The sequence below is a fragment of the Pedobacter sp. KBW06 genome (genome assembly GCF_003852525.1).
GTDB lineage: Bacteria > Bacteroidota > Bacteroidia > Sphingobacteriales > Sphingobacteriaceae > Pedobacter.
This window is the reverse complement of sequence record NZ_QAJL01000004.1, coordinates 624,764-682,434: the sequence shown is the minus strand read 5'-3', so window position 1 is coordinate 682,434 and position 57,671 is coordinate 624,764. Positions and strand designations below refer to the sequence as shown.

48 protein-coding genes and 1 tRNA gene (2 of these 49 running past the window's edge) are annotated in these 57,671 nt (G+C 42.1%); 27 read left to right on the top strand and 22 right to left on the bottom strand.

All coding sequences use genetic code 11. The annotated features are described in order from the left end of the window. Positions 1-451, top strand: partial view of a DNA-3-methyladenine glycosylase I gene (locus DBR43_RS25120; RefSeq protein WP_124585979.1) — the 3' portion only. The gene continues 110 nt to the left of window position 1, outside the view; only the last 451 of its 561 coding nucleotides appear in the window; the start codon falls outside the window, past its left edge; it ends in the stop codon at positions 449-451. A gap of 24 nt (positions 452-475) precedes the next feature. Here the strand turns inward: DBR43_RS25120 and DBR43_RS25115 are convergent, their stop codons facing one another. Further along, positions 476-1,168, bottom strand: coding sequence for a hypothetical protein (locus tag DBR43_RS25115; RefSeq protein WP_233603203.1), 693 nt, complete (start codon positions 1,166-1,168; stop codon positions 476-478). A 197-nt stretch (positions 1,169-1,365) separates the two neighbouring features. Between DBR43_RS25115 and polA the strand changes: the two genes are divergently transcribed. Next, positions 1,366-4,182, top strand: coding sequence for a DNA polymerase I (polA, locus tag DBR43_RS25110; protein ID WP_124585977.1), 2,817 nt, complete (start codon positions 1,366-1,368; stop codon positions 4,180-4,182). 266 nt (positions 4,183-4,448) lie between these two features. On the opposite strand, the gene DBR43_RS25105 is transcribed toward polA, so the two are convergent. From DBR43_RS25105 to DBR43_RS25085, 5 genes are all read right to left on the bottom strand, one after another. Next, entirely contained in the window at positions 4,449-5,126 is a 678-nt protein-coding gene (locus DBR43_RS25105; RefSeq protein WP_124585975.1) for a metal-dependent hydrolase, read from the bottom strand. A gap of 39 nt (positions 5,127-5,165) precedes the next feature. Then, the gene (locus DBR43_RS25100; protein WP_124585973.1) at positions 5,166-5,471 is read right to left on the bottom strand and encodes a YbaB/EbfC family nucleoid-associated protein; all 306 of its coding nucleotides are present in this window, start codon (positions 5,469-5,471) and stop codon (positions 5,166-5,168) included. A gap of 139 nt (positions 5,472-5,610) precedes the next feature. Then, the gene (locus tag DBR43_RS25095; protein ID WP_124585971.1) at positions 5,611-7,149 is read right to left on the bottom strand and encodes a DUF4394 domain-containing protein; all 1,539 of its coding nucleotides are present in this window, start codon (positions 7,147-7,149) and stop codon (positions 5,611-5,613) included. Between the two features lie 47 nt (positions 7,150-7,196). Continuing rightward, a complete protein-coding gene (namA, locus tag DBR43_RS25090; protein WP_124585969.1) occupies positions 7,197-8,273 on the bottom strand; it encodes an NADPH dehydrogenase NamA in 1,077 nt (358 codons plus the stop codon). Between the two features lie 61 nt (positions 8,274-8,334). Then, complete coding sequence (locus DBR43_RS25085) at positions 8,335-9,480, bottom strand: M28 family metallopeptidase (protein ID WP_124585967.1); 1,146 nt, start codon at positions 9,478-9,480, stop codon at positions 8,335-8,337. A 132-nt stretch (positions 9,481-9,612) separates the two neighbouring features. Between DBR43_RS25085 and DBR43_RS25080 the strand changes: the two genes are divergently transcribed. From DBR43_RS25080 to DBR43_RS25035, 10 genes are all read left to right on the top strand, one after another. After that, positions 9,613-10,815 carry an NAD(P)/FAD-dependent oxidoreductase gene (locus DBR43_RS25080; RefSeq protein WP_124585965.1) on the top strand — a complete coding sequence of 401 codons (1,203 nt, stop codon included), beginning with the start codon at positions 9,613-9,615 and terminating at the stop codon, positions 10,813-10,815. Positions 10,816-10,955: 140 nt separating this feature from the next. After that, positions 10,956-11,522, top strand: a complete 567-nt coding sequence (locus tag DBR43_RS25075) for a hypothetical protein (protein WP_124585963.1) — start codon at positions 10,956-10,958, stop codon at positions 11,520-11,522. A gap of 375 nt (positions 11,523-11,897) precedes the next feature. Next, the gene (locus DBR43_RS25070) at positions 11,898-12,605 is read left to right on the top strand and encodes a GNAT family N-acetyltransferase (protein WP_124585962.1); all 708 of its coding nucleotides are present in this window, start codon (positions 11,898-11,900) and stop codon (positions 12,603-12,605) included. A gap of 13 nt (positions 12,606-12,618) precedes the next feature. Further along, the gene (gene argG, locus DBR43_RS25065) at positions 12,619-13,812 is read left to right on the top strand and encodes an argininosuccinate synthase (RefSeq protein WP_124585960.1); all 1,194 of its coding nucleotides are present in this window, start codon (positions 12,619-12,621) and stop codon (positions 13,810-13,812) included. Further along, the gene (gene argC / locus DBR43_RS25060; RefSeq protein ID WP_124585958.1) at positions 13,802-14,773 is read left to right on the top strand and encodes an N-acetyl-gamma-glutamyl-phosphate reductase; all 972 of its coding nucleotides are present in this window, start codon (positions 13,802-13,804) and stop codon (positions 14,771-14,773) included. Before argG ends, argC begins: the two co-directional genes overlap by 11 nt. Positions 14,774-14,845: 72 nt before the next feature. Next, positions 14,846-15,982 carry an aspartate aminotransferase family protein gene (locus tag DBR43_RS25055; protein WP_124585956.1) on the top strand — a complete coding sequence of 379 codons (1,137 nt, stop codon included), beginning with the start codon at positions 14,846-14,848 and terminating at the stop codon, positions 15,980-15,982. Then, positions 15,979-16,941, top strand: coding sequence for an acetylornithine carbamoyltransferase (locus tag DBR43_RS25050; RefSeq protein WP_124585954.1), 963 nt, complete (start codon positions 15,979-15,981; stop codon positions 16,939-16,941). Before DBR43_RS25055 ends, DBR43_RS25050 begins: the two co-directional genes overlap by 4 nt. Before the next feature lie 82 nt (positions 16,942-17,023). Beyond that, entirely contained in the window at positions 17,024-17,812 is a 789-nt protein-coding gene (argB, locus tag DBR43_RS25045) for an acetylglutamate kinase (protein WP_124585952.1), read from the top strand. Between the two features lie 47 nt (positions 17,813-17,859). Next, on the top strand, positions 17,860-18,678 hold the full coding sequence (gene proC / locus DBR43_RS25040) for a pyrroline-5-carboxylate reductase (protein ID WP_124585950.1): 819 nt from the start codon (positions 17,860-17,862) through the stop codon (positions 18,676-18,678). A gap of 7 nt (positions 18,679-18,685) precedes the next feature. After that, a complete protein-coding gene (locus tag DBR43_RS25035; RefSeq protein WP_124585949.1) occupies positions 18,686-19,753 on the top strand; it encodes a M20 family metallo-hydrolase in 1,068 nt (355 codons plus the stop codon). A gap of 47 nt (positions 19,754-19,800) precedes the next feature. Here DBR43_RS25035 and DBR43_RS25030 read toward each other — a convergent pair whose 3' ends face one another. Further along, positions 19,801-22,689: a S9 family peptidase gene (locus DBR43_RS25030; protein WP_124585947.1), complete on the bottom strand. Its 2,889-nt coding sequence runs from the start codon at positions 22,687-22,689 to the stop codon at positions 19,801-19,803. A gap of 184 nt (positions 22,690-22,873) precedes the next feature. Between DBR43_RS25030 and argH the strand changes: the two genes are divergently transcribed. Together argH and DBR43_RS25020 are read left to right on the top strand one after the other, a co-directional pair. Next, positions 22,874-24,205, top strand: coding sequence for an argininosuccinate lyase (gene argH, locus DBR43_RS25025; protein ID WP_124585945.1), 1,332 nt, complete (start codon positions 22,874-22,876; stop codon positions 24,203-24,205). Positions 24,206-24,231: 26 nt separating this feature from the next. Beyond that, complete coding sequence (locus DBR43_RS25020; RefSeq protein WP_124585943.1) at positions 24,232-25,485, top strand: pyridoxal phosphate-dependent aminotransferase; 1,254 nt, start codon at positions 24,232-24,234, stop codon at positions 25,483-25,485. A gap of 53 nt (positions 25,486-25,538) precedes the next feature. Here DBR43_RS25020 and DBR43_RS25015 read toward each other — a convergent pair whose 3' ends face one another. Next, positions 25,539-27,119: a peptide chain release factor 3 gene (locus tag DBR43_RS25015; protein ID WP_124585941.1), complete on the bottom strand. Its 1,581-nt coding sequence runs from the start codon at positions 27,117-27,119 to the stop codon at positions 25,539-25,541. A gap of 116 nt (positions 27,120-27,235) precedes the next feature. Beyond that, positions 27,236-28,675, bottom strand: coding sequence for a DUF6600 domain-containing protein (locus tag DBR43_RS25010; protein ID WP_124585939.1), 1,440 nt, complete (start codon positions 28,673-28,675; stop codon positions 27,236-27,238). Between the two features lie 296 nt (positions 28,676-28,971). On the opposite strand from DBR43_RS25010, the gene DBR43_RS25005 reads away from it, so the two are divergent. Continuing rightward, the gene (locus DBR43_RS25005) at positions 28,972-29,685 is read left to right on the top strand and encodes an SAM-dependent methyltransferase (protein WP_124585937.1); all 714 of its coding nucleotides are present in this window, start codon (positions 28,972-28,974) and stop codon (positions 29,683-29,685) included. Here DBR43_RS25005 and nadD read toward each other — a convergent pair. From nadD to DBR43_RS24990, 3 genes are read right to left on the bottom strand one after another with little or no spacing between them, the layout of a single operon-like run. Beyond that, complete coding sequence (gene nadD, locus DBR43_RS25000) at positions 29,682-30,254, bottom strand: nicotinate (nicotinamide) nucleotide adenylyltransferase (protein WP_124585935.1); 573 nt, start codon at positions 30,252-30,254, stop codon at positions 29,682-29,684. The two genes, DBR43_RS25005 and nadD, sit on opposite strands and share 4 nt — an antisense overlap. A 1-nt stretch (position 30,255) precedes the next feature. After that, a complete protein-coding gene (gene gmk, locus DBR43_RS24995) occupies positions 30,256-30,828 on the bottom strand; it encodes a guanylate kinase (protein ID WP_124585933.1) in 573 nt (190 codons plus the stop codon). A 6-nt stretch (positions 30,829-30,834) separates the two neighbouring features. Next, entirely contained in the window at positions 30,835-31,698 is an 864-nt protein-coding gene (locus tag DBR43_RS24990) for a YicC/YloC family endoribonuclease (RefSeq protein ID WP_124586310.1), read from the bottom strand. 243 nt (positions 31,699-31,941) lie between these two features. Here DBR43_RS24990 and DBR43_RS24985 point away from each other — a divergent pair, with 243 nt between their 5' ends. Beyond that, entirely contained in the window at positions 31,942-32,655 is a 714-nt protein-coding gene (locus DBR43_RS24985; protein ID WP_124585931.1) for a hypothetical protein, read from the top strand. Positions 32,656-32,660: 5 nt separating this feature from the next. Here the strand turns inward: DBR43_RS24985 and rnc are convergent, their stop codons facing one another. The 3 genes from rnc to DBR43_RS24970 are packed head-to-tail and all read right to left on the bottom strand — an operon-like array spanning position 32,661 to position 34,968. Beyond that, positions 32,661-33,389, bottom strand: coding sequence for a ribonuclease III (gene rnc / locus DBR43_RS24980; protein WP_199757128.1), 729 nt, complete (start codon positions 33,387-33,389; stop codon positions 32,661-32,663). A gap of 60 nt (positions 33,390-33,449) precedes the next feature. After that, positions 33,450-34,703, bottom strand: coding sequence for a beta-ketoacyl-ACP synthase II (gene fabF / locus DBR43_RS24975; RefSeq protein ID WP_074611305.1), 1,254 nt, complete (start codon positions 34,701-34,703; stop codon positions 33,450-33,452). A gap of 28 nt (positions 34,704-34,731) precedes the next feature. Then, a complete protein-coding gene (locus DBR43_RS24970) occupies positions 34,732-34,968 on the bottom strand; it encodes an acyl carrier protein (protein ID WP_008241990.1) in 237 nt (78 codons plus the stop codon). A 158-nt stretch (positions 34,969-35,126) separates the two neighbouring features. Between DBR43_RS24970 and DBR43_RS24965 the strand changes: the two genes are divergently transcribed. The 3 genes from DBR43_RS24965 (at position 35,127) to DBR43_RS24955 (ending at position 37,251) form a co-directional block, all read left to right on the top strand. Further along, entirely contained in the window at positions 35,127-35,546 is a 420-nt protein-coding gene (locus DBR43_RS24965; protein WP_124585929.1) for an IPExxxVDY family protein, read from the top strand. A gap of 139 nt (positions 35,547-35,685) precedes the next feature. After that, positions 35,686-37,116, top strand: a complete 1,431-nt coding sequence (gene pyk, locus DBR43_RS24960) for a pyruvate kinase (protein ID WP_124585927.1) — start codon at positions 35,686-35,688, stop codon at positions 37,114-37,116. 47 nt (positions 37,117-37,163) lie between these two features. Next, a tRNA-Ser gene (locus tag DBR43_RS24955) sits at positions 37,164-37,251 on the top strand. A gap of 250 nt (positions 37,252-37,501) precedes the next feature. Here the strand turns inward: DBR43_RS24955 and DBR43_RS24950 are convergent. Both DBR43_RS24950 and DBR43_RS24945 read right to left on the bottom strand, forming a co-directional pair. Next, the gene (locus DBR43_RS24950) at positions 37,502-38,197 is read right to left on the bottom strand and encodes a hypothetical protein (protein WP_124585925.1); all 696 of its coding nucleotides are present in this window, start codon (positions 38,195-38,197) and stop codon (positions 37,502-37,504) included. A 6-nt stretch (positions 38,198-38,203) separates the two neighbouring features. Further along, complete coding sequence (locus tag DBR43_RS24945; protein ID WP_124585923.1) at positions 38,204-39,682, bottom strand: XRE family transcriptional regulator; 1,479 nt, start codon at positions 39,680-39,682, stop codon at positions 38,204-38,206. A gap of 101 nt (positions 39,683-39,783) precedes the next feature. On the opposite strand from DBR43_RS24945, the gene aceB reads away from it, so the two are divergent. Next, the gene (gene aceB, locus DBR43_RS24940) at positions 39,784-41,499 is read left to right on the top strand and encodes a malate synthase A (RefSeq protein ID WP_233603202.1); all 1,716 of its coding nucleotides are present in this window, start codon (positions 39,784-39,786) and stop codon (positions 41,497-41,499) included. A gap of 37 nt (positions 41,500-41,536) precedes the next feature. Beyond that, positions 41,537-42,814, top strand: coding sequence for an isocitrate lyase (gene aceA, locus DBR43_RS24935; protein ID WP_124585921.1), 1,278 nt, complete (start codon positions 41,537-41,539; stop codon positions 42,812-42,814). Between the two features lie 93 nt (positions 42,815-42,907). Here aceA and DBR43_RS24930 read toward each other — a convergent pair whose 3' ends face one another. From DBR43_RS24930 to DBR43_RS24920, 3 genes are all read right to left on the bottom strand, one after another. After that, a complete protein-coding gene (locus DBR43_RS24930) occupies positions 42,908-43,339 on the bottom strand; it encodes an SRPBCC family protein (RefSeq protein ID WP_124585919.1) in 432 nt (143 codons plus the stop codon). 133 nt (positions 43,340-43,472) lie between these two features. Beyond that, complete coding sequence (locus tag DBR43_RS24925; protein ID WP_124585917.1) at positions 43,473-44,747, bottom strand: condensation domain-containing protein; 1,275 nt, start codon at positions 44,745-44,747, stop codon at positions 43,473-43,475. 82 nt (positions 44,748-44,829) lie between these two features. Beyond that, a complete protein-coding gene (locus DBR43_RS24920) occupies positions 44,830-45,453 on the bottom strand; it encodes a 2OG-Fe(II) oxygenase (protein ID WP_233603201.1) in 624 nt (207 codons plus the stop codon). Between the two features lie 190 nt (positions 45,454-45,643). Here DBR43_RS24920 and DBR43_RS24915 point away from each other — a divergent pair, with 190 nt between their 5' ends. After that, positions 45,644-46,651: a TlpA disulfide reductase family protein gene (locus DBR43_RS24915; RefSeq protein ID WP_124585915.1), complete on the top strand. Its 1,008-nt coding sequence runs from the start codon at positions 45,644-45,646 to the stop codon at positions 46,649-46,651. 69 nt (positions 46,652-46,720) lie between these two features. On the opposite strand, the gene DBR43_RS24910 is transcribed toward DBR43_RS24915, so the two are convergent. Then, positions 46,721-47,452: an MIP/aquaporin family protein gene (locus tag DBR43_RS24910; RefSeq protein ID WP_124585913.1), complete on the bottom strand. Its 732-nt coding sequence runs from the start codon at positions 47,450-47,452 to the stop codon at positions 46,721-46,723. 330 nt (positions 47,453-47,782) lie between these two features. Here DBR43_RS24910 and DBR43_RS24905 point away from each other — a divergent pair, with 330 nt between their 5' ends. From DBR43_RS24905 to DBR43_RS24895, 3 genes are all read left to right on the top strand, one after another. Next, the gene (locus DBR43_RS24905; RefSeq protein ID WP_124585911.1) at positions 47,783-48,397 is read left to right on the top strand and encodes a porin family protein; all 615 of its coding nucleotides are present in this window, start codon (positions 47,783-47,785) and stop codon (positions 48,395-48,397) included. Between the two features lie 295 nt (positions 48,398-48,692). Continuing rightward, a complete protein-coding gene (locus DBR43_RS24900; RefSeq protein ID WP_124585909.1) occupies positions 48,693-49,340 on the top strand; it encodes a porin family protein in 648 nt (215 codons plus the stop codon). Positions 49,341-49,491: 151 nt separating this feature from the next. Continuing rightward, positions 49,492-51,195, top strand: coding sequence for a glycoside hydrolase family 3 protein (locus DBR43_RS24895; RefSeq protein ID WP_124585907.1), 1,704 nt, complete (start codon positions 49,492-49,494; stop codon positions 51,193-51,195). 57 nt (positions 51,196-51,252) lie between these two features. Here the strand turns inward: DBR43_RS24895 and DBR43_RS24890 are convergent, their stop codons facing one another. After that, positions 51,253-51,750, bottom strand: a complete 498-nt coding sequence (locus DBR43_RS24890) for a thioredoxin family protein (RefSeq protein ID WP_124585905.1) — start codon at positions 51,748-51,750, stop codon at positions 51,253-51,255. Between the two features lie 232 nt (positions 51,751-51,982). Here DBR43_RS24890 and DBR43_RS24885 point away from each other — a divergent pair, with 232 nt between their 5' ends. Together DBR43_RS24885 and DBR43_RS24880 are read left to right on the top strand one after the other, a co-directional pair. Next, complete coding sequence (locus DBR43_RS24885; RefSeq protein ID WP_124585903.1) at positions 51,983-55,222, top strand: UvrD-helicase domain-containing protein; 3,240 nt, start codon at positions 51,983-51,985, stop codon at positions 55,220-55,222. Between the two features lie 2 nt (positions 55,223-55,224). Then, positions 55,225-57,671, top strand: the 5' portion of a protein-coding gene (locus tag DBR43_RS24880) for a PD-(D/E)XK nuclease family protein (protein ID WP_124585901.1). The gene runs 466 nt beyond the window's last position; the window shows 2,447 of its 2,913 coding nt (coding positions 1-2,447); it begins with the start codon at positions 55,225-55,227; its stop codon lies off the right edge, out of view.

Here is a 57,671-nt window from a genome sequence, read left to right as displayed (position 1 = left end):
TTTGATTCTTGAAGGCGCCCAGGCAGGACTCAGCTGGATTACCATTCTCAGAAGAAGGGATGGTTACAGAGCTGCTTTTGCTGATTTCGACGTACAGAAAGTAGCCGCTTTTACGGAGGCCGATGAAGAACGTTTAATGAATGATACAGGCATCATCAGAAATCGCCTGAAAGTGAAGGCCGCCATCAATAATGCCCGGCTTTTCATCGCAATACAAAAGGAGTTTGGCACTTTTTCTGATTATATCTGGGGCTTTGTTCCCGATAGGAAGCCAATCGTAAATGTCAGGGCTTCCCTGGGAGAGGTCCCTGCCCGTACGGAAATTTCAGATGCCATCAGTAAAGACATGAAAAAACGAGGGTTTAAATTCTTCGGAACAACCATCTGCTATGCACATATGCAAGCCACAGGTATGGTGAATGACCATATTGAAGGTTGCATCAGCAAATAAATGATAACGCCATATGCTTAATGGCTATTTATGCACGGCATTATAAGCGGTAACAAAGGCCCTGATCAGCTTTCCATCAAAGCTTTCTGTGGCCTTTATTCTTTCTGCAAGATCCTCGTCATTCGTTAGCTTTTGTAACAGGAGAGTTTTGATCTGCTGGTTCTTTCCTTCGGAATTTCCGCCTTCAACAGGGAGTTCTGACATGGGACCGGTACCGATTTTTTCCAGGAAAAATGCAGTAGGCATCACTTTTCTGACAGGGGCTTCCTGACGGTTTCGGCCTCCGCCGATGCTGATTCCTCCACCCATACCAACGCCTCCAAATCCGCCGCTTCCGGCTCCGATACCAATGCTTGGGGTAAAACGACGTCTTTTAGGTTCCGGAATGTCTACGCCGGTACTTCCGCCAATGGCATAAAGGTTAACCGCACCCTGTTCCAGGATTTTAAAGAAACGGTGTTCCATTTTCTTTTTGATGACGATAGGCTTGCTGACATAAGTCTCCCCGTTCCACACAAATTCCTGAATATCGGTTGCCCTGTATTGTACAACAGATTCATCATCTTTAGTCAGGACCACGGAAGCATAATCTGTTGCCTGAATGGTTCCCCTGAGGAAATTTCCCGGCGAAATCACCACAATGTCCTGTGCTTTTAGCCCAATTGCGGCAATCAGCAGCAACAAGAGCAGTTTGAATGTTTTTACGGCAGTCATCATGCTCAAATAACGGAAATTATTTGTTGTTGTTATGGATAATGACAAACAATTATTTAAGTATTAGTACCTTTATCCGAAGCCATTGGTTGCGGCCTGAAATCTTCATTAAGTCCTCCGGTTAATGGCAGGAATCTGATGAAAAGCGGGTCAACAGCCCGGGTTAGTTTAAAATATAATACAAAAAACAAGACATACTGATGAAAAAACTTTTTCTTCTTGACGGCATGGCGCTCATCTACAGGGCGCATTTTGCATTGAGTAAAAACCCTCGGTTTACCTCCACAGGCATCAATACATCGGCTGTGATGGGTTTTGCAAACACTTTAATGGAAGTGCTTAAAAAAGAAAAACCAAGTCATATTGCGGTGGTTTTTGATACAGAAGCGCCTACAGAAAGACATACTGATTTTGAAGCTTACAAAGCCCACAGACAGGCCATGCCGGAAGACCTTTCCGCAGCCTTACCTTATGTCTTCAGGCTGATTGAAGGCTTTAACATTCCGGTCATCACCAAAGATGGATTCGAAGCCGATGACATCATTGGAACATTGGCCAAAGAGGGCGAAAAACAGGGCTTTCAGGTGTATTGTATGACCCCTGACAAGGATTTTGCACAGCTGGTATCGGAGAACATCTTTATTTATAAGCCCGCCAGGATGGGCAATGAAATGGAAATCCTGGGCGTTGCAGAAGTGCTCGCCAAATGGGAAATTGAAAATGTACTTCAGGTAATTGATATCCTTGGTTTATGGGGAGATGCAGTGGACAATATTCCTGGAATCCCCGGAATCGGAGAGAAAACAGCGAAATCACTGATCAAACAATATGGCTCGATGGAAAACATCATTGCCAATGCTCATGAACTGAAAGGAAAGCAAAGAGAGAATGTAGAAAACTTTGCCGAACAGGGAATGATCTCTAAAAAGTTAGCAACGATCATTTTGGATGTTCCGGTAGAATTTAATCCGGATACCCTGATCCTGGAAGAACCAAGCAGGGAATTATTGGAGCCGCTGTTTGCAGAACTGGAATTCAGAACAATTGGTAAACGCGTTTTTGGAGAAGGATTCAATGTAAATGAGGCCAAAGGAACAGGCTCACAACAAATCGACCTGTTTGGGAATGCAGTGGCAGAGCCTGTCAAGGCAAAAACAGCCACATTTGTAACTGCGCCATCCTTGTTTGATGAATCTGAACCCTTTAAGACGATAGAAAATATTCCACATGATTACCGCCTGGTAGATACGGCTGAGCTTTGTCAATCGCTGATTGCGCATTTAGCGCAGCAGGAAAGCATTTGCGTAGACACAGAAACAACAGGTACGGATGCCAACCTTGCCGAACTGGTGGGATTGTCTTTCAGTACAAAACCGGGAGAAGGATATTATATTCCTTTGTCGGCCAACATAGATGAAGTACAGCCGATCCTGGAAGAGTTCAGGGCCGTGTTGGAGAATGAAAATATTGCCAAGATTGGTCAGAATATCAAATATGACATCCTGATCCTGAAATGGTATGGCATCTCTGTAAAAGGAAAGTTATTTGATACGATGCTTGCCCATTACCTGATCGACCCTGATACCAGACACAATATGGACGTATTATCCGAAAATTATTTGGGCTATACTCCGGTATCCATCACCAAACTGATCGGACCAAAAGGAAAGAACCAGGGAAATATGAGGGACGTTCCGGTAGAACAGGTAGTCGACTATGCTGCGGAAGATGCGGATGTAACCTTACAGCTGGCAAACATTTTCAGGCCAATGCTGAAAGAACTAAATGCCGAAGAACTGGCCAGGGATGTAGAAAACCCATTGGTTTATGTGTTGGCAGATATCGAAAAAGAAGGTGTTAAAATTGATATAGGGACGTTGATCAACTATTCTAAAGAACTGGAAACAGACATCAGAAAGTTTGAACAGAACGTTTATGATAAATGTGGAGTGACTTTCAATCTGGCCTCACCAAAGCAATTGGGAGAAGTGCTGTTTGATAAACTTCAACTGGACCCTAAGGCAAAGAAAACCAAGACGGGACAGTACCAGACCGGAGAAGATGTATTACTGGCATTGGCACATAAAAGTGATATTGTACAGGACATCCTGGATTTCCGCCAGTTACAGAAACTGAAATCGACTTATGTTGATGCGCTTCCTTTACTGGTGAACCCTAAAACAGGAAGGGTGCATACGAGCTATAACCAGGCAGTTGCTGCAACAGGCAGGTTGAGCTCTAATAATCCGAACCTGCAAAACATTCCGATTCGCAGCGATCGCGGCAGAGAGGTGCGTAAAGCTTTTATTCCAAGAGATGAAAACCATGTATTGCTTTCTGCGGATTACTCTCAGATAGAACTTCGTATCATTGCCGACATTAGTAAGGAAGAGAATATGCTGGATGCTTTTAGTAAAGGGATCGATATTCACACGGCAACAGCTGCCAGGGTTTATGGAATTACCATTGAAGAAGTAACGCCTAACCAGAGAAGAAATGCAAAAGCAGTAAATTTTGGGATCATTTATGGTCAGTCTGCCTTCGGTCTTTCTCAGAACCTGGGGATTCCAAGAAAAGAAGCTGCAGAGATTATAGAACAGTATTTTACACAGTATCCGGGGATTAAAAGATACATGTCTGATACAATGAACTTTGCCCGTGAGAATGGCTTTGTGGAGACGATTTTAGGGAGAAGAAGGTATTTGAGGGACATTAATTCTGCGAATCAGACGGTACGTGGTTTTGCAGAGCGAAATGCGATTAATGCGCCAATACAGGGCTCAGCAGCAGATATGATTAAGGTGGCGATGATTAATATTCATAAGGACATTCAGGATCAGGGCTTGCAGTCGAAAATGACCATGCAGGTACATGATGAGTTGGTGTTCGATGTGTTAAAGACAGAGGTTGAAGCGATGAAAAAGATCATTTCACATCGGATGAAGACAGCGATCAAGACGACGGTACCTATTGAAGTGGAGATTGGAGAAGGGGTTAACTGGCTGGAAGCACACTAGGTTTCAGGATTTTTTATTCTGTTTCCTGATTGCTTATTTACCTTTTACCTTTTAATTTCTTACTTCTTTTATTTCTTACTTATACTTAAAAAATCATATATACTATTCGATTCTGGAATCTTTTGCCCTGAAGAAGGGCAAAATTTCCTAGGAATCTCTTAGCATATATGATTTTTTTTTAAATCCTGCTCCTCCTTTGGCGTTTCATAAAGGCAGGGTTTTATTTCAGGCGTTTTATTTTATTTAGGGTTTGTGCCTTAAATTCTTTAGAGGTCGATCGTTTCTCCGATTGCAGGGAGTAACAGGATTTTGTTTTCTCTTTCGAATTTGGCAATCGCTTCTTTGGTGTCAATTTCTATGACTGGGAAGGTGTTGTAATGAACCCCGATTACCTTATCACAATCAAAATATTTAGTCGCGATCAGGGCATCATCTACGTCCATTGTGTAATTTCCACCGATAGGCAGAATGGCGTAGTCCAGGTTATAAAGTTCTGCAAGGAGCTTCATTTCAATCGTTAATGAGGTATCTCCTGCGAAGTAGATGGACTTTCCGGCAGTTTCCAGGACAAAACCTGCAGGGTTTCCTCCGTAGCTTCCGTCAGGCATAGAGCTGGAATGGGCTGCCCATACCATTCTTAGTTTCCCGAAGTCGAATTTCTGTGGGCCATAATTCATGGGGTGCAGATTTGTGACCCCTTGTGTTTCTGCCCAATGTGCTACCTCCGGCATGGCGATGACCAATGCATTGGTTTGTTTTGCGATTGTTACCAGATCGGCAACATGATCGCCATGACCATGGCTTACCAGGATATAATCGGCCTCAATGCTGCTGATGTCGATATGTTTGGCAAGTGTATTTGGAGTAATAAAAGGATCGAAAAGAAACTTTTTGCCATCTGCTTCCAGTAAGAAGCAGGATTGTCCATAATAGGTATACTTCATGATGGGAAAATTAAGATTTAAAACTATTTGCCTGTTGGTCTATTGGCCGAACATTCCGCCAAGGCCACCCAGCATATCTTTTGTTGCAGCCTGCATTTCTGTTGCAGAAACGATGTCTGCCTGAGCAAGGGCTTTGTTGATGGCAGTCAGCAAAAGCTCTTCTACTTCTTCTTTGTCTGCCTGTTTGTAAAATTCTTCTTCAATCTCAATAGCCGTAATCGCTTTGTTTGCAGTAGCAGTAACGCGGATCGCACCGCCTTCTACTTCAGCAAATACGGATACTGTATCTAATCTCTTTTTTATTTCATCGGCCTTTTGTTGTGCGGCCATTAGTTTATCGAACATAATTTGTCTTTGTTACTTGTTATAAGATTAAACGAAATTAAGGCAAATTGGTTTAAAGAAATAAAATTGTTAAAAGATTTATACCCAAAAAGCCATATCCCGGGGGACATGGCTTTGATCATAAGCAGGTGAAAATGAATTATAGTCCTAAGCCGACCGTCATTGCAGTGACTGTTTTGGAGAAATCCCCGATAGCAGTGGCCGCGCCGGTATTTAGGTTAATGGTATATATTTTATTCGTGCCGCCAACGGTAAGGATGGCGTAGGCAGTGCCTGAAACACTTCCGATGTCAAACCCGTTGGTGCTTTCGGCATTTAAACCCAGGCTTCCGACTTCCACTAAAGTGCCGTCATTTGGAGGCGTTTGTTTGTAGAGCTTATCTGTTGCGTGGTCTATGTCGAATAAGGTCGTTTCAGTAGCACCAGCGAAATTATTCGTGTATGCTGCGGCACTTATAGCGGGGCTTCCTGGTTTTAGGATTCCATCTACAGATGCTACCGCACCTGTTTCAGGGTGTATCCTCAGGTTCTGTCCGGTATTGCTGACAATACGAATGCGGTCTACAGTAGGGTTGAAATCAAACCCAAAAGCAGTACCCAGTAAGGCTGTGGTTAACGTTCCCGCGCCAACCGGGGTCAGGGCTCCTGTTGCTGTGTTGATCGTATATAGACGGCTCAGGCTTCCCAGCGCGTAGATTTGTCCGTTTGCAGGTCTGAAATCAATTCCTACGATGCTTTCTGAAGGGGCCAGGCCGGTAATCGGTTTAGAGACTACAATGGCAGGACTCATCGGGTTAAAGATTAAAAAGTTGTTGGCATTGTCTACGGCATAGGCTACCGGATCTGTGGGGATCGCAATTCCTTCGATTGGGCTGGACATTGGGAATTTTCCTGCCAGGGTTGCTTTTCCTGTTTCCAGATTGATGGTGTAAATGTTGGAAAGGCCATTGGTTGTTCCTGCGGCAAGCGCTTTGCTGTTGTCCGGAGAGATGTCGAAGCTGCTGCTGCTGCCGATTTCTACACCAAGACTGCCAACTTCGATCAGTTTTCCGTCGTTTGGAGGATCCTGTTTGTATAGTTTTTTTGTAGTAATGTCAATATCAAAGAGGATTGTTGATGATGCACCAGCTTTGCTATTGGTATAAGCGGCACCAGATACAACTGCATTGCTTACCCCATTGATGTTTCCATCGGTAGCCGCAACAGCACCTGTTTCGGGATGGATTCTTAAATTTTGTCCGGTATTGGTAATTAACCTGATCCGGTCTACGGTTGGGTTAAAGTCTATGCTTGCTATTGTGCCACTGAGTGTTGGACTGAATCCTGTTCCAATTGCTCTTGCAGCACCATTTAATCGGATAACATATAGCTTGCTGGCATTGCTGACCCCATATAGTTCTCCTGTGGCAGGACGAAAATCAATACTCAGTATTTTTTCAGTTCCGGGTAATCCGGAGATGGCGACGGAAGAAATGGATTTACTAACATCCTTCGCGTTGAATTTCAGAAGGGTGTTATTGGATAAGGCATAGAACTCCTGATCGGGACCAGATAAAGGTACATCCGGATCCGGGGTATGATTTCTATCTTTTTTGCAGGCGCTAATGGTGGTGCAGAGCAGGAGGATGACCAAAAGAAGTTTTGGCAAGCGGGATCCCCGTAAGTCAAGGTTTTTCATAGGTAGGCGTTTTAGTTAGGAATTACCTTGACTTACGAAATCTTTTTCTATCTGGTTTTTCTGGGCTTCGCTCTTTCGTATTGCTCGGGCCAATGGATGTCCTCCTGTAGCTCCAGGGCAGCATGTAAGGGAAAATAAGGATCTCTAAGGAGTTCTCTGGCCAGAAAGATGAGGTCTGCCTGCTGGCTTTGCAGGATTTCTTCTGCCTGTTGTGCTTCGGTAATCAGCCCGACTGCTCCCGTAAGAATTCCGCTCTCCCGTTTTATGGACGCAGCAAAAGGAACCTGATAGCCTGCGGATACGGGAATTTGCTGCTGAACAGCAAGTCCGCCGGAGGAGCAGTCAATGAGGTCAACACCTTTTTCTTTCAGGATTTTGGAGAGGAGAATAGAGTCCATGGGTGTCCATCCGCCTTCTGCCCAGTCGGTCGCGGAAATGCGGACAAACAGGGCTTGGTCGGCAGGCCAGATTTGCTGAACATTTTCAATGACTTCCAGGAGCAGGCGGATCCTGTTTTCAAAAGATCCTCCATATTGGTCATTTCTTTGATTGCTTAAAGGAGAGAGGAATTGATGGAGCAGGTACCCATGGGCTGCATGTATTTCTATCACCTGATATCCGGCTTTCCAGGCTCTTTTCGCTGCGGCTTTGAAATCTGATTTTATTTTTTCTATGCCGGAGAGGTCGAGTTCAAAGGGGGCTTCATCTCCTTCATGGAAAGGGATTGGACTGGGTGCAAAGGCTTTATAGCCGCCTTCTTTTTCCGGTTTCTGTTTGCCGCCTTGCCAGGGGGCAAGAAAGCTGGCTTTTCTTCCGGCATGAGCGAGCTGTATGCCTGCAACCGCTCCGTTTGCCTGTATGAAAGTGGTGATTCTTTTGAGCATAGGGATATGGTCGTCTGTCCAGATTCCGAGATCTTCTGCCGTGATCCTGCCTTCGGGAGAGATGGCGCTTGCTTCCTGGATCACCAGGCCGGCACCACCTATGGCCCGGCTTCCGAGGTGAACCAGGTGCCAGTCGGTCGCAAATCCTTCTTCGGCAGAGTACTGGCACATCGGAGAGACCACAATTCTATTTTTTAAGCGCAGGTTTTTGATCTGTATTGGGGAGAATAATAGGGACATGGTTGTTTTTTTATAGAAAAACAACGGTCTGCCGGATTTGTTTCTTTGACCTGATCCGGCCTTATTTCATGAGTCCTTTATAGAAATCGAGAAACAAGCTGAAAAGGTCTTTGTATTCGGTAAAGGGCAGGGTTTTAGCAAGGTCGTTCACATCGTGATAGGCACTGATTCCGCCCTGGGTATAGATAAAGAATGCCGGAACTCCTTTTTCCGTGAAAAAATAATGATCGCTGTTGGCTGCTTTACCTCTTGGATTTATTTTCACCAGGTATTTATTTTTATCATTGAGTTGTTGGAGTAGTGCGAATTCTTTGGGATGAATACTGGCATTAACAACGGTTATGCCCGTTTCTCCGGTGCCCACCATATCCACATTCGTCAGAAATTTGATTTCCCCCAGGTCAAGGAGTGGATGCTCCGTGAAATATTTTGATCCTGCCAGGCCATTTTCCTCTCCTGCGAAACAAATAAAGGCAATGCTGTAAGGTTGTGGATGACTGGCATAATGCCGGGCCAGGGTCATTAAAAAGGAGATGCCGCTGGCATTGTCGTTGGCTCCGGGGAAGTAAACCTCCGAGCCCATTCCACCGAGGTGGTCGTAATGGGCACTGAGCAGGAGGATCGAGTCTGGCTTTGAGGTTCCTTTCACGATGCCACAGATATTGGCAGCCTGAAATTCCGGGTTAAATTGATTTTCGATGCTGAGTCTGATGCTTTCTGGTTTGCCTGATATGGCGGTTTTGAGAACTTCTATGCCGGTATAATCTGCCTGTTCGGGCACAACAGACCAGGTTAGTTTATCTTTCAGAACGAGAATGATCCGTTGTTCCGGGTTGATAAAAGTGACGCTGTCTTTTTGAAACAATTGCCCTTGTGCTTCGATGCCTTTGCTCTCTGGCATGACGATGAACTCTTTTCCGGGAACCAAAGCCTTTCCATTGAGGCTAATTGACATCTTGCCGGGAAAGGTATTGGCCGGATAAGAGAAGACCTGTTTAAACGTTTTCCCATCCATCGGGCTTAATCCGTAGGCTTTAAAAGAGGCACTGATGAAATCTGCCGCCTTGCTCATTCCATTTCTGGTGTAACCCCGGCCCCACATTGTTTTTGAGGTCAGCGTATCCAGCAATGCCCTTGCCGTTTGGATGTCCTGCGATAAAACGGATGTGCTCAGCGCCATGAAACAGATAAAGAAGTACTTTCTCATAAGAATGGAAATGTTTTCCTCAGCGGAGGATTCCGTTAAATCGTAAATATATAGAATTGAAATCTGTTGATGATTAAAACAGATGGGTAAAAATCTTGTTATTGGATGTACTTGTACACTTAAACCTTTTCTATGGATATTCGCTCAAATGAGCCTTTCTGGCTCGTTAAAAATGGATTGCTGCATACTTACCCCTCTCTAAGGGACCACCTCAGCTGTGATATTCTGATTGTGGGAAGTGGAATAACAGGGGCTTTGATGGCCCATTCATTTATAGAGAAAGGCTTCGATACGGTATTGATTGATAAACGGGAAATCGCAAATGGAAGCAGTTCCGCTACAACTTCGATGCTGCAGTATGAGATTGATGTGCCCCTGTATGAATTGATAGAGATGATCGGAGCGCAAGGCGCTGTGGGCAGTTATAAGGCCTGCCGGGATTCGATTGACAGGTTGCAGCAGTTGGTGAAGGAGATTGGTTCGCCATGTGGATTTGAGCAGAAGGATTCCCTTTATTTTGCGAGCAGGTCAAAGGATGTTAAATGGCTGAAAAAGGAGTTCGAAGCGCGTAAGCTCGCCGGATTTGAGGTACAATGGCTGGAGAAAAAAGAAATTAAAGCAAAATATGGCTTATTGGCAGAAGGAGGGATCTTGTCCACAGATGGGGGCAGTGTAGATGCTTTTTGTCTGGCCCATGATCTGCTTCATTATAATGCTAAAAAAGGACTTCGTGTTTTTGACAAGACGGAATTAAAGAAAGTAAGGTACGACAAAGATAAGGTCCTGGCGGAGACTTCCACAGGTGCGGTCATCACTGCCGGAAAAATTGTCTATTGTACCGGATATGAGGCGCAGTCGATGCTTCCGGAGAAGATTGTCGCCTTGAAAAGTACCTATGCGATGGTGAGTGAGAAAAATAACGCTTTATCGCCCTCAATTTCAAACACGTTGTTCTGGAATACCGATGCCCCATACCTCTACATGAGGACGACCTCCGATGGGCGCCTGCTGGTAGGGGGAGAAGATGAAAACTTTAGGAATGCCTTACGCAGAGATGCGTTGCTGGGGCGCAAAAAGGATAAGCTCGTCAAAACCGTTAAAAAGTTTTTGCCTGAGCTGAGCTTTATCGAGGATTTCTGCTGGTGTGGTACTTTTGGAGAGACCAAAGATGGATTGCCTTATATCGGGGCACATCCAAAATTTCCGAATTCTTACTTCGTACTGGGTTTTGGAGGTAACGGCATTACTTTTTCAGTTATCGGAATGGACATCATCCCGGAAATGATCAAAGGAAGCCCGGGATTATTGTCACATTATTTCAGGTTTGGTCGTTAATGTATTGTAAATTAGTGTCTAAGGTATTGTGTTTTGATTTTTTTTACGTGTTTTCTCAGGTGAAAAATTAATGAAGACTTAATATCTTGTGCCGTTATTTTTTAACCTGAAAACTATTTTTGAATTAAAATACCCAAACCATGAACAAGCAATTTTTAAGACTATCAATCGTAGCGTTAGGCATGCTTAGTTTTGCCTCCTGCAAGAACAAAGACAAAAAAACAGGAGAAACTGCAGATAGTGCTGCTGTGACTCAGACCACAGAACCTGCTGCAGCGACGACACCTGCACCGGTAGGAAATGAGCCTCTAAGTTATGTCATCACTGCAGTTCCGGATTCTGCACTTTTAGGTAAAAAGAGCGAAGCACTGGTGAAAATTCTGGAGAGTAAAGCAGTAGCACTTCAGGATGCAGATGGAAAAGCGGATGGGATGGAAGTGACGATAAAGCTGACGGTAACGAATAAGAGTACAGTAGGAAAAGAGACATTTTTCTCTATTAATTACACTGATGCAAGGTTGCAGCTGGACAACAACACTTCTGTAGCCGCCACAAACGGAAACGGATCTACCAATCCTTCACCGGAAACGACCTCTGAAGCGGAGTGGACCTTTAAGGTTCCTGCGAATGCTAAACCGAAGAAACTGAGTCTCTTTCTGGACCAGACCAGGGTTGCCGTCGACCTGAAGGTCGAGGAAAAGAAATAACCGGAAAACCTGCTGTGTAAACAGCAGGTTTTTTTTTGAACAATTTTTCACCAAATAATGTAAAAAAATAAAAAACATATTGCACAACTCAATATTTATTTAAACCTTTGCGGCTCAACTATTTTAAAGAATTATTAGATACAGAAAATGATCAAGCAAATCACACATAAACTTTCTATTTTAGAAGCAAAGAATATTGCTTCCGAAAGTCTGTTTATTGAACGCTTGCGACCCGTATTTTTTGTAACCACTAATCGGCAAAATTACACGCCACGGATTTGAGTAATCACTGAGCAGCAACTCAGCACATTTCCTTAGAGGATTGCCTCTTAAAAAACAATTAATCAGAACATTTATTTTTTCGTTAACCTATTAATGAATATAAACGATTTTATAGTGCAGGTTGCACTTCCTGAACATCGTGTCTTTGCAGAAGAAATCTGTGAAGAAATGGCCGAATCGGCGAAAGCACGTGGTACAGGTATCGCTAAACGCTCTCCGGAGTACGTTGCAGGTAAAATTTCTGATGGAAAGTCTGTTATAGCTTTCCATAAGGATGGAACCTGGGCAGGTTTTTGTTATATCGAAACCTGGAGTCATGGACAGTTTGTGGCCAACTCTGGCCTCATCGTTAGTCCGAAGTTCCGAAAGGCGGGGCTGGCACATGCCATCAAAGAAAAAATCTTCGAACTTTCCAGACAGAAATATCCAAAGGCTAAAATCTTTGGTTTGACTACAGGTCTGGCCGTGATGAAGATCAATTCTGATCTTGGCTATGAGCCGGTTACTTATTCAGAACTTACCCAGGATGAAGATTTTTGGAAAGGCTGTCAGAGTTGTGTGAACTTTGAAATCCTGACGATGAAAGAGCGGAAAAATTGCATGTGTACGGCAATGCTGTACGATCCTGCAACACAGAAGCATGATGTCGCCAAGAAATTTGCAGAAGAACTGGAGAAGAAGCCAAAATTGTATGAGCGTTTTATGCGCATCAAACAAAGGTTGGTGTTAAAGCCTAAGCCTTCGGGTAAAGGGGGATTAAAAGCCCTGTTATTATTATTGTTTACATTTTTATTTAAATAGCTGTTATTTTAAGATGAAGAAAAAAGTTGTTTTAGCTTTTAGCGGAGGTTTAGATACTTCGTTTTGTTGTATTTATTTGGCCCAGGACCGTGGACTGGAAGTACATTCTGTGATCGTTAATACCGGTGGTTTTTCTGAGGAAGAACTTCAGGAGATCGAGAAACGTGCTTATGCCTTAGGAGTAGCTTCTCATGCGGTAGTGGATGAAACTGCCAATTATTATGATGGCTGTATTAAATATCTGGTGTTTGGTAATGTATTGAAAAATGCAACTTACCCACTTTCTGTGAGTGCAGAACGTGTAAGCCAGGCTACGGCGATTGCCAATTATGTAAAAAAGATTGGTGCGGATTATGTGGCACATGGAAGTACCGGTGCCGGAAACGACCAGGTACGTTTTGATATGATTTTTAACATCATCATTCCTAATGTAGAGATCATCACGCCAATCAGAGATTTGAAATTATCCCGCGAAGCGGAAATAGAATATTTAGCCGCACATGGTGTGGAATACAGTGCTGAAAAAGCAAGATATTCCATCAATAAAGGCTTATGGGGCACTTCAGTAGGAGGAAAGGAAACGTTAACTTCTAATGAAACCCTTCCGGAAGAAGCATGGCCAACACAGGTATCTGTAACGGAGCCACGCAAACTGGAACTGACTTTTGAAAAAGGTGAACTGGTGGGCATCGACGGAGAGACTTTAGCTCCGGTAGCGGCCATTCAGAAACTGCAGGCAATTGCGCAGCCTTACGGCATCGGAAGAGACATCCATGTTGGAGATACCATTATCGGAATTAAAGGCCGCGTAGGTTTCGAAGCTGCAGCGCCAATGGTGATCATCAAGGCTCACCATACTTTAGAAAAACATACTTTAACCAAATGGCAGCTTTCCTGGAAAGAGCAACTGGCTTCTTTCTATGGCAACTGGCTGCATGAAGGTCAGTTCCATGATCCGATCATGCGCAACATTGAATCATTTTTGGCAGATACCCAAAAAACCGTTAGCGGAAAGGTGTTTGTTGAATTGTTGCCTTACCGTTTCCAGATCATTGGTATCGAGTCTGCACACGACCTGATGAGCAATAAGTTTGGCAGCTACGGCGAGATGAACAATGCATGGAGTGGTGAAGATGTGAAAGGTTTCTCTAAGATTTTTGGCAACCAGGTTATGATCTGGCACAAAGTGAACAGCAATGAAGATTAAAGCAGGAATCATTGGCGGTGCCGGGTATACCGGTGGAGAAATGCTTCGCTTACTGATCAACCATCCTTCGGTAGAGATTGCTTTTGTGCACAGCAACAGCAATACAGGCAATCTGATCTCTGATGTCCATACGGACCTTTTGGGAGATACAGACCTGCGTTTTACCGGAGAACTGTCTGATGATATTGATGTCTTGTTCTTATGCGTAGGACATGGTGATGCGAAGAAGTTCTTAGCAGCCAATCCGATTGCAGCAGGCATAAAAATCATTGACCTCAGTCAGGATTTCAGGTTAAAGGCAGCAGCAGGGGAAGACTGGGTATATGGTCTTCCTGAGTTGAACCGCGAACGCATTAAAACGGCAAACTTTATTGCCAATCCGGGTTGTTTTGCTACCTGCATCCAGCTGGGCTTATTGCCACTGGCCGCAAAAGGTTTGTTGAATAACGAAGTGCACATCAATGCAACTACGGGCTCTACAGGAGCAGGTCAGAGTCTGGCCGCAACTTCTCATTTTAGCTGGCGCAACAACAACCTTTCTGTTTATAAGGCTTTTGAACACCAGCACCTGAATGAGATTGGAGAGACTTTAGTGCAACTGGATGCGAACTTTGATGAGGTCCTGAACTTTATCCCGCAAAGGGGTGATTTTACCAGGGGGATCCTTGCTGCAATGTATCTGGAAAGCGATCTGACTGCTGAAGAGGCACAGACCTTATACGAGGAGTATTATGCAGCACATCCTTTTACTCATGTGAGTAAAAAGAATATAGATTTGAAACAGGTGGTCAACACGAATAAAGGATTGGTGCATGTTGAAAAGCATGGCAATAAACTTTTTATAGTGAGCATCATTGATAATTTGTTAAAAGGGGCAAGCGGACAAGCGGTACAAAACATGAACCTGATTTTTGGACTGGAAGAGCGGCAAGGCCTGGCGCTTAAAGCAGCAGGATTTTAATCTAATGCTGTCCCGAAATTGTTCGGAACCCGTTTTTTAACCTTTTAATCAACAATTCAATCTCTAAAAAAAATGAACTTATTCGACGTATATCCGTTAAACAATATAGAAATCGTTAAAGCTGCCGGCAGCACCGTTTGGGATGCTGAAGGACAGGAATATTTAGACCTGTATGGTGGCCATGCCGTAATCTCTATCGGCCATACACATCCTCACTATGTGAAACGTGTAACCGATCAACTGAATAAAGTGGGCTTTTATTCTAATTCTGTGAAGATTCCTTTGCAGGTAGAACTAGCCGAAAAATTGGGTAAAGTATCCGGCAAACCGGATTATCAGTTGTTCCTGTGTAATTCAGGCGCTGAGGCCAATGAAAATGCACTAAAACTGGCTTCTTTCTATAATGGAAGGAAAAAAGTAATTGCTTTCAAAGGTGCTTTTCATGGCAGGACTTCCCTGGCTGTTTCTGCAACAGATAACCCTAAGATTATTGCTCCCGTTAATGAGACGGATAACATCGTATTTCTTCCACATAATGACGAGGCTGCTCTGGAGCAGGCTTTTGCTTCCTTCGGAAATGAAGTTACAGCTGTAATTATCGAAGGAATTCAGGGTGTGGGCGGAATCAAAGAAGCTTCTGTTTCTTTCCTTCAGAAAATCCGTTCCCTTTGCGATCAGTACAATGCACTTTACATTGCCGACAGTGTGCAGTGTGGTTATGGAAGAACAGGTAAATTCTATTCTCATGATGAAGCAGGTGTTGACGCTGATGTTTACACCATGGCCAAAGGAATGGGAAATGGTTTTCCGGTAGCAGGAATTTCGATCGCTCCCAAGTTTAAACCATGGCATGGCATGTTGGGTACTACCTTTGGTGGAAATCACCTGGCTTGTGCAGCAGCATTGTCCGTATTGGAAATTATGGACCAGGATCAGCTGATGAAAAATGCAGAAGAAATTGGTACTTACCTGATCACTGAACTGAGGAAAATCGAGGGGGTAAAGGAAGTGAGAGGACGTGGATTAATGATTGGAATTGAACTTCCTGAAAGCTTGTCGAACGTAAAGAAAGACCTGCTGTTTAAGCATCACATCTTTACCGGAGAGGCTAAGCCGAATGTAATCAGACTTTTGCCTGCTTTGAATTTAAGCAAAGATCAGGCAGATCAATTTTTAAATGAGTTTAAAATTGCGCTAAATCAAAGATGAAACAGTTCACTTCAGTAAATGATGTTGAAGACATCAGCCAATTGGTAGCCGCCGCATTGGCCTTAAAAGAAAGCCCTTACGCACATCAGGACCTTGGAAAAAATAAAACCCTGGGACTGGTTTTTCTTAACCCGAGTTTACGGACCCGCCTGAGCACCCAAAAAGCAGCATTGAATTTGGGAATGAATGTGATGGTGATGAACATGGACAAAGAAGGCTGGGCACTGGAAACTCAGGACGGTGTGGTCATGAACGGCACTACAGTAGAGCATATCCGTGAAGCTGCGGCAGTGATGGGGCAATATTGTGATGTCCTGGGCTTACGCTCTTTTCCCAAGCTGGTTAGCAGGGACGAGGATTATAATGAAGATTTCTTTAATAAGTTTATCCAGTATTGTGGCGTTCCTGTCGTAAGTCTGGAAAGTGCCACCCGCCACCCTTTGCAAAGTCTGGCAGATTTGGTGACGATTAAAGAAACCTGGAAAGGCAGTACAAAACCTAAGGTCGTATTGGCCTGGGCACCACATATTAAAGCGTTACCACAAGCAGTACCCAATTCCTTTTCTGAATGGATGTGCAGGGCTCAGGCAGAAGGGATGCTTGATTTTACCATTGTACAACCTAAGGGCTATGAGCTGAATGAGGATTTTACACCTGGAGCAAACATCAGCCACAATATTGATGAAGCGTTGAAAGATGCGGATTATATCTATGTGAAAAACTGGTCCAGCTATAAGGAGTATGGAAAAGTACTCACTTATCCTGAAGGCTGGATGCTGACCAACGAACGGCTAAAGGCAACGAATGATGCGAAAGTAATGCATTGTCTGCCAGTTAGACGCGACCTGGAGCTGTCATCAGAAGTCCTCGACGGACCAAACTCACTCGTGATACAGGAAGCCGGAAACCGGTTATGGGCTGCGCAGGCAGTGCTGAAAGAAGTACTGGAGAATTTATAAATTACAGGATGCCGGATTAAAACCAGCATCCTTTTTTGTTATACCTGAAGTTCCTGAGGAACTTTTTGAAGAAATTTAGAAAATGAAGAGATTAAGTGTAATTAAAATCGGCGGCAATGTAATTGACAATTCGGAGAAGCTGCACCAGTTTTTGCTGGACTTTAAAGCCCTTCCGGGAGATAAGATTTTAATTCACGGTGGCGGAAAGATTGCAACAGAGCTGGGCGTTTCCCTTGGTGTGGAAGCTAAAATGTTGGATGGACGCCGGATTACCGATATTGAAACCCTCAGGATCGTCACGATGGTTTACGCAGGTTTAATCAATAAGAACATGGTTGCTCAGTTGCAGGCGAAAGGCTGTAATGCGATTGGCTTAACCGGTGCCGACGGGAACATCATCAAAGCAGTTAAACGCCCTGTGAAGGAGATTGACTATGGTTTTGTAGGCGATCTGGATGAGACCTCGGTTTCTTCAGCTACGCTGGACAGTTTGCTCCTTGCGGGATTGACACCGGTTTTGTGTGCGATTACCCACGACGGCGACAGCCAGCTTTTAAATACCAATGCAGATACCATTGCTTCTGCAGTGGCGGTCGCCATGTCTTCCTTATATGAAACCGTGCTGGTTTACTGCTTTGAGAAAAGAGGCGTAATGCGGGACGTGGAAGATGACGATTCCCTTGTTCCTGAAATCCGGATGGCAGAATTTGAAGGATTAAAACAGGAAGGGGTAGTTTCAGGAGGGATGATCCCTAAATTACATAATGCCTTTGAGGCGATAAAAAGCGGCGTTTCTGCCGTATATATTGGTAAAGCAGATGAACTGCCGCAAATTAATGAGCAGGGTTTTGGAACAAGACTCATCATTTAATTACCTTTGAATACCACCCGATCAATCACAACCAAACCATATAGAAGATGAAACAGTTTAAAGGCAACATCGCCATTTTAGGAAGCGGAAATATTGGCATTTCTTTAGCCAGGGGATTAGTTAAAGCGAATTATGCTTTGCCCGGTCAGATTAGTCTGACCAGAAGAAATATTGCCAATTTAGGCCCCTTTGCTGAACAGGGCTTTGGTGTGAGTAATGATAACGCTGCGGTTGTTGCCGCTGCCGATGTTATTGTTCTCGCTGTGTTGCCGCAACAGCTGAATCAGCTGATGGAGCAGATTCGTCCGGTTGTAGACATCAATAAACACCTTTTCATTTCTGTTGCTTCCGGTGTCAGCTGTGCAGACATCAGAAATAAACTGGGTGAAAGGGCACAGGTGATCAGGGCGATGCCAAATACGGCGATTGCCATTGGACAGTCGATGACCTGTATTGCCACAGATAGCGCTTCTTCTGAATATATGGAAGAGGTGACAAGAATGTTTGAAACTGTAGGTTCAGTGGTGAAGATCAATGAAGACCTGATGACTTCAGCAACGGCTTTATGTGCCTGTGGAATTGCCTTTTTCTTACGCGCCATCAGGGCGGCTTCACAAGGTGGGGTAGAGATTGGTTTTCATGCAGATGAAGCTTTAAAAATGGCGGTTCAGACCGCTAAAGGGGCTGCGGACCTGCTCTTACAGATGCAGTCCCATCCTGAACAGGAAATAGACAAAGTAACTTCGCCGAAAGGCTGTACCATTGCCGGATTAAACGAGATGGAGCATAATGGATTCAGTTCCTCCCTCATCAAAGGCATCAAGCTATCGGCAACAAAGGCCGGTGCTTTATATACCAAAGAATAAAAAAATTATGATAGAACAACTGCAAAAAGAGAGTTTAGAACTGTTGAAAGAATTGATTGGCATCTCTTCCTTTAGTAAAGAAGAAGACAAAACCGCTGATGTGATTGAACAGTTTTTGCAGCAACGTAATATAAAGACCCATCGTAAGCTCAACAACATCTGGGCTTACAACGCGCATTTTGACCCGAAAAAGCCAACGATGCTTTTAAATTCGCATCACGATACCGTGAAGCCAAATTCGGGCTATACACGCGATCCTTACGCGCCAACTATTGAAGAGGGCAAATTATATGGATTAGGGAGTAATGATGCGGGAGGATGTCTGGTTTCGCTTATAGCGACCTTTCTTTACTTCAATGAGCAGAAAGGTTTAAGTTATAACATTTGTCTGGCCACGACCGCAGAAGAAGAAATCTCCGGAAATAACGGATTGGAATGTGTGCTTCCTGATCTTGGAGAACTGGAGTTTGCGATTGTTGGAGAGCCGACTCTAATGAATCTGGCCATTGCAGAACGTGGTTTACTGGTTTTAGACTGTGTTTCTACCGGAAAAGCAGGCCATGCGGCACGCGAAGAAGGAGACAATGCCATTTATAAGGCTTTGAAAGATATAGAATGGTTCCGCAATTATCGTTTTTCCAAAGTTTCGGAAATGTTCGGTCCTTTGAAAATGTCGGTAACGATTATCAATGCAGGTTCTCAGCATAACGTTGTTCCGGCAACCTGTAATTTTACCGTAGATGTTCGGGTAACGGATGCGTATACCAATGAGGAAGTTTTAAAAATTATCCGGACCAATGTAGATTGCGAGGTAACGCCACGCTCTATCCGCCTGAAGCCTTCTTCTATTGATAAGGCACATGCGCTGGTACAGTCGGGCATCGCCTTAGGCAGGACTACTTATGGTTCTCCTACAACTTCAGATCAGGCTTTATTGAGTATTCCATCTTTAAAGGTAGGGCCTGGAGATTCTGCACGTTCTCATATGGCAGATGAATATGTTTTTGTCAATGAAATTGAAGAAGGAATTCAACTCTATATTGAAATGTTAAAACCTGTAATTAACGGGAAGTAAGATCTTAATGTAAAAAAGCGGCTGATCCTCAGGATCAGCCGCTTTTTTTATTGCTCTTCTGCTTTTTCAAAAGCTCTTGCTTCCAGGTGTTTTTCCATATCTAAACGGTTGACTCCTTTTGACCACCATTCCGGTGCGGGCTTATCTTTTAACATGTAATCGAAATATTCCATCATGCGGACAGCGTAGTCCTTCCGGTTAGGTAATTTGGCAATGCCATGGTTTTCGCCACGGTAAGTGATCATCACCACCGGTTTATTCAGTCTTCTCAGGCCGTTGTAGTATTCGATACCTTGCGTATAATCCACTGCACCGTCTTTATCATTGTGTAACAACAACAATGGTGTCTGTACCTTTTTGATGTGGTAGACCGGAGAGTTACGGGCAAAGGCATCCCAGTTGTCCCAATACCCTGGTGTTAACCTACCCTGGCTGGATTCGAAGATCGCCTGGTTGGTGCCTCCGCTGTTCCAGTAGATCAGACTGTACATACTGATCATATTGGTCAATGGTGCACCCGCTGCTGCGGCTTTAAAAATATTGGTTTGTGTGATCAGGAAAGAGGTTTGGTATCCTCCCCATGAGTGTCCGTGAATGGCCACGCGTTTTTCGTCTACAATTCCTGTTGCAATGGCTGCTTTCACTGCAGGAACAACGCAGGCTACTGCAGACATTCCCGGATCATTCAGTTTGTATTTGATATCCGGCATCAGTACCGCGTAACCATTGCTGGTGTATACCGATTTATTAAATCCACCACCAGGGAATCCAGGCATAGTATAGAAATTCATCTCATCAGTGAGGCGTTCATAGATATAGGTGATCGTAGGATAACTTTTTCCTTCCTGATAATTTGCAGGGAGGTATAGTGCTGCCTGCAGGGAATCTCCGTTTGCACTGACATAGTTGATCAGCTTGACACCTGTAGACCAGGCATATTTTTCCTGATCAGGGGTGTTTTTCGTGATTTGTTTTGGGTTGGCTAAATTTGCCGCTGTACTGGTATAAATCTCTGGTGATTTTTCATTGTTCTGTTTGGCATAAATGAACACGTTGCCATCACTTGCTTTCTGGAAGGCGCCATAAACATTGTCGTCCATAAATAAAGGTTTGATGCTGTTCTTTCCTGCCTCCAGCACCCCAATGCCGGCTTTTTTAGTGCTGGAATTAAAGATGGTGAAATATTGATCTTTGCTCAGGTCCGTTCCTTTGTCCTTAGGATAAATGAAGAATCTGGACTGTACTTCCTGCTTCCTGCTTTTCCAGTTGTCGGAAAGGGCAATTACATTTTTGCCATCCGCGCTGATGCGCCAAAGGTCATAATTGTCTTTAATGAGGACATATCTGGAGTCTGATGACCAGCCGAAATTTGGTGTGGATGGCTTGACTGTGTTATGGTCGTCCTGCTCATCTACAAAAGAGGCTTTGATTTTTTCGGTGAGGTTATATTGTTGTAAGGTTTCCAGGTTGATGCTGTAAAATGCACCGTCTTTGTTGAAACTTGCCCATTTGCCGTTTGGAGCAAAGCTGAGTGAACCTCTTCCCGAAGTATAAAATTTCTCAAAAATACGTTTCTTAGTCCCTGTCTTTAAATTAATGAGGTAAATGTCCGTATAGTTTTGCCCGTCGAGGTTCCCCATCAATTCATAGCTGGAATTGTCGTAACCAATGGCATACAGCTGCTGTGGGGCAACAACAACATTTTTTAAACTGCTGTCGGCCAGCTGACTGAACTTCTGATCTGCGATGCGGTAAGAACTTAGGAAACTGTAATTTTTGTCTCTCATTTCCTGGGTTTGCTGGGCAGATTGAAGGCGTTTGTCCTGCCAGTTCCAGATGATCATATCCGGTTTCTCTATATCTGCTTTAGCGGCAGGTTTCGCGTCTGCTTTCGCTTCCGGTTTTCCTTTAGCCAGGCTATCGGTTTTTACCGGAGGTTTTCCTTTTTCTGCTGTTTTATCTTTTGAGGTGCTGTCGGCTTTCTTTTCCTGGGTATTGATCCCAAAGAATAAAGTGCTTTGATCTTCTGACCAGTAAGGAGTTCCATTTCCGTTGATTCCCATATTTTTCGGGAAATTTTTTAGGCCGATACCAGCGTAAGAAACTTTATTGCTTTGTTCTCCGGCAATCTTATTGATTCCGATTACGGTAAAGACATCTTCTTTATACTGCTCGTTTTTATTGGATTTTAACAAGGCAAAAGCATCTCCGTTTTCATTCCAATTGATGTTTTTATAATTTGCTTTGTCATTTTCCAGGGCAGTGATGATGCCGGTTTTCATATCTCTGATAAAAATGCCGTTCCCGTTCTGTCCGTTTGCATCAATGGTATAGGCAAGAATGTTTCCCGCTTTATTGAAGGCATATTCTGCAACATTGCCCAGGTTATAGCTTTTTTTAGTGCTCAACTGGTATAACAAAAGATCAGTTCCTTTTGCCGCATCTTTCTCTTTTGATGCACTTTCCGGTGCTGTAAACTGTATAGCCAGCCATTCTGAAGACTCTCCGGAGAAACTGAATGTTTTTACTTTTTCAAAAGTGACTTTCTGATTTCCAGGTAAAGAGACCAGAACCAATTGATCATAAAGAGGTTTCATGGTTTTTTTTGCCGCTTTTACTTCTGATTCTTTAGCCGAGACCTTAAAGGCGAGATATTTGGAATCCTTAGCATAGACAACTGTACTGGGATTTGCCCCGATAGGATAGCTGAAATTTGTGGTGTCGGATGTTTTGCGAATGATGGTTTGGAGATCACCTTCGTTAGGGCCTTTTGCCCAGGATAACCATTGTCCGTTGGGTGACAGCGCATAAGTATTGCTTCTGATGAAATTCCATTTGGAAACATCTTTCCAGCTCAATGCTGGTTTTTGCTGCGCATGAACGCTTGCTGCAAGCGGTAAAAGCAAGAGCAAGAGCGAATATCTGATTCTGTTCATATATAAGTTTGTGGATTTTCTGCTAAAATATTGATTTAGTTGAATATATTTTGATTATAACAAGAATATTATGCAATGTAGTTGCATTTGATGCTCTTGCTGGTTTATCCTTCATTCTATCGTAATTATTGTATTTTTGCAAAATACCTCCAGCCCTCAAAGGGTCTAAACAATAGATTGATAAATGAAGATTTGGCAAAAAAACGTAGACGTAAATAAAGATATAGAAACTTTTACCGTAGGCAAAGACAGGGAGCTGGATTTGCAAATGGCAGCTTTTGATGTTTTAGGCTCTTTGGCCCATGTAGAAATGCTGGAAAGTATTGGACTGTTAACCGCCGAAGAGCTGGTGTCGATTCAAAAGGAACTCAAAAATATTTATGCGGACATTGAAGCAGGAAGATTTACGATTGAGGATACGGTAGAAGATGTACACTCGCAGGTAGAGTGGCTGCTGACACAGCGCATTGGTGATGCCGGTAAAAAAATCCATAGCGGACGTTCCCGTAATGACCAGGTTTTAGTGGATCTGAAACTCTACTTCAGAAGCTGTATTGAAGAAATGGTTGAAAATACAAGGGTTCTTTTTACGCAACTGATTGCGCTGAGCAATACCCATAAAGACAAATTACTTCCGGGATATACGCACCTTCAGATTGCGATGCCTTCTTCTTTTGGACTTTGGTTCGGTGCTTATGCAGAGAGCCTTGTTGATGATATGGAACTGATGCTTGCCGCTTATAAGATTTGCAATAAGAATCCTTTGGGTTCTGCTGCGGGCTATGGCTCTTCTTTCCCTCTAAACAGGACAATGACCACTCAGTTACTGGGTTTTGAAAATTTAAATTATAATGTGGTTTATGCACAAATGGGCAGAGGAAAAACAGAACGTGTTCTTGGACAGGCGATGTCTTCAGTTGCTGCTTCCCTAGCCAAAATGGCGATGGATGTTTGTCTGTTTATCAATCAGAACTTTGGATTTATCAGCTTTCCGGACGAACTGACGACCGGATCGAGTATCATGCCGCATAAAAAGAATCCTGATGTTTTTGAACTGATCCGTTCCAGATGCAACAAGATTCAGGCTTTGCCGAATGAAATTGCCATGATGACCACCAATTTGCCTTCCGGTTATCACCGGGACCTGCAACTGCTGAAAGAAAACCTTTTCCCTGCAATCACATCGTTGAATGAATGCCTGGAAATGACTACCTATATGTTGCAGCACATCAGGATTAAAGACGATATTCTGGCGGATAAAAAATATGCTTACCTGTTTAGCGTTGAAGTAGTGAATGAACTTGCCTTAAAGGGGGTTCCTTTTAGAGAGGCTTATAAAATTGTTGGTGAAACGATAGAGAACGGTACTTTTTCTCCTTCAACTCAGGTGAATCATACCCATGAAGGAAGTATTGGAAATCTGTGTAACCCGGAGATTGAAGGGATGATGGAAGAAATTCTTTCGCAGTTTAAATTTGAGAAAACTACCGCTGCAATTGAAAGATTGCTGGCTTAATCAATTAATAAATAAAAATCAAAAAAATGAATGTATCAGTATTAGCAAACACGCTTATCGGCTCGGAAATCATTAAAATTGGAAACGAAGTAAATGAACTGAAGCGAAAGGGTGCGGAGATTGCCAATCTGACCATCGGTGATTTTGATCCTTCAATTTTTCCTATTCCGGCAGAACTGAGAGATGAGATTATTGATGCTTATCATCATAACCATACCAATTATCCTCCTGCAGACGGTATTTTAGCTTTAAGAGAGACGGTGGTAGAAGTTTTGAAAAACAGATACGCGCTTTCTTATACCACACAGGATATTTTGGTAGCCGGCGGCTCACGTCCGCTAATCTATGCAACTTATCTGGCGCTGGTAGATCCCGGAGATAAGGTGATTTATCCTGCCCCATCATGGAATAACAACCATTACTGCCACCTTTCTTCTGCAAAAGGAATAGCGGTAGAAACGACTGTGGAGAATAACTTTATGCCAACAGGGGCACAGCTGAAGCCTTATTTAAAAGGCGCAACGTTATTGGCCCTGTGTTCTCCTTTAAATCCTACAGGAACTATGTTCAGTCAGGAGCAACTGGAAGAAATCTGTGACCTTGTAATCGAAGAGAATGAATGCAGGGGAGTGGATGAGAAACCATTGTACATCATGTATGATCAGATCTACTCTTTACTGACTTTTGGAAAAGAGCACATCAATCCGGTAAGCTTACGTCCGGAGCTGAAAGATTATGTGATCTACATTGATGGGATTTCGAAATGTTTATCTGCTACAGGAGTCCGTGTAGGCTGGGCATTCGGCCCCGAAAAGGTGATCGGCAAGATGAAATCTTTACTGGGACATATCGGAGCCTGGGCGCCTAAAGCAGAACAGGTGGCTGTTGCAAAATACTTTAAAAATAATGAACTGGTAGATCAGTTTTTGAATGCCTTTAAAAAGCAGGTTCAGGAAAGTCTGGATACGCTGTATAATGGTTTTCAGCAATTAAAGGCAGATGGCTTTGCGGTTGATGCCGTGGTTCCTATGGGTGCAATTTACCTGACGCTTAAGATCGATTATATCGGTAAGACTACCCCTTCGGGAGATCTGTTGAAAAACAGTGCGGATGTTAATTTTTATCTGATCAAGGAGGCTCAGACGGCTTTGGTTCCGTTCTCGGCTTTTGGTACTGATGAATCTGTGGCCTGGTTCCGCGCATCGGTTGGCGGATGTTCACTGAGCGATATTCAGAAAATGATTCCAAGAATAAAAGAAGCATTGGGCAAATTGAAATAAAGAAGCCCGTGATATGAAAAAGGCTGCCAGATCTTATATCTGGCAGCCTTTTTTTATTTAAATTCCGAAGTTTTGTGGAACTGAATGTCCGGATAATCACGCATGGTCATATTGATCATGAAATCATTATCCGCAAGGAACACCGGATTGCCATCTTTATCTTCCCCGATATGTTGTTGTTTCCGTTTCAGGAACTCTTCTAATTTCTTTTTGTCTGTTGACGTTACCCAATTAGATCTGCCATAACTTAAAGTACGGAAATGCGCTTTCGCACCGTATTCATGCTCCAGACGAAATGCGATTACTTCAAATTGAAGTTCACCTACCGCACCAATAATTTTACGGTTACCTGGTTGTGCAGTGAACAATTGAGCCACACCTTCTTCTGTGAGTTGTTGTATGCCCTTCTCCAGCTGTTTTGTGCGAAGTGGGTCTCTGTTCTCTACTTCTTTAAATATTTCAGGAGAGAAGCTTGGAATGCCTTTAAATTGCAACTGTTCTCCTTCTGTAAGGGTATCGCCGATTTTGAAGTTTCCACTGTCATATAATCCGACCACATCTCCCGGCCAGGCTTCTTCAACGATACTTTTCTCATTGGCCATGAAATCCATTGGATTGGAGAATTTCAGTTTTTTATTCTGGCGGGTATGGAAGTAGAATTTATTGCGTTCAAATTTACCAGAGCAGATTCTCAAAAAGGCGATACGGTCGCGGTGTTTAGGATCTAAGTTGGCATGGATTTTAAATACAAATCCTGTAAAGTTTTTCTCATTTACCAATACTTCACGCTGTTCTGCTTCCCTGCTTTTTGGGCTTGGTGCGATTTGAACGAAAGTATCCAGCAGTTCTTTAATCCCGAAATTATTGATGGCACTGCCAAAGAACACCGGTGCAAGTAATCCTTCGATGTACATGTTTTTATCGATCTGTCCATAAACACCATCTACCAGTTCCAGATCAGACTTTAGTCCATCCAGCTCTTTTGGTTTCAGGAAATTATTCAGATTCGGGTCATTCAGGTCACTGACCTCGATGACAGGGGCACTGATTTTTGTTTTATCAGCCTCAAAAAGGTTCAGGTGTTTGTTGTAAATGCTGTATACTCCTTTAAAAGTATGTCCCTGACCTATTGGCCAGGAAAGCGGACAAAGGCTGATGTTCAGTTTGCTTTCGATCTCGTCAAGCAGGTCAAAAGCATCCTTTCCTTCCCTGTCCATCTTATTGACAAAGATAATTACCGGGGTATTTCGCATTCTGCAGACTGCCATTAATTTTTCGGTCTGCTCTTCGACCCCCTTCACACAGTCGACCACGAGGATTACGCTGTCTACCGCCGATAAAGTACGGTAAGTATCTTCAGCAAAGTCTTTGTGACCAGGAGTATCTAATATGTTGATGCGTTTTCCGCTGTATTCAAAGCCCATTACAGAAGTCGCTACGGAGATTCCACGTTGCTTCTCAATTTCCATAAAATCGGAGGTATTGCTTTGGTTGGCCTTATTCCGTTTAACCGCTCCGGCCGTATTTATTGCTCCTCCGAAGAGTAAAAACTTTTCTGTAAGAGTAGTTTTACCTGCATCGGGGTGACTGATAATAGCGAATGTTTTTCGTTTTTCTATTTCTGGGTGAATCATAAAGAATTAAGCCTGTTGTGCTTGATGAGGCTGCAAAGATAATTATAATATATAAAAGAGGGCTAAAAAGAAAAACCGGCCATCAGATGGCCGGTTTTTTATAACTGAGCTGGGAATTAACCTCTTCCTGCTCTTGAAGATCTTCCACTTTCGGATCCGCTGCTCCTGCTTTCTCCGCTGCCCCTGCCTTCGGAACGGGTTGGGGGTGCGCTTTGGCGTTCCTGTCTTTCCATTCTCTGTGGCTGGGCCTGAGGTTGAGGCTGTGAGCGCTCTTGTCTTTCCATCCTTTGAGGTTGTGGCTGAGGTTGAGGACGTTCCTGTCTAACCTGAGGCTCTGCTCTTCGCTCTTCACGTTGAGGCCTTGCCTGTGGCTGCACCGGCATCGGTTGAGGAGCAGGCTGTGTCTGAGGTGTTGGTTGTGTTCTTTCCTGACGGCTTTCTCTGGAGCTGCTTCTATCCGGTCTTACCGGCATTGCTTCATTATTCCTGTCGGACGGAGTTCCAAACCTGTTGTTTTCTCTGGTTGCCCTTCCTTCAGCTCTGTTTCCTGTATTGTTGTCTCTTGAAGGATTGTTGTCCCTTGAAGGGTTGATTATTCCTTCAGAACGATTGTTTGTTCTATCCGAACGGCTATTATTATTCGATGGGTTTCTTCCTTCAATTGTTCCACGATCTGGTCTTCCACTACGATCTCCGATAGTATTTCTATCAATACCTGTAGTTCCACGATCTGATCTTGAACCACGGTCAACTGCCATAGAGCCATTCGGTCTGGTCAGATTTGCGTCGCCACGAACTGCATCTCTTGGTCCCTGTACGCTTCCCCTGTCTGTTCTGGAGCTTCTCGGATTATAAATGTTGAGTTCATTACCTCTGAGCTCAGTTCTACCGGCTCTGCTGGTCCTGTTTACGTTATAAATCTGTACATCACCTCTGGTTGCACGTCTAACCTCGTCAACTCTTGGTCCGGTATAGTAAGTACGTCTGTTTCTTTCGTAGGTATTATTGATGATCGTTGTATTGTTAATAATGGTTACGTTTCTACGGGAATAATATCTTGGGAAACTATCGTAATAGATATTACGCTGAGGAATAAACACCCACCAGTTATCTGGAATTCCAAAATTGATATTTATGTTGACACTTGGTCCCATCGGAGCCCATCCATAGTAACCACCACCACTTCTCCAGCTTACCCATGCAGGTCCCCAAACGGTATCAGGAATCCAGATCCATTGTCTGTAGCGGTTATATACCCATCTTCCATAGTGGAAAGGGGCCCATCCCCAGTCGTAATTGGATACCCAGGTATTGCCATATTCTGTCATTGCCCATCTACCGTTGCTATAATAGGGTCTGAAATCGTCCTGTTCTACATCAGGCCTCCATACGTATCCGTATTGAGGATCCTGAATCCAGGTACCATAAGGAGAAAGCTCATCATAGAAGGATTGGAGCGAAACGTCGTCGTCTTGTGCCATAACGCGCTGCGCGGTTCCGGTCATCAGGAGCATAAGCCCCAGCACAATTGCCGGTAATTTGATTAAATTTTTCATTTGTGTGTGTTTAATTTACCTAACGCTTTTTATATAACAATTTGAGTTCCAAAGAATGGCAAAAGTTTAAACTGCCTTAGGAATATTACATTACGATTATGCGATCTGGCATAATTATATTGGTTTAAGAGCGGGATATGCCGATATTTAATCGGTTGGCGAATAAGTAATTTACGAAAAAATTTTTTAAAAATTTCTAATTTCGGTGTTATATTCTGGTTCTGAAGGAATATTAAATGTGTTGAGTTGCTCTTTCCAGGAAATTATTTTCTTCTTTTGTAAACAAAACAAAATTTATGCAAAAAGGCACTTTATTCCTTATCCCCGTTCCTCTGGCAGAAAATGCTGCCCAGAAATCTTTTACTCCTTTTTTAGGCGACACCATCAATGCAATAGACACTTATATCGTTGAGAATGAAAAAACAGCCAGAAAGTTTTTAAAAGAAGCCGGGTTGAAGTTGCCGCAGAGCGAGCTGCTGATCCACGATTATGGTAAGCACCAGCGGAACGCTTCATTAGCTCCGTATTTTAAAGAGCTGAATGCGGGTAAAGATGTTGGATTAATGAGCGAAGCCGGATGTCCGGGAGTAGCAGATCCTGGTGCGGAAGTGGTTGCCGAAGCACATAGAAGAGGGATCAAGGTTGTTCCATTAGTTGGACCAAGCTCAATCTTGCTGGCATTAATGGCTTCCGGATTCAATGGTCAGAGTTTTACTTTTCACGGCTATTTACCAATTGATAAAGTGGAGCGTGGAAAACGCATCAAAGAACTGGAGCAACAGTCTTTGGCTAAGAAACAAACGCAGTTATTTATAGAGACACCTTTCAGAAACAATCATTTGCTGGAAGATGTATTGAAGAACTGTTCTCCGCAGGCCATGCTTTGTGTAGCTTGTAACATCAATGCAGAAGAAGAATACATCAAGACACAATCTGTAGCACTTTGGAGAAAAGAGCGGATTGACCTGCATAAAAAACCAGCTATATTCTTGCTTTACAGGCCTTCTTAGCGGTACATATTTTTATTGTCCATAAAAGCGAGGACTTTATCCGGCACAAAATATTGAACATTTCTTCCTTCCTTTAACGCTTTGCGGATAAAGGTGGAAGAAATGTCCATTTGTGGTGTTTCTGTAATGGTGATTGCCGGATGATTTTCCCATTCGCTCAGGTCAATGCCTGGTCTTGGGTAAACATAGATCTGGTAATTCTTCAGCAGGACCTCATAATTCTTCCATTTTTTCAGCGAAGAGAGGTTATCGGCACCCATGATCAGAACGAATTCCTTTCCGGGGTACTTTTCCTGCAGAAAAGCTAAGGTATCTACGGTATAGGAGGGCTGAGACAGCCCAAACTCTATATCACTTACTTTAATATGATCTGAGGTTTCTGTGGCGAGTTTAGCCATTTCCAACCTGTCGTACATATTGGTCAGTCCGTTTTTATTCTTCAGCGGGTTATGTGGTGAAACCAGCAGCCATACTTCTTTAAGTCCGGTAAAGCCAGCCATATAGTTGGCAATAACCAGGTGACCGATATGGATGGGGTTGAATGAACCAAAGAATAACCCTGTTTTCATTTTACTTGTTATTGATAAAATCTCCAACCAGTTGTTCTGCTTCTTTGCAGGCAGTTTCCAGTTCGAAGTTTTTAAGGATTACATCAAACTTCTCCGCATAGTTCAACTCTTTTTCAGCCTTTATAAAGCGTTCCTGAAGTTTTTCGTTGCTGTCAGTTCCTCTTCCGGTTAAACGTTCCTTCAGGACCTCTAAAGAGGGCGGCTGAACAAATATAGCCAGGGCATCGTCCTCATATTTACGTTTCAGACGTAAACCGCCTTCCACGTCGATATCAAAAATGACATGTTTGCCTGTGTTCCAGATCCTTTCAATTTCAGACCTTAAGGTTCCGTAAAAAGTACCGTTATATACTTCTTCAAATTCCACAAATTCCTGATGGGCTACTTTATGGAGAAAGTCTTCTTTTGAAATGAAATAATAATCTTTCTCATGCTCTTCATCACCTCTGGATTCGCGGGTAGTAGCTGAAATCGAGAAACTTAATTCCGGAAATTTCTTAAGCAGGTGTTTTACGATAGTGGTTTTACCTGCTCCTGAAGGGGCAGAAAATATAATGAGTTTACCTTGTGTCATGCGTACTTATAAAACGTTTAATAGTTGTTCCTTAATTTTTTCCAGCTCTTCTTTCATCCCTACTACCAATTGTTGTATCTGTGCATCATTTGCTTTAGCACCCATAGTATTGATTTCTCTGCCAATCTCCTGAGAGATGAAACCGAGTTTTTTACCGTTGGCATCTTTGCTCTTTAAAGTCTCTGTGAAATAATCACAATGACTTTTCAGGCGTGTTTTTTCTTCGGTAATGTCTAATTTATCAATGTAATAGATCAATTCCTGCTCTAACCGGTTTTGATCTACATTTATTTTCCCTACGTTTTCTTCCAGAAACTGATTTAATCTTGTTCTGATCTGAGGGATTCTCAGAGGCTCCAGAACTTCTATCTGGGCAAAAAACTGAAGTATGTTTTTAATTCTCAACTCCAGATCTGTTTTTAAAACATTTCCTTCCGTATGTCTGAACTGATTGAAGTTCTCCAGTGCTTTATTGAAAGTGCTGTATAAAATATCCCAGTCATTTTCATTGATTTCTTCTTCCTGGTAGCTGATGACCTCAGGAAAACTCAAGACGGCCTGTAAAAGGTTGGTCGAGTTGGCGCCCAAATCAACATTAATCGCTTCAAGTTGTTTATAGTATTTGCTCAATAAGGCGGCATTGATGGTTGCTCCTTTGAGGTTTTCCTCACCGCGATCAATATTTATAGAAATACTGACTTTACCACGTTCGATTTCTTTGCTGCATACGTTGCGTAATAACAACTCCTTTTCGGAGAAAGCCCTTGGAAGTTTTAGATTGAGTTCTAAAAACTTGCTGTTTAAAGACTTAATCTCTACTGCAAACTTAATGTTTTCATGATCAGTAGAGGCCAGACCAAAGCCTGTCATTGATTTTATCATGTGCAAAGATATAATTTATTGTTAAAATGATTAAACCTATGTTGCTTAATGATGTACAGAACCTGGCCGACTTTGTTTTTTTAATGCCACATTTAGCCGGGAATTGGAAAAAAGAGGTAACTTTTTCAGTTTTACTTTGTTATAAAAACCACAGTTTCTGCGATCATTTTAACTTTTTTTAACTTAATTGATTGGGAAACATTGGTTAAGTTTACAAAAAATCTAGATATAATGAAGCCTTATCATCTCATCACATTGGCATTCGGTGTGTTTTTCTTCTCTTTTATGCCCGATGCTTTTTCCCAGAAGGAATTTTTACTCAGAGGAGTGGTAAAAGAACGTGGAACAAATAACCGGATACAATTTGCCCAGGTCACCAATAAGCGCAATGGATTTACGGTCTCTACCAGCGATTTGGGACTGTTTCAGATCAGAGCAGTGGTTGGGGACAGCCTTGTTGTGGTAAAAAGTGAGTTTTCCGATGAAGAAGTGGGCGTTTTCACTACGGCCGATGTATCGGTTTATTTATCCAGGGGAACAACATTGAGAGAGGTGAATATTAAAGGGCAAACAAAAAGACAGGAGTTGAATGATGTCAAAAGAGATTTTAAAAGAAGCGGGTCCTTTTATCAGGGAAAACCTCCGGTACTGGCGTATTTCTTCCAGCCATTAACTGCTTTTTATGAGTTATTTGGTCGTACCCCCGGAAATGCAAGAAGATTTGGCCGATACTATGACAATGAGATCAAGCAATCTCAGGTAGATGGCTTTTTTAATGAATATCTGATTCAGAATACCGTAGACCTGAAAGGTAAAGATCTCGAAAAGTTTATGCTGGATTACCGGCCCGATTATGAGAAGTCCAGAAACTGGGCGGAATATGATGCAATAAAATACATTAAAGACTCCTACAAGAAATACACAGATACGCTGGGAAAAAAATAAGAAGTTTAAATCGACAGGGCTTCGCAGGCTTTTTCAGCTGCAAGTTTTTCTGCATTCTTTTTATTGTAATCGCGGCCCAAACCGTAGCTTTCTCCTTCAACAACGGCGCTGATGGTGAATAGCTTAGCGCTTTCACCTTCACTGTTTTGTACCATGTCAAAAGAAATGTCTTTTCCCTGGCGCTGGCACCATTCGATCAGTTTACTTTTGAAATTGGTTTCCGTGAGTTCCAGGGTATGGATGTCGATATAAGGCTTAATGATTCTTTTAAGCAGGAAGTCTTTGGTGAAATTATATCCTTTGTCCAGATATACAGCTCCTATTAACGCTTCAAAAGCATCACCAAGCATCGAATGATGTTTGGTTTGGATGTTTACCGCTTTCTGGTCAAAGACCATCAGTTGGTCGAAGCCCATTTTTCGGGCCAGCTGGTTTAAATTTGCCCTGTTTACAATTTTAGAACGCATTTCCGTTAGAAAACCTTCTTCTTTATAGGGATAGCTTTTAAACAATAATTCGGCAATTACAGAGCCCAGAATCGCATCTCCAAGAAATTCAAGACGTTCATTGCTGCTTCTGCTTCCGTTCTTCAGAACTTTTGCCACAGATCTGTGCCTGAATGCCATTTTGTATAAAACAGTATTTCCAGGAACAAAGCCTAAAATGTTTTTTAGCTTTTTTATAAAGACCTTATCTGTTGAAAAATAAAGCTTATACAGGTCGAATAATGGCATTAATTGTTACAAAAATTATAGGAGACTAAACAAATAGTCTCCTTATACAGAAACTAATTCTTATTCTTCGTACTTTTTGAATATCACAGATGCATTATGACCGCCGAAACCAAAAGTGTTGCTTTGAGCAGCGCGAATGGTTCTTTTTTGTGCCTTGTTGAACGTGAAGTTCAATTTCGGATCAAATTCAGGATCATCAGTAAAGTGATTTATTGTTGGTGGTACTATGTCGTTTTTTACAGCAAGAATTGCAGCAATCGCTTCAATAGCACCTGCAGCACCAAGTAAATGGCCTGTCATTGATTTTGTAGAACTGATGTTTAATTTGTAGGCATCTTCGCCGAACAAATCGACAATTGCCCTGCTCTCAGAGATGTCTCCAAGTGGGGTAGAAGTCCCGTGAACGTTGATGTAATCAATGTCTCCGGTAGTTAAACCTGCATCATTCAAGGCATTTGTCATCACCATTTTTGCACCTAGTCCTTGCGGATGTGGTGCGGTAATATGGTTTGCATCTGCACTCATTCCGCCGCCTACTAACTCGGCATAAATCTTAGCACCACGTTTTTTCGCATGTTCCAGTTCTTCCAGGATAATCGTTCCTGCACCTTCACCGGCAACAAATCCATCTCTGTCTTTGTCAAACGGCCTGGAGGCAGTTTTTGGATCATCATTTCTGGTCGAAAGGGCATGCATTGCATTAAATCCTCCGATTCCCGCTTCGTTGATGATGGCTTCAGAACCTCCGCTAATGATGACATCACACATATTCAAGCGAATATAGTTGTAAGCGTCAATCATGGCATTGGTGGAAGAAGCACAAGCAGAAACGGTAGCGAAATTGGGTCCGCGTAAACCATATTTTATTGAAATATGGCCAGGGACGATGTCAATGATTACTTTAGGAATAAAGAACGGATTTATACGAGGAGTACCATCGCCTAAAAAGAAGTTCTTCATTTCATCCTGAAATGTTTTAAAACCGCCAATACCAGAACCCCAGATAACGCCTATACGGTTGGTGTCAAGTTGAGAAAAATCAAAATTACCATCCTTTACGGCTTCATCTGTTGCTACTAAAGCGTATTGAACAAATGGATCTAACTTGCGGGCTTCTTTTTTGTCCAAAAAATCTTCAGGATTGAAGTTTTTAAGCTCACATGCAAACTTCGTCTTGAACTTTGATGTGTCAAAACCTGTAATAGGGCCAGCGCCGCTCACGCCATTCAGCAAACCATCCCAGAACTCCGGGATCGTATTGCCAATTGGAGTGAGCGCACCCAACCCTGTAACTACTACTCTTTTTAATTCCATTTATACGGATTATACGGAGACCGTATTTTTACTTAACGTTTTTCTCTAAGTAAGCAATTGCTTGACCAACAGTACCAATAGTTTCAGCCTGATCATCAGGAATCGCTACATTGAATTCTTTTTCGAACTCCATAATAAGTTCAACTGTATCTAAAGAATCCGCACCCAAGTCGTTAGTGAAAGAAGCCTCTGGTGTAACTTCGTTTTCATCCACACCTAATTTTTCAACGATAATAGCCTTAACTCTTGAAGCAATATCAGACATAATGTTTATAATTTAATGGTTAAATAATTCAGTGCAAAGAAAAATAAATATTTACACATTTCAAATGTTTTTATTTCTCTTCCAATTTTAATGTTTTTATTTTGAACATCAATGTAAAATTAGTTTTATAATTTTGTATTTCCCTAAAAAAGCGTGTTTTGAACAAAACTTATTTAAAACTATCCTTAGATCTTGACTTCGTTTTAATCGCTATTACGGCCTCTTTGAAGGATTATGTGCTCTGTCATAAGGTCAATACCAGCCTGAATTTTGATTTCGAAAAGATTGATGATCACGAGGTTTACTTCAATATTGATGAGAATCCTCTGGCTTTTTCCAAGTATTATTTTTTTGTTGAACAGGGGGAAATTGAATATTATATCATCAGCAACCGAAACGCCGAAGGATTTTTAATTCCCGAAATGAATAAGGTCGATTTTTTTATGATTATTCATCAGTATATTGACAAAGAAGACCTTAATTTTATTCTTGCAGGATTAAATAAACTCGCTGATATTCAGGTGGCTGCGCAGATAGATCCACGTAAATTGAGGTCCCGTGAGAATTTGGTAATGTAAATTTTATATTGAAGGTGTATTAAATACACTATATTTGATTTTACAACATCAGAAAAAAAATATTAATAACCAGGCCAACATTGGTTTTTGACATCAAAACCTTCATTTTGTTGGTACATATAAATTTTAAATAACCAAAATGAAACCATTTCATTCTAGAACAAAAATCGTAGCGACGCTCGGTCCTGCTTCAGCTAAACCAGAAGTTTTATTTAGTATGTTTAACGCCGGACTGGACGTGTGCAGATTAAATTTTTCACACGGTTCTCAGGCAGATCACCAGGAGGTCCTGGATACCATCCGCAGTCTTAATAAAAAACACAATTATAACGTAGGTATCCTTGCTGATTTACAAGGTCCTAAGATTAGGATTGGAATGGTTAAAGATGGTGGTATTCATTTAGTTAACGGAAACAGAACGGTCATTACCACAAAGGAATGTATCGGGAATGAAGAGCGTATTTACATCACTTATGAGACCTTTCCAAAGGATGTAAAAGCAGGAGAAATTATCCTTTTGGACGATGGTAAACTGCAGATGCGTGTGATCGAAACCAACCTTGTTGATGAGGTCGTTTGTGAGATTGTTCATGGTGGAATTCTGACTTCAAGAAAAGGGGTAAACCTTCCAAATACTAAAGTTTCTATCCCTTCACTTACAGTTGAAGACCGTAAAAATTTAGAGTTTGTTCTCGAAAACGATGTAGAATGGATCGGACTTTCTTTTGTTCGTAACGCAGAAGACATCGTAGAGTTGAAAGATATCATCAAACAAAGAGGTAAAACTGCCCGTGTAATCGCTAAAATCGAAAAACCTGAGGCAATTGCCAATATTGATGAAATCATCGCAGTTTCGGACGGAATTATGGTTGCCCGTGGTGACCTTGGAGTTGAAATGCCGATGGAAGAAGTTCCATTGTTGCAAAAAATGATCGTTCAGAAATGCAGAGCGGCTTCTAAACCTGTAATTATTGCAACTCAAATGCTGGAAAGTATGATCACTACACCAAGGCCAACACGTGCTGAGGTGAATGATGTGGCCAATTCAGTGCTTGATGGTGCAGATGCAGTGATGCTAAGTGGTGAAACGTCAGTAGGTGAATTTCCGCTGATTGTGATCGAGACCATGCAGAAAATCATTCAGAACATTGAGGTGAACAATTATCCGTTTCACCCGGAAAAGTTCCTTAAACCTAAGTCTGAGAGCTTCCTGAGCGATGCAATTTGTGATACTGCCTGCTTCTTGTCAAAACAAACCAATGCAGTGGGTATTGTGTCGATGACTTTAAGCGGATATACCGCTTTTGAAATCTCGAGCCACAGGCCTAAAGCTTTAACTTATATTTTCACAAGTAACCTTGCGCTGTTAAATACGGTGAGCTTACTATGGGGTGTTCAGGGCTTCTATTACGATAAATTTGAAAGTACTGATGAAACCATTCAGGATGTGAATAACCTGCTTAAAAAGCATAAAATGATCAAAAAAGGTGATGTAATTATCAACACTGCGGCCATTCCAATGGAAAGAAAAGGAAAGACCAATATGTTAAAAATTACAGTTATTGATTAAAATGCTGTAGCATTCAATTTTTTTTCTACTTTTGCAATCCGCAAAAAGGAGAGGTGTCCGAGTGGTTGAAGGAGCACGCCTGGAAAGTGTGTATACCTCAAAAGGGTATCGAGGGTTCGAATCCCTCTCTCTCCGCAGATTTAAGCAAAAAACAAAAAGGGCTTTAAACATTATGTTTAAAGCCCTTTTTGTTTTTTGTACTGTAAATGAACCTGGCAGCCGCTTATTTTTTGATTATGGGTGAGGAAGGGCGATGTTTTATGAATTTGTAGGATATTGGCCCAATTTGCTTTTATTTTGTCACAGCGGGCCTAAAACAGCCCTTATCCGGGCTTTCTCTCTACTGCTCCTGTCTGATTTATTTACCTGTGTTGGTTTTCTAATGTTATTCAAAGACAAAAAATGGTTTGATCCTGGATTTCCCTTTAAAATCTTTAGGAGGGAGGCTATTGTCTCCTTTTGTTTTCATGAGTTTCACTTCTCTGATGGCTCCCTTTCCGTTTATCGCAAAGCCAAATTGTCCTTTTGGTTTCACAAAACCTGTTGAATCTTTAAATGACGTAATTGCTTCCTGATTGATCCAAATAAAGAATTCATTTCCGGATCTTTGTATTTTCCAGTCCTGCCAGGTATGTTCTTTAGGTCTTTCTACTTTAGGCATGGTCCCGATATGGCCGACACTATGTATGAAACTTCCGGTCATATCCACGTTGGCGAAAAGTCCACGATCTTCAATGGCTACTCTATTCTCAAACTGGTTTAACAAAATACCCAGAAATTTATTGCGATTCAGGTTGAGCATCACCTCGAATAAATAGGTCTCTGGTTCTGCCAGGGAAGAGAAGGTGAGGATATAATTTTCGGGAAGGGGTTTGTTGCAGAGTAAAATAGCCCAGTTTGCATCCTTATTTCCCTGAATGCTTGAATCTTTAACCTCCCATTTACCGTTTAGGGTAAGCCAGTTTTTCTGAAGGTCCTCTTTTCTAAACGTTTCGTTAAATATCAGCTTGCTTTGGGCGTTTACTGCAGGGGGTATGGCGAGGGTCAGAAATAAAAAAACGATGGTTTTGTAAAGACTCATTCTTTATTATTGGAGTTGTTTTAATGCGTTACTGATCTTTTCCTGTTTTTGTTCTTTGAGGATTTCAGTGGGTGGAGTTGCCCTTTCCATGCAGTCCATGATTCCGCAGCGCTCGCAGGTGGTGTGGACTGTTTTTACAGGAATGGCGGTATCATTTACAAAAGACATCGCCTGCAGCAGCTTCTGGTCTATTAATAATCCAAGCGTTACACTGATCATTTCATTCCCTTTTCCTGTTGGCTTTGAAATAGAAATACATAGATAGCGGTTGTGTGTCTGCCAATATTGGGATATTTGGGCTTCAACGATGGGATGTTTGTATTTTTTTGCAGAAACCAGGTTCGCGGTGTGCTTCAGGGAATTGATAGAAACCCATCGGCGACAATAATGTTCATGAGTGGCATTGGCATGAGGATTATGGAGCTGAGAAAGGTGCAGTTCTTTAGTGATTTCAAATTCATCTTTTTTTATCTCTCCTGAGATCCGCAAAAAGAAAAGCTGATCGATGCTGAAATGTTTCGGTAGTATATTGGTGAGTCTTTGTACCAGCATTTCAGGGGTTACATCATACTGAGTCCAGAGGTTAATCCATGCTTTATCATCCCATTTCGTTTGCATCATAATGTATTTTACATCCTCCACGAATTTTTCTTCCTGCATCAGCAGCGCAACTCCAAAGTAGGAAGCGTTGAAGTTGTTTAGCATCATGTCAAAGGAATCGCTGTGCTGAATAATGGTTTCATAAGGCCTTTCAGTAATCTTTAGGTGCTGAAATGCGATTTCCCGGGCCAGTAGAAATTTCTCCTGAGCAGGGCTCATGCCTTTATTGATGTAAAATGTTTTGCTTGCTGCAGCGTAAAATGAGCGTAATCCCTGCAATGCATCCATGGTATTCATCCGCTTGCGGTTTACCTGAATGCCCATTTTATTTAAAATGGCTTCCAGAAGCGGGGCTTCAATTTTGAGATCTTCTCCCCATTGATATTCCGCTCTGAAGTTCCTTACGGCATCTTCAAGATCTTCAAAATAATTGTCATGAAGGTCCTGATAGGAACGAAGGGCAGCATTATAGAAGTTTTCTTTTGATAACTGATAGCTTCTGGAGATTTTAAGCAGCGTGCTGATGAAAGCGGTTACTTTATCTGGTGTGTTGGAAAAGAGATCCAGAAGAGAAGCAGGGGTTAGTCCGAAATGTTCCCAGGGCACTGCATTGATAAAGTCAGAATTGATCAGGTCGATAATCGGCTGGAGCTTTTTACTGGCTCTTAAAGATACCAGATAATCATAATCTACCCCCAGAATTTTAGCGAGCGAGAGTATTTTATCTGCCTTTGGGAACTTTTTTCCGGTCTCAATATCATGTACATAAGAGAGAGACATGCCTGTTTTCTCCGCAAGTTGCTGGTAAGAGAGCCCTTTTTCCTGGCGTAAAGCTTTCACTTTCAGGCCTAAAATCAAGCGTACACTATCATTGTCGGTTATCATATGGCTAAAATAGGAAAAAGAACGTGTTTAACGAAAAAAAAAATATTAGCGAATATTTCGCTAATTGAGAATAATCCGTATCTTGTCTAAAACTTACAACCATGACATCAATTATGAACCAACCCAACAAATGGAATCCTGCCCCGGAGGGCATGACCATTAAAGCTCCGTTCCAGGAAGCTTACCAGGAAATACTTGGGGATGATGCACTGCAGTTTATTAAGGCATTGCACCTCCATTTTAATGTGCAGCGCAAGGCCCTATTAAGAGAAAGGGATGTCGTGCAGCAAAAAATTGATGCCGGATGGAAACCTCGTTTTCTTCCGGAAACCGCAGAAATAAGAAGCAGTGAATGGCAAATTGCTCCTGTACCTGAAGATATTCAAGACCGTAGGGTGGAGATTACCGGACCTGTTGACCGGAAGATGATCATCAATGCAATGAACTCCGGTGCTAATGTTTTTATGGCTGATTTTGAAGATAGCAACTCCCCAAGCTGGGAGAACGTCATTGGTGGTCAGATTAATTTGCGGGATGCAATTAACCGTTCAATCAGTTTCGTAAATCCGGATAACGGCAAAGAATATAGGTTAAATGAACGTACTGCTACTTTATTTGTTCGTCCCAGAGGCTGGCATTTGGAAGAAAAACATGTTGAAATTAACGGAGAACCTATCAGTGGAAGCTTATTTGATTTTGGACTTTACTTTTTTCATAATGCCAAAACACTCTTGAAAAAAGGAGCGGGGCCATACTTTTATTTGCCAAAATTAGAAAGTCATAGAGAAGCCAGGCTTTGGAATGATGTATTTGTATTTGCACAGGAATATTGTGATGTGGCTTATGGAAGCATCAAGGCAACTGTGCTGGTAGAAACCATTCTTGCCCCATTTCAATTGAATGAAATATTGTTCGAGTTGAAAGATCATTCTGCAGGGATGAATTGTGGGCGCTGGGACTATATATTCTCCTTTATTAAAAAGTTCAGGAACATTCCGGGATATGTTTTTCCAGACCGTTCACAGGTAAATATGACCGTCCCTTTTATGCGGGCATATACCCAGCTGGTGATAAAAACCTGTCATAACCGTGGTGCTCATGCCATCGGGGGAATGGCGGCACAAATTCCAATCAAAAATAATGAAGTTGCTAACGAGGCTGCTATAAAAAAGGTAAAAGCAGACAAGTTGCGTGAAGTAACAGATGGGCATGACGGAACCTGGGTTGCACATCCTGGGTTGGTTGCCATTGCGAAGGAAATATTTGACGCAGGCATGAAAACACCAAATCAGCTTCATGTAAAACGGGAAGATTTTATCTGTACAGCAGACGAATTGTTGCAATTGCCCGAGGGAACGATTACCGAAGAGGGATTAAGGCAGAACATCAATGTGGGAATTTTGTATCTCGAAAACTGGCTTCGTGGAAATGGCGCGGCAGCCATTTATAACCTGATGGAAGATGCTGCTACTGCAGAAATTTGTCGCACACAGGTTTGGCAATGGTTGCACAATAGGGCCAGTTTAGCAGATGGCAGAATCATTGATCACAGCCTATATGAAGACATGAGAGATGATGAGATTGAACAAATCAGAAGCACCGTTGGGAGTAAAGCTTATCAGGAAGGACAATACGTTCAGGCGATCTGCATTTTCAATAAACTGATTGTTCAGAATAAATGGGTTGACTTTCTCACCCTGCCAGGCTATGAACTCATCCTTTCTAATGATGAGAAGAAAGTCTGTGAAGAAGAAGTCCGGGAGCCTGAAAGTGAGGCCTCTCTTTTTGTAGCTGAAGAAAAAACAATAACCATATAAAAAATCAATGTAAATGTTAACCTAAAAACGAACCACAATGGGAACAGATCATAGAGCAACCCGATTATTTACTGAATGGCAAACCAACCCAAGATGGGAGGGGATCAATCGGCCTTATACCGCAGAAGAAGTTTTGAAATTGCGCAGTAAAGTAGAAATTGAATATACTTTGGCCAGGAAGGGTGCAGAGAAATTATGGGATAAATTGAAAGCCCAGTCATATGTTGCGGCTTTGGGCGCGCTGACAGGAAATCAGGCCGTGCAGGAAGTGGCGGCAGGATTGGATGCGATTTACCTGAGCGGATGGCAGGTTGCAGCTGATGCCAATTCCTCCGGAACGATGTATCCGGATCAATCTCTGTATCCCGTGAATTCAGTACCTGATGTCGTGAAAAGGATTAATAATGCTTTATTGCGTTGTGAACAGATTGATTCAGTGAACGGAGATAACTCGAAAGACTGGATGGCACCTATTGTTGCGGATGCCGAGGCTGGTTTTGGTGGTAATTTGAATGCATTCGAATTAATGAAAGCAATGATCGAAAGCGGGGCATCCGGGGTTCATTTTGAGGATCAGCTGTCTTCGGCAAAGAAATGCGGGCATTTGGGTGGAAAGGTTTTGGTTCCCACGCAGGAGGCGGTTAACAAATTAATTGCAGCAAGACTGGCAGCAGATGTCATGAATGTTTCCACCATCATTATTGCACGTACAGATGCAGAGGCGGCAAATCTGATCACCTCTGATATCGATGTAAGAGATCAGGGATTTATTACCGGAGAACGCACCAATGAAGGATTTTATTCGGTAAGGAATGGATTGGAACAATGTATTTCACGTGGTTTGTCGTATGCTCCCTATGCGGATATGATCTGGATGGAGACTTCGCAACCCGATCTTGCGATAGCAAAAGCTTTTGCTGAAGCCATTCACGCTGCTTATCCGGGGAAACTTCTCGCTTATAACTGCTCCCCATCTTTCAATTGGAGCAAACACCTGACAGAAGAAGAGATGGAAACATTCCGGGAAGATCTTGCGGCTTTAGGATATCGGTTTCAGTTCATTACACTAGCCGGTTTCCATGCTTTAAATACCTCCATGTTTGAATTGTCTCAATCGTATAAACAAAGTGGGATGGCTGGTTTTTCTAAATTGCAGCAAAGGGAATTTGCATTGCAGGAACATGGTTTTAAAGCAGTGAAACACCAGACCTTTGTGGGGACCGGTTATTTCGATTGCGTACAGAGTACCGTACAGCAGGGAACCGCCTCTACTATGGCGATGAAAGACAGTACGGAAACAGCACAGTTTCACTAATTAACGGTGTCTGTATGGAAAATAAAGCGGGTGGCCCCATATATTTGGGACCACCCGCTTTATTCCTTAATCAAGAAGTGAAAAGATGTCAGATTAACCTGCCAGTGATTCTGCATGTTTTTTGAAATTATCCAGTATTGCCTGCCAGCCGCCTTTCTGCATTTCAATTGGATTTGTGTTTTCAGCTTCAAAGGTTTCTGTGATTTTTGTAGTGTTGCCATCTCCGCTGAAAGAAATATGTACTTTCCGATCATCTCCAAGGGTATAAGCAATGATCTCGTTGGTTTTTACCTCATCGTAAATTCCGGCGAAGTCAAAACCAAAGCTGCCGTCTTTGGCTTCCATCCTTGACAGGAATTTTCCGCCTGTGCGCAAATCGTTTTCCACTATTGGTGTATGCCAGTCTTCAGAAGCATTGTTCCATTTTACAATATGTTCCGGAGCGGTCCATGCGTTCCAAACGGTTTCTACCGGTGCATTTACAATAGCTTCTATTGTGATGTTGACCTGATTTGCTGTATTCATTTTGAGTAATTTTAATTGAATGATTCTGGTTAATGATTGAATGATGTAAAATTAGCCGGACTTTTCTGAAAACGCGATAGGGGGAAACGACAAAATGAAGGGGAATTTACGACAAGCAGAACAAGTTTTTCTATTAGCAGGGTGTTATTTTAGTCGAATTTATTAATAACTGCATGGCATTTTGTTTGAGCATCACCGCTTCTTCTTTTTTTATGAAGGCTTCGTCTGAGGTAAATATAAAGTCTATTTCTCCCCTGAATGTCGTGGTAGAGAGTGTGCTCGGATTGCCGAAAGGAAACATGGTGGAAGGGGAATGTAAGGCTTCTACTTCAAACATCCCATAATTTTCCCTGATGCTGACCTTCCCCATATTGGAGAATGTAAAATCATGAATTCCTCTTTCTGCTCTGGCATATTTACTCATTTTGGGAAGCGCACGGAGGAGTCCGCTACTGTACATGAAAAATTTATTAATGTCCATTTTGTTGATCTCCTGCTGAAGTTTCTCCTTGAACCTCCTTGCCTGAGCCCAAAGATCGTTGGTTTTATCTGCTTTTATGCTGAGGCCTATCATTGCAGGAAAGGCAAAAAACATATCCTCTTTGACTTCAGGAAGAAATTTCCGCATATCCACCGCACAGTAAAGTCTGGAATATGATTTAAGTTGTTTGATTTGCTGATGGGCCTTTAAAAAAGCAACAGACAGCGCGGAATGAATGGAAATCTCGGCTGTTTTACAACTTTTAAGGATGATGGCTGATTCCTCTCTGTTTATTTTCCAGTGCAGGAAGTAGGGACGTTCTCTTTTGATTTCTTTTTTTAGGCACAAGACATTTAAACTGAACTGTACCAACTTAGCAAATATCCTCACCTTTATAATATTGGCTTTATTCTGCCTGACTGCATCGGGAATAAAATCCTCAACAGAGGAAAAGGAATGATAAGCGCCAATATCCAATTGTGGTTGTGCTAATAAGCGAAGGGTTTCGTCCATCATGTTCAAAACAGATCTGCCGTCACAAATGCAGTGATGACCAACAAAAATCAAGTCTGATATCTCGTCTGATTTTATCCAAACCAGCCTTGCGAGTGGCTGATCCTTTGAAGCAAAAGGAGTAAGGCATTCTGAAATCGCCTCTTTTTCCCAATCTTCATTGCCATGTCGCGTGACCAGGCGTACCGGTATTTCAGAGATGTCTTTTCTTTCTATAAAGAATGGAGTCCCATTGTCTTCTTTTACAATGCCCACCCTGAGCAAAGGATGTCTTTTCTGAATTTTTGAGAGTGCATCGAATAGGGCTTTTTCGGAAATGTTTCCTTTGATTCTGATGCCAGATACCACGTTAACGGCTCCTGAGCCGTTGGCATACATCGTACCTTCAATTAAAGAGAGCTTTCTTTTTAACATAGACCGAGAGAGTTTCTATTAAAGTTAGGCTAATTTATTCTTCAATAAAAGCGGGATTGATAAAACTCCCGGATTCCTCTAACTACATCACCTTTAGCCAACCTGTGATGCTCATTCGGGGTTTATTCGTAAGCAACACCTCATGGGCCAGCTCGCTGCTTTTGAAGAACACACTTTTTCCATTCAATGGAGTGATGTTTTGAAGATTGTTCAAATGATGGATGCAGAGTTCTCCACCGTCATTTATTTTCCAATCTGTGTTTAGATACATGATCATCGAATATTGCCTGCTCCCATTGCTGCGAAATTGGTCCAGGTGCTTTTTATAAAAACTCCCTTTTTCATATAGGGTATAATGAAACTCGTAGCCGGTGATACCCGTGTAGCAGGTGTTGTTCAGATGGCTTACAAAGCGATCCATTAAATCAAAAAAGTCATTTTCATGCTGATTATTGTGCTTTCGGTCAAGCCAGTAGATCCGGTCACTTCTAAATAATTTATCATGGACTACCAGTGCATCATTTCCAGTTCCGGCAGACAAAAGAAGGTTTTCTTTGTAGAGTTGCGTTAAGTTGTTTTTCAAATGAGCGGCAAGGTCTTCGCTTAAAAAATGTTCTGCTATGCCAACCTTGTTTTCTATAAAGCTGTCAATGAGTTTATTAAAGATTTGTTCCAATGGAATGGTTGTCAGGATTTCGGGCATCATCGCCCTTGCCTCGTGTAAGGTAGTTCTAATTAATGGTAAGTATTTGAAAATCAATATGAAATTAAGAGAATAGGAAAGAAGAATGGGGTTTGCTATTAAAGTCTATGGAATTAGTAGTTTATTTATTTATCTTTGCTTTACCTTAAGGCTTATAAATATAAAAAGCCTGAATTAAATCAACCGATATACGATGAAAACACTAATTATAGCTGCATTATCGTTGCTTTTGAGCAGCGCAGCGGTTTACGCACAAGAGAAAGGTAATGTAGAAATTACGGGAACTGTTAAGGGACAAAGCTCAGGTAAGGTTTATCTGCAGAAATTCGATAACAAGATGTTTTTTACTTTGGATTCCGCAGAGCTGAAAGATGGAATTTTCAAATTTAAAAAGACACTTAAATTGCCGGAGTTATATGGCTTAACTATAGATAAGGAAGAGAGTCCATTGTATGTTTTTTTAGAAAAAGGAAAAGTAGATGTTTCACTGGACCCGGAAGGCTATTATAGAAATTCGGTGGTTACAGGGTCTGTTTCCAATGACTTATTTACCAGCTACAAAAAGCAGAAGGAGGTTAAAATAGACGCATTTATTAAGGCGAATCCAGGTTCTTTAGTCGCGGCTTATGTTCTTTACAGAGATTTCTCCTACAGATTAAGTCCGGAGGAGATTAAACAGAATTTACAACTGCTTGATCCTAAACTGTCCAATACGCCTTATGTTGCGGTATTGAAAGATCTGGTGAATGTATTAACCAGTGTTGGTATCGGAAATAAAGCTCCTGATTTTGAAGGATTAACACCTGAAGGGAAATCAGTTAAGCTGTCTGCTCATTTTGGAAAATATTTATTGCTTGATTTCTGGGCATCCTGGTGTGGACCTTGCAGAAGAGAAAATCCAAACCTGGTAAAAGCATATGAAAAATATCATGATAAAGGATTTGACATCTTTGCTGTATCTCTCGATAAGAACAAAGAAGCCTGGTTAAAAGGAATTAAAGATGACAACCTGAGCTGGACACATGTTTCTGACCTTGCATTCTGGAATAGCGCTGCAGCAAAGTTATACGGAGTAAGGGCGATTCCTGCAAATGTATTGATCGACCCTAACGGAGTGATTATCGGCAGAAACCTGAGAGGAGAAGATCTGGATAAAAAGCTGGAAGAGTTGCTTTCCACTCCTTTGGCAAAGACTCCTTAGCAACATCAATATTGTGTTATACTTTGAAAGGCGGTCCTGGAATATATTACAGGACCGCCTTTTTAATGGTTATATTTTTATAAATAAGTTCAACGCAAATGCGAGTAAGGCGCCAGTCAACGGACCGACAACGGGAATCCAGGCGTAGCCCCAGTCGTTGTCTCCTTTCCCATGTACAGGTAAAATGGCATGCATGATTCTGGGGCCCAGATCTCTTGCCGGGTTAATTGCATATCCAGTAGTACCTCCGAGCGATAAACCAATAACCCAAACAAGAAAGGCTACCGGTAAAGCTCCAAGAGAACCTAAACCTACCGGCGTTTTATCAATGCCCATAGCAGCATCGGTAAAATGAAAAATCACAAAAATTAATATAAATGTGCCTATGATTTCACTAATGAGATTTGACCAGGTATTTCTGATCGCTGGGGCCGTACAGAAGGTAGCACGTTTGGCACCCTGATCTTCGGTCAGCTTATAGTGGTCTTTGTAGGTCAGCCAAACGAGGAAAGAACCTAAAAAAGCACCGATAAATTGTGCCAGAATGTAAACCGGGACTTTCGCCCAGCTTAGTTTTCCGATAAGGGCCATACTGATGGAGACAGCTGGATTTAGGTGAGCACCACTATATGGGCCGGCAATCACTACACCTACAAAAACGGCTAATGCCCAGGCGGTCGTGATGACAATCCACCCCCCGTTATTCCCTTTTGTTCCTGTTAAAACAACATTGGCAACTACACCGTTTCCCAAAAGAATCATGACCATGGTACCGATTACTTCGGCTGAAAATTCCGACATCTCAAAAGATTTAATGATTTATAACACTAATCGTAATTATACGTAAGTATAAACAATCGTTATTGAAACTAAAAGAAGCAGAATCGAAAATGTCAATTATTAATTTTTTAGTGTTTTTCGATGTTATGCTCAAGTCATGAATACGGTTTGTATCAAATTCGATACAATTACTGCGGAAGATAAGCTGGAGGCAGTGATAAAAAAGACAAAAGATATCAGGATGCTAATTCGCTTTAAATGAATCTATAGCTGAGTTCTAAGGGCATCTGATACTGAAAATATAAATTCTGGCACATTTCTTTCTAAGACCCTGACATAAAACAACACAACATGAAAAAGATCATTATTTTGGCTATAGGCCTATTCGTTGCTGGTGCAGCTAATGCACAAAGTCCCATCAGGTTAGGGGTTAAAGCAGGTTTGAACATCCCTAACATCATTAAGGGAGATGGAAACAACAATTATAGCACTAAAGTAAATCCTGGTTTTAATGCCGGTGTTACCTTAGACATCAACCTGATCAAAGGACTTGCATTTACTCCGGAGCTATTGTATTCGACCAAAGGGTATAAAGCGCAGACTTCTTTCGGAGAATACACTCAAACTACCCACTTCATTGATATTCCAATTCTGGCAACTATTAATCTTGGGGGTAGTGGACTAAACCTGGTTGCAGGTCCTCAGGTTTCATTCTTAACTTCTACCAAGAATAAATTTGATAACCGTTTTGGTACTGTTATAGAAAACCAGTTCAATGAAGATTCGGATAAATTTAAAAAGAGCCTTGTTGGTGGAGTGATTGGATTTAGATATGATATCAATGATAAATTTGACATTCATGGCCGTTATGCTCTTGATTTCCAGAAAAACAATGAAGATGGAACGAAACAAACTCCTGAATACAAAAACCAGGTATTCTCTGTAGGTGTGGGTGTGAAATTCTAACCTTAGGAAAAATAAATTGAGGAGGGTACTTTAACAGGTACCCTCCTTTTTTATGGGCATAATTTCGTTTCTGCAAATTTCCGGTTTCCTGATCCAAAACACATTATGTGTTGGATTTGGGACAATTTAAATCCTATTTTTTTACTTGAGTCAGAATTTGCTTTTTGACTTTAATTGTCTGTATGTCAGTGTTTTTATTTTTAAGTTGCTTTGCAGAATACGTGGGTGATCGCCTTTTTTGGCATGGTTATTACAATACCCTGCCCGAATTTTAAACTTATTAAAATCGACAACTATGAAAAAATTATTCATTATAGGATTGGGTCTGACCATCAGTAGTCTGGCCTTCCAGTCAAAAGCACAAACATCACAATCTGCTGCAAATGATCAAATGAGATTCGGTATTAAGGCGGGTGCAAATTTAATGAACATGGGAAAAATCTCTATCGGGGATCAAAGTTATTCCACAGATTCTAAAGTTGGATTTCAGGCTGGTGTTTATGCGGATCTACCTTTGGGGGGCGGTTTTGCTTTCCTTCCGGAGGTGATCTATTCTCAAAAAGGAGGTAAAGTGAAAGAAACTTTTGGAAACACGACCTCTGAATTTAATTCTAAGGTTGGATATCTGGATGTACCAATTTTGGTCGGATACAGACCTACTCCTGAACTAACTGTTTTTGTTGGTCCCCAGGCATCGTTTTTACTTTCTCAGGAATCGTCATTTAAAGTGAATGGCGAACAGGTGGGAGATCGCTTTACCAATAAAAAAGACTATAAAAAATCCATCGCTGGTGGTGTAGTAGGATTGGGGTATGCCATTACTCCGAACATCAACGTGAACGGAAGGTATACAATGGACTTCCAGAAAACATTTAATGACGACATCAATCAGGACAAACTGAAAAATAAAGGCTTTGCCTTGTCATTAGGCTATACTTTTTAATTCCATTTACCTATGGAAAGCAGATCCCGGTACCTTTAATTAGGGCCGGGATTCTTTTTTTAACTTTATTTCTCCCCGCTTTTGTTACATCAGGCCGCCTTTTATCTAAATGCTTTTTGTTTAACTTTGAGATTTAACCGATTACACCTCAATGAGATTTAAGCATCCGATAGCCCTTCTTCTTTTGTTCAGTGGACTCTCTTCAGTTCAGGCACAAAAAAAAACATACTTAGAAACCCTGGCGAGCCCCAACCAATGGGTAGACTCAGTATTTAAAAAACTAAATAAGCGTCAGAAGATTGCGCAAATGTTTTTCGTAAGGGCGCATACCGATATGGGTAAAGTCTATGAAGATTCCATTGGAAGAGTGATTAAAAAGGAAAAAATTGGCGGACTGGTCTTCTTTCAGGGTGGTCCTGGCAGGCAGGCGGTTTTAACCAATCAATATCAATCGCTCGCAAGGGTTCCTTTACTCATCACCTCAGATGGAGAGTGGGGGCTGGGCATGCGTTTAGACAGTACGGTTTCCTATCCTTACCAGATGGCACTGGGCGCTGTTCAGGATAAAGAACTGATCTATAAGATGGGATTGGAGGTCGCAAAAGATTACAAACGCATAGGAATGCACATGAATCTTGCCCCGGATGTAGACGTCAATAACAATCCAAAAAATCCTGTGATCAATTTCAGATCATTCGGAGAAAATAAATATAATGTAACGGCCAAAGCTTCGGCTTATATGAAAGGAATGCAGGACGGTGGTCTTTTGGTGAGTTTAAAGCATTTTCCCGGGCATGGAGATACCGATATAGACTCACATTATGACCTTCCAAAATTGCCTTTTACCAAAGCACGTTTGGACAGTCTTGAAATCTATCCTTTCAGGGAACTCATTAAAGAAGGTGCTGCAGGAGTCATGATTGCACACATGAACATTCCGGCGTTGGACAATACACCCAATATGCCTTCTACCTTATCTAAACCAATTGTGACCGGCATTTTAAAGGAGGAACTTGGCTTTAAAGGTATCGTCATCTCCGATGCGATGGGAATGAAAGGCGTGGTGAAATACTTTAAAGATGGAGAAGCCGATGTGATGGGCATCATTGCGGGGAATGACATTCTGGAGCTTTCAGAAAATAGTGCCCGGGCCATTAAGCTGGTCCGTAAAGCCATAAGGTCAGGAAGGATCAGTATGGACCGAATAGACGAAAGTGTAAAGAAGATCCTCACGGCAAAATATTGGGCTGGACTAAATGTAAAGGACACCATCAATGAACACAATATTCTTGCTGAAGTCAACAGGGCAGAGAGTTTAACCTTATTGCAACAATTGGCAGATGCTTCTATGACCGTTTTGAGAGGGAAACAATACCTGAAAACGCTGTCTGCGGAAAAGAGAACGATCATCATTAGTATTGGTACACCTAACGTAACTACTTTCCAGAAAGATTTGGGTACTTATTATAAGAATTCGGTTTTTTATACGCTGGATAAAGATGCCAATGCAAATTCGATTGCGAAAGTGTTAAGAGAGATTTCCGGTTTCGACCAGGTGATTGTGGGAATTCATGACATGAGGAATCGTCCCGGAAACGGAATGGTACTGAGTGCAGATTTAAAGATGTTCATTAAAGATATGTCTGATAAAAATGCCGTGTTCGCCTTGTTTGCCAACCCTTACAACATTAGTGCCTTACCTGGGCTTGAAAATAGCAAAGGGCTGATTGTAGCCTATCAGAAAGAAGATTTTATGCAACGTGCAGCATCTTCGGTGATTAAAAACCAATTCGTTCCTACCGGAAAATTGCCGGTGTCCATAAATGCAGCGTTTAAATACGGCGACGGGGAATAAAAAAATCCTGCTGATGTGATCAATAAGGTCGCATCAGCAGGATCATTTTTAAAAGTTCTATTTATTGTTTTCAGGCTTTAGTGCTGCAACATTCCAGTTTTTAAGGAATTCCGTTACTTTTTTAACACTATGCCCTTTACCTTCTTCAAGATAAGCTGAGTTTTGCGTGTGTAATAATTTTCCCTCTCCATCAAGAATCAGGAATACAGGAAAACCAAAGCGTCCCGGATAGTTTAATTTCGCCAATACGGCTTCATTTTTATTCTCTTTACTGTAATTAACCAGTACCGTTTCGTAATTGTCATTCAGCACAGTTTTAAGCTCCGGAGTGCTGTCTACGAGATTATGGAAAGCAATACACCAGGAACACCAGTTGCCGCCTACCTGTATAAATACATGTTTACCTTCTTTCTTTGCCTTGGATACAGCGGCATCGATATCTGCCTGTGCGTTTGCAGAGGGATTGTAAATCTTTACGGCTTCTTTTGCCGCCTGGGCAAAGCCACTCGTCGAAATGGCTACAAAAGCAAAAAGTATTAAAGCTATTCTTTTCATTGTCGTTTGTTTTATCATTTACTAGCTGTTCTTTCTGCCTTCCGGTGTTTTATGATTGATTTTTCATCGTCTGAAAAGCTAAATCATAACCCCGGCAGTTCCAGATCACACCGCTAAAACCAAAAGTAAGAAACTATTCAGTTCTTTATGTAATCAGATTATAAAATTAGTCTACTAATTAAGTCGTCTACTATTTTGTAAAAACCTCAGCAGAATATTTTAGCTTTACCTAATGCCGCAACAGCCTCTAAAAATATTACAAGCCTCCGCAGGATCCGGTAAAACATTCAGTCTTACAGCACATTATTTGACCTTACTCTTGTCGGGAGAAACGAAGTACAGGGAAATTCTGGCTGTAACCTTTACCAATAAGGCTACTGAAGAGATGAAAACCAGGATCATGGAGGTGCTTAAAGGCTTTGCATTAGGGCAGGAAGAGGTAGAAGATTACAGAACTCTAGTCCTAAAGGCACATCCTGATTTAAACAAAAACCTTTTACAGGAAAAATCAGAAAGAATTTATAAGAAGATATTACACGATTACAGCCGTTTTTCTGTCAGCACTATCGACGGCTTTGTCCAAAAAGTCATCAGAGGTTTTGCCTTTGAACTTGGTTTAGATTCCGGTTATGCACTGGAGATGAACTTTGAAAAGGTAAAAAATGAACTTGCCGATAAACTCGATGAGCAGATGGACAGCAACCCCAACCTGCTCCAGTGGATCATTGACCTGGCGATGGATAGAATCAGCAACAACATCAGCTGGAATTACAGAAATGAGTTGATCGACCTTGCAGGAGAAATATTTAAAGAGCGTTACCAGCCGTTCGATAATGCCATTCAGGAGCTCATCGAGCATAATGATTTAAATGTCATGTTTGGGGAGTATAGCAAATCTACCCGGCAGCAGATTACTTTATTTGAAAGCGAGCTCAAAGAGAAAGCTTTACAAGCTGTAAAACTATTTGAATCGGCCAATATCAGTACCGATCAGCTGAAAGGAAAATCCCGATCTCCATTGCTTTCCATTTCAAAGATTGCAGATGGTGATTTTTCAAAAATTGAGAACATTTCAAAGCTGATCAATGAACCGGAAGAGTGGTTTAAAGCTGGATCAGACGATTCTTTATATTCCAGCCTTAACCCATTACTTGATCAGCTATATCAACGCTATATTTCCGGATTGCCGGAGTATATCCTTGCCCAGGCTTTCAATAAAAACTTATACTATCTGCGTTTGATGCAGGAAATGGCCGTTTTACTGAAAACCTACAGGCAGGAAAGTGGCAACCTGCTGATCAGTGATGCCCAGAATCTTTTGAAAGGTATTACCGGTGAGGATGATGATAACCCAGCTTTTATCTGGGAAAAAACGGGAAGCCGGTATCGCCATTTTCTGTTTGATGAATTTCAGGATACCTCTTCCAATCAATGGGGGAACTTTAAGCCCCTGTTAAAGAATGCCATGGCGGAAGCCAATGGTAAGCTGATCGATCATTTGATTGTAGGCGATGTAAAACAATCCATCTATCGCTGGCGCAATGGCGATTGGAATATCCTTCACCAGCAGGCGAAAAGAGACATTGGCGAAAGCTACGTCACTTCCGCAAATCTCGAAGAAAACTATAGAAGTACCGAAAATATCATTCTGTTTAACAACATGCTCTTTAAGGCATTGCCGATCTTGATGCAAGGAAAGTTGAACGATACCATAGAAGAGCAATCTGCCAATCAAAAACTTGCCGACTGGTGGGCGGAAAGAGGACTTGGTCACATCATCACGGATGTATATGCTGAAGTCGCCCAAAAGCTCACCCCAAAAACGGCTTCCGGAGGAAGTATCGACTTTTCGGTTTTAAAAACGGATGCCGATGGTGCCAGTCTTGGAAGAACGGGATTTAAGCCGGAAGCTTTAAGAAGAATGGTGGCTACGCTAACCCGACTTATCGTAGAAGAACAGCGATATAAAGCGGGGGATGCCTGTGTATTGGTGCGTTCAAACTCAGAAGCAATCGCCGTAGTGGACGCATTGATGGAGAACAACATCAACGTGATTTCAGGAGAGGCTTTACTGATCGAAAACAATACAGCCGTAAAAATTCTAATCAATACCCTGATGGTGATGGCAGGGCTTCCAAATAATACAGCCTTGTATAAAGCCAATTGTATCAGCTTGTATGCGCAGCTGAAGGCAGAAAAGGTACAACCAGAGCAATTGTTTAACCTGAAAATTAAAGGACTGGAAGACCTGTCTGATATTTTACCCCCGGAGCTTTGTGAGAACTGGAAAAGCTGGATGCAGCAGCCATTGCCTGAATTATTAGAAAAGCTGATCCGTGCTTATGGATTAAGCCGGGCCAATCATGCCGCACATATGCCTTATCTATTCGCTTTGAGGGACCTCGCCGGGAATTTCGCCCGACAGGGAGAAAAAGGAATTACCTCCTTTCTTACTTACTGGGAAGAAGAGGGGCGCAGGAAAACCTTGCCTTCTTCGGAAAATACAGATGCTGTGCAGGTGATTACCATCCATAAATCTAAAGGACTTGCCTTTAAAGTGGTCATGGTACCATTTTGCAACTGGGAAATTAACGGCAAGCCCAACAGCATCTTTTGGGTGCCTACAGAAAACACACCGTACCACCAGTTGCAGAGTATTCCTTTGAAATACAATAAAGAACTGGGCCAATCGGCTGTCGCAATTCCTTATTATGAGGAATTGTTGTACAACAACATGGATGCGTTGAATATGTTATATGTGGCTACCACGAGGACAAAAGAATACCTGTACATTACCTGCCTTGGCAAGAAAACAGAGACCATCAGCACCATTGGCGACCTGATGGCCATGACCTTACAGGAACAGCTAAATGAAGAAGGAACCTTTGTCGTAGATGAGCCCGTCGTTAAAAAAACAATTTCATCAGCTTCCAAAGAAGAACGTCCGGAGTTGATCAACCTGCTGGAGTATCCCACATCAGGGCGCCTCAGTGAGGTATTTAATAATAAACTGAAGCGGAGGGAGCTGGAAATGCTGACGGGGACCAATGCAGGAAGAGAAGGGAGCATTTTACACGAGGTATTGGCCCTTTCGGCGAATGCTGCAGAAGTAGAGGAAGTCTTGAATACCATGCTGAATGAAGGTGTTTTTAAAGCCGAAGAACTTCCGGCATTAAGAAAGCAAGCTGTCAATGTTTTGGAACATAAAGGTTTGCAGGCCTTACTCGGAACGGGCAAAGAAACCATTAATGAAAAAAGTATTATAGACATCCGCGGAAAAATGTACCGCCCGGATAAAGTCCTGATCTCAGGAAAGGAGGTCGTGGTGATCGACTATAAGTTTACCCTTAAAGAAAGCGATGCCCACATCAAACAGGTGTATGGTTACCGGGATTTATTGCTCGCGATGGGCTATCAGAAAGTACAAACCTATCTGTTTTATGCGCATAGTGCAGAATTAAAATTAGTGTAAAGATGAGTGCATTTTTAAAAGAAGTAGCGGAAGATTTGGTGGCACGCCTAGGCGGGGATTTGCATCATGCTGCGGTGGTTTTTAACAATAAGCGCCCGGTCCCCTACCTGCAGAATCACCTTGCGGATACAATTGGGAAGCCTTTTTGGAGCCCCTCGTTTTTCACCATTCAGGAGTTTTTTGCCCTTTCTACCCATTTGCAGGTTGCCGATGGATTCACCCAGTTTTTCACTTTATTGCAGCAATACAATAAATTACTGGCAGAGGAGGGGGGAAAAGCACTGAATCCGGATGTATTTTATCCCATTGCAAGGATCATTCTGAGTGATTTTTCACAAATTGACAATGACCTTGTTAATGCAGATCAGCTGTTTCAGGAACTGGAAGATATTGCAGTGATTGAAAAGGAATTTCAGCACCTGACCTCCGAACAGCAACAGTTTTTAGAACAGTTCTGGTCTTCTTTCTCCTCGGGTAAACAGCAGAACCATCAGGAACAATTTATTCGAATGTGGCGGCGCATGCCAAAGTTGTACCGGAGTTTTCATCATGCTTTAAGAGAAAAGGGTTATACGACGATGGCTTATATTTATCGCCAGCTGGCGGAAGGAAATGCCGATCGCCCAGCCTTTATCAACGATTTCAGTGAAGGAAAACTGGTCTTTGCTGGTTTCAATGCACTGAGTAATGCCGAAGCCGTCATCTTTAAGCGATGGAATAAAGATGAAAAAGCTTTATTTTACTTTGATACCGACAATTATTACCTCCAGGATGAAACCCAGGAAGCCGGATTATTCCTGAGAAAAAATATTCAAAAGTTAGGTCTTCCAAACGCATTGGGAGCCAGTAAAGACCTGATCAGAAGCCATCAGAAAGAAATTAATGTCTATAAAACACAAGGACAAACTGCACAGGCGAAAATCCTTCAACAGGAACTGCTGCAGGACTATCCTTTACTGGAGGCAGCGGATAACGCGGGGAAAATAGCATTGATCCTTGCTGACGAGAGTTTACTACTTCCCGTATTACAAACCATTCCTACGCAATATCAGCATGCAGGTGGCATTTCTAAAATCGACCTCAACGTTACGATGGGATATCCCTTACTGGCGACCTCCATCTTTGGCCTGGCGGATCTTTGGCTGAGTGTTCAGGCGCAACTGATCGAAGGTAAAAAGGATACAGTATACTACAGGGATGTAGAAGCTTTTCTATCACATCCGTTAACGGGTGTATCTGCAGCACAAAGAGACCTGGTACAGCAGGGAATTTTAAAAGAACAATTGATAGAAGTTCCTGTGCTCACTTTGCATGGCGACGAATTATCTGCTTTGTTTTTTACAAAAGTGCATAAAGGCCTGGCCGCTATAAATAACCTGCAAAAGGTATTCAGGTTGATCCTGGAGCGGCAGCTGGAAGATAAAACGCTAAAACAAACCGAAGCCGATTTGTTTGCTGCTACTTTAAAGGAGTTAAACCGTTTACACGATACACTGGAAGATTATGCCGCTCAGCTGCCCCTTTCTTTTGTCCTTTCGCTCATGCAAAAAGCAGTACAGGGCATCGCTGTTCCCTTAAGCGGGGAACCCTTACAGGGCGTTCAGGTTATGGGATTACTGGAAAGCAGAAGTCTGGATTTCGAACACGTGTATGTGCTTGGCGTAAATGAAGGAATCCTGCCACAGGTGAATGTTTCACCCAGCTTTATTCCCGACAGTATCCGAAGAGCTTATGGGTTGCCGGTAATTGAAAACCAGGATGCCATTTCTGCTTATATGTTTTACCGTTTATTGCAGCGTTCAAATAAGGTAAGCCTGGTTTATAACGGACAGGGAGACGATAACAATACCGGAGAACCAAGCCGTTTTCTCCGTCAGCTGGAATTTGAAAGCGGATATACCTTTAAATATTTCGACCAGTCGCAATCCGTTGCCATTGAGTCTAAGCTGAATGTTGACATCAAAAAGGAAGGAGAAACCCTTCAGAGATTGAACCTCTATCTGGACGGACAGGGAGGCCCTTCTGCTAAGCTCTCTGCCACCAGACTTACGACTTACCTGAATTGCCCGGTGCAGTTTTTTTATAAATACATTGCTAAAGTAGAGGAGCCGGAAGAACTCGCAGAAAATCTCGAAGCCAATAGCATTGGTTCCACTCTCCACCTGGTGCTGGAGCGCTTTTACCAGAAACTTCAGGCCGAAAGCCCATACATTACTAAAGAAAGGATCGTAGAGAACCGAAAAAATCTTGACGAATTGTGTAAACGTGCATTTGCCTTTGTGATGTTCAAAGAAGAAGAAAAGATTCTTGAACACAATGGGATGCAGCAGGTCATGCTGGCCATTGTTGCAGAATATGCAAATGTTATCCTCGATCACGATGAAAATCAAGCCCCTTTTACCCTGGTAGAACTGGAAAATGATGAAGATTATGTGATTCCTTTCCCGAT

Coding starts and splice junctions, on each gene's coding strand:
- DBR43_RS24920 (WP_233603201.1), bottom strand. CDS start 45,453: ATGATGCCCGAAATCCTGACAACCATTCCATTGGAACAAATCTTTAAT.
- DBR43_RS24930 (WP_124585919.1), bottom strand. CDS start 43,339: ATGAATACAGCAAATCAGGTCAACATCACAATAGAAGCTATTGTAAAT.
- DBR43_RS25075 (WP_124585963.1), top strand. CDS start 10,956: ATGAACAAGCAATTTTTAAGACTATCAATCGTAGCGTTAGGCATGCTT.
- argG (WP_124585960.1), top strand. CDS start 12,619: ATGAAGAAAAAAGTTGTTTTAGCTTTTAGCGGAGGTTTAGATACTTCG.
- DBR43_RS24915 (WP_124585915.1), top strand. CDS start 45,644: ATGAAAACACTAATTATAGCTGCATTATCGTTGCTTTTGAGCAGCGCA.
- DBR43_RS25100 (WP_124585973.1), bottom strand. CDS start 5,471: ATGTTCGATAAACTAATGGCCGCACAACAAAAGGCCGATGAAATAAAA.
- DBR43_RS24895 (WP_124585907.1), top strand. CDS start 49,492: ATGAGATTTAAGCATCCGATAGCCCTTCTTCTTTTGTTCAGTGGACTC.
- DBR43_RS25050 (WP_124585954.1), top strand. CDS start 15,979: ATGAAACAGTTCACTTCAGTAAATGATGTTGAAGACATCAGCCAATTG.
- proC (WP_124585950.1), top strand. CDS start 17,860: ATGAAACAGTTTAAAGGCAACATCGCCATTTTAGGAAGCGGAAATATT.
- DBR43_RS24985 (WP_124585931.1), top strand. CDS start 31,942: ATGAAGCCTTATCATCTCATCACATTGGCATTCGGTGTGTTTTTCTTC.
- aceB (WP_233603202.1), top strand. CDS start 39,784: ATGACATCAATTATGAACCAACCCAACAAATGGAATCCTGCCCCGGAG.
- aceA (WP_124585921.1), top strand. CDS start 41,537: ATGGGAACAGATCATAGAGCAACCCGATTATTTACTGAATGGCAAACC.
- DBR43_RS25030 (WP_124585947.1), bottom strand. CDS start 22,689: ATGAACAGAATCAGATATTCGCTCTTGCTCTTGCTTTTACCGCTTGCA.
- DBR43_RS24990 (WP_124586310.1), bottom strand. CDS start 31,698: ATGACAGGCTTTGGTCTGGCCTCTACTGATCATGAAAACATTAAGTTT.
- DBR43_RS25035 (WP_124585949.1), top strand. CDS start 18,686: ATGATAGAACAACTGCAAAAAGAGAGTTTAGAACTGTTGAAAGAATTG.
- DBR43_RS25070 (WP_124585962.1), top strand. CDS start 11,898: ATGAATATAAACGATTTTATAGTGCAGGTTGCACTTCCTGAACATCGT.
- DBR43_RS24970 (WP_008241990.1), bottom strand. CDS start 34,968: ATGTCTGATATTGCTTCAAGAGTTAAGGCTATTATCGTTGAAAAATTA.
- DBR43_RS24900 (WP_124585909.1), top strand. CDS start 48,693: ATGAAAAAATTATTCATTATAGGATTGGGTCTGACCATCAGTAGTCTG.
- argC (WP_124585958.1), top strand. CDS start 13,802: ATGAAGATTAAAGCAGGAATCATTGGCGGTGCCGGGTATACCGGTGGA.
- nadD (WP_124585935.1), bottom strand. CDS start 30,254: ATGAAAACAGGGTTATTCTTTGGTTCATTCAACCCCATCCATATCGGT.
- argB (WP_124585952.1), top strand. CDS start 17,024: ATGAAGAGATTAAGTGTAATTAAAATCGGCGGCAATGTAATTGACAAT.
- DBR43_RS25020 (WP_124585943.1), top strand. CDS start 24,232: ATGAATGTATCAGTATTAGCAAACACGCTTATCGGCTCGGAAATCATT.
- DBR43_RS25055 (WP_124585956.1), top strand. CDS start 14,846: ATGAACTTATTCGACGTATATCCGTTAAACAATATAGAAATCGTTAAA.
- DBR43_RS24945 (WP_124585923.1), bottom strand. CDS start 39,682: ATGATAACCGACAATGATAGTGTACGCTTGATTTTAGGCCTGAAAGTG.
- DBR43_RS24890 (WP_124585905.1), bottom strand. CDS start 51,750: ATGAAAAGAATAGCTTTAATACTTTTTGCTTTTGTAGCCATTTCGACG.
- rnc (WP_199757128.1), bottom strand. CDS start 33,389: ATGCCATTATTCGACCTGTATAAGCTTTATTTTTCAACAGATAAGGTC.
- DBR43_RS24950 (WP_124585925.1), bottom strand. CDS start 38,197: ATGAGTCTTTACAAAACCATCGTTTTTTTATTTCTGACCCTCGCCATA.
- DBR43_RS24925 (WP_124585917.1), bottom strand. CDS start 44,747: ATGTTAAAAAGAAAGCTCTCTTTAATTGAAGGTACGATGTATGCCAAC.
- DBR43_RS25095 (WP_124585971.1), bottom strand. CDS start 7,149: ATGAAAAACCTTGACTTACGGGGATCCCGCTTGCCAAAACTTCTTTTG.
- DBR43_RS25080 (WP_124585965.1), top strand. CDS start 9,613: ATGGATATTCGCTCAAATGAGCCTTTCTGGCTCGTTAAAAATGGATTG.
- DBR43_RS25015 (WP_124585941.1), bottom strand. CDS start 27,119: ATGATTCACCCAGAAATAGAAAAACGAAAAACATTCGCTATTATCAGT.
- pyk (WP_124585927.1), top strand. CDS start 35,686: ATGAAACCATTTCATTCTAGAACAAAAATCGTAGCGACGCTCGGTCCT.
- gmk (WP_124585933.1), bottom strand. CDS start 30,828: ATGACACAAGGTAAACTCATTATATTTTCTGCCCCTTCAGGAGCAGGT.
- DBR43_RS25105 (WP_124585975.1), bottom strand. CDS start 5,126: ATGAAGTATACCTATTATGGACAATCCTGCTTCTTACTGGAAGCAGAT.
- DBR43_RS25115 (WP_233603203.1), bottom strand. CDS start 1,168: ATGATGACTGCCGTAAAAACATTCAAACTGCTCTTGTTGCTGCTGATT.
- DBR43_RS24885 (WP_124585903.1), top strand. CDS start 51,983: ATGCCGCAACAGCCTCTAAAAATATTACAAGCCTCCGCAGGATCCGGT.
- DBR43_RS25010 (WP_124585939.1), bottom strand. CDS start 28,675: ATGAAAAATTTAATCAAATTACCGGCAATTGTGCTGGGGCTTATGCTC.
- DBR43_RS24905 (WP_124585911.1), top strand. CDS start 47,783: ATGAAAAAGATCATTATTTTGGCTATAGGCCTATTCGTTGCTGGTGCA.
- fabF (WP_074611305.1), bottom strand. CDS start 34,703: ATGGAATTAAAAAGAGTAGTAGTTACAGGGTTGGGTGCGCTCACTCCA.
- DBR43_RS25005 (WP_124585937.1), top strand. CDS start 28,972: ATGCAAAAAGGCACTTTATTCCTTATCCCCGTTCCTCTGGCAGAAAAT.
- DBR43_RS25085 (WP_124585967.1), bottom strand. CDS start 9,480: ATGAGAAAGTACTTCTTTATCTGTTTCATGGCGCTGAGCACATCCGTT.
- DBR43_RS24910 (WP_124585913.1), bottom strand. CDS start 47,452: ATGTCGGAATTTTCAGCCGAAGTAATCGGTACCATGGTCATGATTCTT.
- polA (WP_124585977.1), top strand. CDS start 1,366: ATGAAAAAACTTTTTCTTCTTGACGGCATGGCGCTCATCTACAGGGCG.
- argH (WP_124585945.1), top strand. CDS start 22,874: ATGAAGATTTGGCAAAAAAACGTAGACGTAAATAAAGATATAGAAACT.
- namA (WP_124585969.1), bottom strand. CDS start 8,273: ATGTCCCTATTATTCTCCCCAATACAGATCAAAAACCTGCGCTTAAAA.